Annotated in this window: 46 protein-coding genes (1 of these 46 only partly in view); 28 read left to right on the top strand and 18 right to left on the bottom strand. The window is 44.2% G+C overall.

Annotated features, from left to right (window positions below; translation table 11 throughout):
* Positions 1 to 85 precede the first annotated feature (85 nt).
* Together OC193_RS22640 and OC193_RS22645 are read right to left on the bottom strand one after the other, a co-directional pair.
* Complete coding sequence (locus OC193_RS22640; protein ID WP_017065166.1) at positions 86 to 478, bottom strand: RidA family protein; 393 nt, start codon at positions 476 to 478, stop codon at positions 86 to 88.
* A gap of 103 nt (positions 479 to 581) precedes the next feature.
* A complete protein-coding gene (locus OC193_RS22645; protein WP_048664450.1) occupies positions 582 to 2,015 on the bottom strand; it encodes an N-acyl-D-amino-acid deacylase family protein in 1,434 nt (477 codons plus the stop codon).
* A gap of 176 nt (positions 2,016 to 2,191) precedes the next feature.
* Here OC193_RS22645 and OC193_RS22650 point away from each other — a divergent pair, with 176 nt between their 5' ends.
* Both OC193_RS22650 and OC193_RS22655 read left to right on the top strand, forming a co-directional pair.
* Complete coding sequence (locus OC193_RS22650) at positions 2,192 to 3,466, top strand: amino acid deaminase (protein ID WP_048664449.1); 1,275 nt, start codon at positions 2,192 to 2,194, stop codon at positions 3,464 to 3,466.
* 89 nt (positions 3,467 to 3,555) lie between these two features.
* Complete coding sequence (locus OC193_RS22655; protein WP_048660500.1) at positions 3,556 to 4,419, top strand: MurR/RpiR family transcriptional regulator; 864 nt, start codon at positions 3,556 to 3,558, stop codon at positions 4,417 to 4,419.
* Here OC193_RS22655 and OC193_RS22660 read toward each other — a convergent pair.
* Complete coding sequence (locus tag OC193_RS22660; protein ID WP_048660501.1) at positions 4,416 to 4,955, bottom strand: hydrolase; 540 nt, start codon at positions 4,953 to 4,955, stop codon at positions 4,416 to 4,418. The two genes, OC193_RS22655 and OC193_RS22660, sit on opposite strands and share 4 nt — an antisense overlap.
* Positions 4,956 to 5,319: 364 nt before the next feature.
* Here OC193_RS22660 and OC193_RS22665 point away from each other — a divergent pair, with 364 nt between their 5' ends.
* The 8 genes from OC193_RS22665 (at position 5,320) to OC193_RS22700 (ending at position 13,174) form a co-directional block, all read left to right on the top strand.
* A complete protein-coding gene (locus tag OC193_RS22665) occupies positions 5,320 to 5,895 on the top strand; it encodes a porin family protein (RefSeq protein WP_132969701.1) in 576 nt (191 codons plus the stop codon).
* 251 nt (positions 5,896 to 6,146) lie between these two features.
* Positions 6,147 to 6,716 (top strand): porin family protein, encoded by a 570-nt coding sequence (locus tag OC193_RS22670; RefSeq protein WP_048664447.1) that lies wholly within the window; start codon positions 6,147 to 6,149, stop codon positions 6,714 to 6,716.
* Between the two features lie 234 nt (positions 6,717 to 6,950).
* Positions 6,951 to 8,573 carry a phosphoethanolamine transferase gene (locus OC193_RS22675; protein WP_048666371.1) on the top strand — a complete coding sequence of 541 codons (1,623 nt, stop codon included), beginning with the start codon at positions 6,951 to 6,953 and terminating at the stop codon, positions 8,571 to 8,573.
* A 317-nt stretch (positions 8,574 to 8,890) separates the two neighbouring features.
* Positions 8,891 to 9,826, top strand: a complete 936-nt coding sequence (locus tag OC193_RS22680; protein ID WP_048664445.1) for a CorA family divalent cation transporter — start codon at positions 8,891 to 8,893, stop codon at positions 9,824 to 9,826.
* Complete coding sequence (locus OC193_RS22685; protein ID WP_048664444.1) at positions 9,826 to 10,401, top strand: mechanosensitive ion channel family protein; 576 nt, start codon at positions 9,826 to 9,828, stop codon at positions 10,399 to 10,401. Before OC193_RS22680 ends, OC193_RS22685 begins: the two co-directional genes overlap by 1 nt.
* Positions 10,402 to 10,637: 236 nt before the next feature.
* A complete protein-coding gene (locus OC193_RS22690; protein ID WP_048664443.1) occupies positions 10,638 to 11,483 on the top strand; it encodes a GNAT family N-acetyltransferase in 846 nt (281 codons plus the stop codon).
* A 121-nt stretch (positions 11,484 to 11,604) separates the two neighbouring features.
* Complete coding sequence (locus tag OC193_RS22695; RefSeq protein ID WP_048664442.1) at positions 11,605 to 12,444, top strand: helix-turn-helix domain-containing protein; 840 nt, start codon at positions 11,605 to 11,607, stop codon at positions 12,442 to 12,444.
* Between the two features lie 97 nt (positions 12,445 to 12,541).
* Positions 12,542 to 13,174 (top strand): esterase/lipase family protein, encoded by a 633-nt coding sequence (locus OC193_RS22700; protein WP_048664441.1) that lies wholly within the window; start codon positions 12,542 to 12,544, stop codon positions 13,172 to 13,174.
* A gap of 199 nt (positions 13,175 to 13,373) precedes the next feature.
* Here OC193_RS22700 and OC193_RS22705 read toward each other — a convergent pair whose 3' ends face one another.
* Entirely contained in the window at positions 13,374 to 14,348 is a 975-nt protein-coding gene (locus tag OC193_RS22705) for an arginine deiminase-related protein (RefSeq protein ID WP_048664440.1), read from the bottom strand.
* Positions 14,349 to 14,947: 599 nt separating this feature from the next.
* On the opposite strand from OC193_RS22705, the gene OC193_RS22710 reads away from it, so the two are divergent.
* Both OC193_RS22710 and OC193_RS22715 read left to right on the top strand, forming a co-directional pair.
* Positions 14,948 to 16,798, top strand: coding sequence for an ABC transporter ATP-binding protein (locus OC193_RS22710; protein WP_048664439.1), 1,851 nt, complete (start codon positions 14,948 to 14,950; stop codon positions 16,796 to 16,798).
* 287 nt (positions 16,799 to 17,085) lie between these two features.
* Positions 17,086 to 17,790, top strand: coding sequence for a DUF445 domain-containing protein (locus tag OC193_RS22715; RefSeq protein ID WP_048660510.1), 705 nt, complete (start codon positions 17,086 to 17,088; stop codon positions 17,788 to 17,790).
* Between the two features lie 114 nt (positions 17,791 to 17,904).
* Here the strand turns inward: OC193_RS22715 and OC193_RS22720 are convergent, their stop codons facing one another.
* Positions 17,905 to 18,393, bottom strand: coding sequence for an Lrp/AsnC family transcriptional regulator (locus OC193_RS22720; protein WP_004732526.1), 489 nt, complete (start codon positions 18,391 to 18,393; stop codon positions 17,905 to 17,907).
* Between the two features lie 279 nt (positions 18,394 to 18,672).
* Here OC193_RS22720 and OC193_RS22725 point away from each other — a divergent pair, with 279 nt between their 5' ends.
* Positions 18,673 to 18,843 (top strand): hypothetical protein, encoded by a 171-nt coding sequence (locus OC193_RS22725; protein WP_165904225.1) that lies wholly within the window; start codon positions 18,673 to 18,675, stop codon positions 18,841 to 18,843.
* Between the two features lie 653 nt (positions 18,844 to 19,496).
* Here the strand turns inward: OC193_RS22725 and putP are convergent.
* The 4 genes from putP to OC193_RS22750 form a co-directional block, all read right to left on the bottom strand.
* Positions 19,497 to 21,023: a sodium/proline symporter PutP gene (putP, locus tag OC193_RS22735; protein WP_170960787.1), complete on the bottom strand. Its 1,527-nt coding sequence runs from the start codon at positions 21,021 to 21,023 to the stop codon at positions 19,497 to 19,499.
* Positions 21,024 to 21,169: 146 nt separating this feature from the next.
* Entirely contained in the window at positions 21,170 to 21,874 is a 705-nt protein-coding gene (locus OC193_RS22740; RefSeq protein ID WP_048664438.1) for a 1-pyrroline-5-carboxylate dehydrogenase, read from the bottom strand.
* Positions 21,875 to 21,885: 11 nt separating this feature from the next.
* Entirely contained in the window at positions 21,886 to 25,023 is a 3,138-nt protein-coding gene (gene putA, locus OC193_RS22745) for a bifunctional proline dehydrogenase/L-glutamate gamma-semialdehyde dehydrogenase PutA (RefSeq protein ID WP_048664437.1), read from the bottom strand.
* 182 nt (positions 25,024 to 25,205) lie between these two features.
* Positions 25,206 to 26,030: an AraC family transcriptional regulator gene (locus OC193_RS22750; protein WP_048660513.1), complete on the bottom strand. Its 825-nt coding sequence runs from the start codon at positions 26,028 to 26,030 to the stop codon at positions 25,206 to 25,208.
* A gap of 478 nt (positions 26,031 to 26,508) precedes the next feature.
* Here OC193_RS22750 and OC193_RS22755 point away from each other — a divergent pair, with 478 nt between their 5' ends.
* The 3 genes from OC193_RS22755 to OC193_RS22765 all read left to right on the top strand — a co-directional run bounded on the left by OC193_RS22755 (position 26,509) and on the right by OC193_RS22765 (position 30,823).
* Complete coding sequence (locus tag OC193_RS22755) at positions 26,509 to 27,612, top strand: PEGA domain-containing protein (protein ID WP_048660514.1); 1,104 nt, start codon at positions 26,509 to 26,511, stop codon at positions 27,610 to 27,612.
* Positions 27,613 to 27,835: 223 nt separating this feature from the next.
* Positions 27,836 to 29,665, top strand: coding sequence for a formylglycine-generating enzyme family protein (locus OC193_RS22760; protein WP_048660515.1), 1,830 nt, complete (start codon positions 27,836 to 27,838; stop codon positions 29,663 to 29,665).
* Between the two features lie 423 nt (positions 29,666 to 30,088).
* Positions 30,089 to 30,823: a helix-turn-helix transcriptional regulator gene (locus tag OC193_RS22765; protein WP_048664436.1), complete on the top strand. Its 735-nt coding sequence runs from the start codon at positions 30,089 to 30,091 to the stop codon at positions 30,821 to 30,823.
* 96 nt (positions 30,824 to 30,919) lie between these two features.
* On the opposite strand, the gene pdxH is transcribed toward OC193_RS22765, so the two are convergent.
* Positions 30,920 to 31,555 carry a pyridoxamine 5'-phosphate oxidase gene (pdxH, locus tag OC193_RS22770; RefSeq protein WP_017061203.1) on the bottom strand — a complete coding sequence of 212 codons (636 nt, stop codon included), beginning with the start codon at positions 31,553 to 31,555 and terminating at the stop codon, positions 30,920 to 30,922.
* A gap of 167 nt (positions 31,556 to 31,722) precedes the next feature.
* Between pdxH and OC193_RS22775 the strand changes: the two genes are divergently transcribed.
* The 6 genes from OC193_RS22775 (at position 31,723) to OC193_RS22800 (ending at position 41,306) form a co-directional block, all read left to right on the top strand.
* On the top strand, positions 31,723 to 33,645 hold the full coding sequence (locus OC193_RS22775) for a sensor histidine kinase (protein WP_048664435.1): 1,923 nt from the start codon (positions 31,723 to 31,725) through the stop codon (positions 33,643 to 33,645).
* Between the two features lie 84 nt (positions 33,646 to 33,729).
* Positions 33,730 to 35,025, top strand: coding sequence for a sigma-54-dependent transcriptional regulator (locus tag OC193_RS22780; RefSeq protein ID WP_048664434.1), 1,296 nt, complete (start codon positions 33,730 to 33,732; stop codon positions 35,023 to 35,025).
* Between the two features lie 112 nt (positions 35,026 to 35,137).
* Positions 35,138 to 36,529, top strand: a complete 1,392-nt coding sequence (locus OC193_RS22785; RefSeq protein WP_048660519.1) for an HlyD family type I secretion periplasmic adaptor subunit — start codon at positions 35,138 to 35,140, stop codon at positions 36,527 to 36,529.
* Between the two features lie 59 nt (positions 36,530 to 36,588).
* Positions 36,589 to 37,257, top strand: coding sequence for a transglutaminase-like cysteine peptidase (locus tag OC193_RS22790; RefSeq protein WP_048660521.1), 669 nt, complete (start codon positions 36,589 to 36,591; stop codon positions 37,255 to 37,257).
* Positions 37,258 to 37,262: 5 nt separating this feature from the next.
* Positions 37,263 to 39,173, top strand: coding sequence for a bifunctional diguanylate cyclase/phosphodiesterase (locus tag OC193_RS22795; RefSeq protein WP_048664433.1), 1,911 nt, complete (start codon positions 37,263 to 37,265; stop codon positions 39,171 to 39,173).
* Between the two features lie 18 nt (positions 39,174 to 39,191).
* Entirely contained in the window at positions 39,192 to 41,306 is a 2,115-nt protein-coding gene (locus OC193_RS22800; RefSeq protein WP_048660523.1) for a type I secretion system permease/ATPase, read from the top strand.
* Positions 41,307 to 41,455: 149 nt separating this feature from the next.
* On the opposite strand, the gene OC193_RS22805 is transcribed toward OC193_RS22800, so the two are convergent.
* Positions 41,456 to 43,126 (bottom strand): DUF342 domain-containing protein, encoded by a 1,671-nt coding sequence (locus OC193_RS22805; protein ID WP_048664432.1) that lies wholly within the window; start codon positions 43,124 to 43,126, stop codon positions 41,456 to 41,458.
* 418 nt (positions 43,127 to 43,544) lie between these two features.
* The gene (locus OC193_RS22810; RefSeq protein ID WP_048664431.1) at positions 43,545 to 45,638 is read right to left on the bottom strand and encodes a GNAT family N-acetyltransferase; all 2,094 of its coding nucleotides are present in this window, start codon (positions 45,636 to 45,638) and stop codon (positions 43,545 to 43,547) included.
* Between the two features lie 105 nt (positions 45,639 to 45,743).
* Here OC193_RS22810 and OC193_RS22815 point away from each other — a divergent pair, with 105 nt between their 5' ends.
* Both OC193_RS22815 and OC193_RS22820 read left to right on the top strand, forming a co-directional pair.
* A complete protein-coding gene (locus OC193_RS22815) occupies positions 45,744 to 46,253 on the top strand; it encodes a helix-turn-helix domain-containing protein (RefSeq protein WP_048661653.1) in 510 nt (169 codons plus the stop codon).
* The gene (locus OC193_RS22820; RefSeq protein ID WP_123961588.1) at positions 46,250 to 47,092 is read left to right on the top strand and encodes an IS3 family transposase; all 843 of its coding nucleotides are present in this window, start codon (positions 46,250 to 46,252) and stop codon (positions 47,090 to 47,092) included. The genes OC193_RS22815 and OC193_RS22820 overlap by 4 nt, the downstream gene beginning before the upstream one ends.
* A 68-nt stretch (positions 47,093 to 47,160) precedes the next feature.
* On the opposite strand, the gene OC193_RS22825 is transcribed toward OC193_RS22820, so the two are convergent.
* Together OC193_RS22825 and OC193_RS22830 are read right to left on the bottom strand one after the other, a co-directional pair.
* Positions 47,161 to 48,135: a ParB/RepB/Spo0J family partition protein gene (locus tag OC193_RS22825; RefSeq protein WP_048664001.1), complete on the bottom strand. Its 975-nt coding sequence runs from the start codon at positions 48,133 to 48,135 to the stop codon at positions 47,161 to 47,163.
* Between the two features lie 5 nt (positions 48,136 to 48,140).
* The gene (locus OC193_RS22830) at positions 48,141 to 49,358 is read right to left on the bottom strand and encodes a ParA family protein (protein ID WP_048660527.1); all 1,218 of its coding nucleotides are present in this window, start codon (positions 49,356 to 49,358) and stop codon (positions 48,141 to 48,143) included.
* A gap of 1,261 nt (positions 49,359 to 50,619) precedes the next feature.
* Here OC193_RS22830 and OC193_RS22835 point away from each other — a divergent pair.
* Positions 50,620 to 52,599: a replication initiator protein RctB domain-containing protein gene (locus OC193_RS22835; RefSeq protein WP_048663999.1), complete on the top strand. Its 1,980-nt coding sequence runs from the start codon at positions 50,620 to 50,622 to the stop codon at positions 52,597 to 52,599.
* A 381-nt stretch (positions 52,600 to 52,980) separates the two neighbouring features.
* On the opposite strand, the gene OC193_RS22840 is transcribed toward OC193_RS22835, so the two are convergent.
* From OC193_RS22840 to OC193_RS22850, 3 genes are read right to left on the bottom strand one after another with little or no spacing between them, the layout of a single operon-like run.
* Positions 52,981 to 53,499, bottom strand: a complete 519-nt coding sequence (locus OC193_RS22840) for a hypothetical protein (protein ID WP_048663998.1) — start codon at positions 53,497 to 53,499, stop codon at positions 52,981 to 52,983.
* Positions 53,496 to 54,428, bottom strand: a complete 933-nt coding sequence (locus OC193_RS22845; RefSeq protein WP_048663996.1) for an ATP-binding cassette domain-containing protein — start codon at positions 54,426 to 54,428, stop codon at positions 53,496 to 53,498. The genes OC193_RS22840 and OC193_RS22845 overlap by 4 nt, the downstream gene beginning before the upstream one ends.
* A 9-nt stretch (positions 54,429 to 54,437) precedes the next feature.
* Positions 54,438 to 55,262, bottom strand: a complete 825-nt coding sequence (locus tag OC193_RS22850) for an ABC transporter ATP-binding protein (protein WP_048663995.1) — start codon at positions 55,260 to 55,262, stop codon at positions 54,438 to 54,440.
* Positions 55,263 to 55,624: 362 nt separating this feature from the next.
* Here OC193_RS22850 and OC193_RS22855 point away from each other — a divergent pair, with 362 nt between their 5' ends.
* Together OC193_RS22855 and OC193_RS22860 are read left to right on the top strand one after the other, a co-directional pair.
* The gene (locus OC193_RS22855; protein WP_048660531.1) at positions 55,625 to 55,819 is read left to right on the top strand and encodes a PA3496 family putative envelope integrity protein; all 195 of its coding nucleotides are present in this window, start codon (positions 55,625 to 55,627) and stop codon (positions 55,817 to 55,819) included.
* 190 nt (positions 55,820 to 56,009) lie between these two features.
* Positions 56,010 to 56,570: an NADAR family protein gene (locus OC193_RS22860; RefSeq protein WP_048660532.1), complete on the top strand. Its 561-nt coding sequence runs from the start codon at positions 56,010 to 56,012 to the stop codon at positions 56,568 to 56,570.
* Between the two features lie 183 nt (positions 56,571 to 56,753).
* Here the strand turns inward: OC193_RS22860 and OC193_RS22865 are convergent, their stop codons facing one another.
* Positions 56,754 to 57,512, bottom strand: a complete 759-nt coding sequence (locus OC193_RS22865) for a substrate-binding periplasmic protein (protein WP_048663994.1) — start codon at positions 57,510 to 57,512, stop codon at positions 56,754 to 56,756.
* 88 nt (positions 57,513 to 57,600) lie between these two features.
* Here OC193_RS22865 and OC193_RS22870 point away from each other — a divergent pair, with 88 nt between their 5' ends.
* A protein-coding gene (locus OC193_RS22870) for a response regulator (RefSeq protein ID WP_048660534.1) crosses the window boundary here: on the top strand, positions 57,601 to 57,671 show its 5' end (the start). Its footprint extends 2,362 nt past the window's final position; the window shows 71 of its 2,433 coding nt (coding positions 1-71); it begins with the start codon at positions 57,601 to 57,603; its stop codon lies off the right edge, out of view.

Raw genomic sequence — 57,671 nt, forward strand, 5'->3', positions numbered from 1 at the left:
ATGTAGGGTGAGAGTATTAAAGGATAATAACAGGGATGACTAACCCCTAATACTCTCTAAGTAGGTAATTGTGATTAGGTTATTACTAAACGCGATCAGCGCGGTAGCAAGTCACATCTACTTCAACCTTCACGTCTACAACTAGGTCGCAAACCATGCAGATACGAGCCGGAGGGTTAGCACCGAAGAACTCTTTGAATACCTTATTAAAAGATTGGAAGTAACGAGAATCCGTTAGCACAACCTTTACGTGCATTACGTCTTCTAGGCCGTAGCCCGCTTCAGTCATGATATCGACACAGTTTTGGATCGCTAGACGAGACTGGTCAACAATTCCACCCTCTACCACTTCACCATCTGTCATCGGTGTCTGGCCAGAAACGTACAGGAAACCACCCGCTTCAGTTGCGCGTGCAAATGGTAAATGTTGTCCGCCTGTACCTGTACCGCCTTCAACACCGTAACGTTTAATAGTCATTTTTTAACTCCACTTCTTTATAGATAATATTGGTTCTATTCCAATATATTTAAATTAATTCGTCGTTTTCTTATTACAGTCTATTTAATAAAATAATTAAATTCTAATTACGGTAAATAAAAACGCCTGAACGATTATTTTTCACTTTTCCTTTTTGGTAAGTTAACTCACCATTTACAAATACACTTTCGATTCCCTCAGCAACTGAAATAGGGTTTTCAAATGTTGCTGTGTCTTTAATACTCTTTGGATCAAATAAAACTAAATCGGCAAATGCGTCTTGGCGAATCTCACCTCTTCCCGCGAGGTTATAGCGCTTCGCAGACATTCCGGTCATTTTGTGAATCGCTTCTGGTAGCGCGAACAGTTTTTCATCTCGGCAGTAATGACCTAAGACTTTCGGGAAGGTACCCCACAATCTTGGATGTGGATGCGGGTCATTAGGTAAACCATCAGAACCAACCATGGTCAGCTTGTATTTCAATACGCGCTTTACGTCGTTCTCATCCATACAGTGGTAAACCGCACCTGCTGGTTGAAGCGCTTTTGCTGCGTCCATCAACGGTAGGTTCATCTCATCAGCAATCTGCTTAAGCGTTTTGCCTGCATGTTCTGGCTTTGCTTTAGACCAAGTGATGAAGATATCGAAATCGTCTGTCACCTGTTTCAGATCTAATGTCGAAGAGCTCGCTGAGTATGGGTAGCAGTCACAAGACACATCTTGGTGCTCAGAAACCTTGTCCATCAAATCAAGAACTTCAACAGTTCTGCCCCAGTTGCCCGCACCTGCACATTTAAGGTGAGAGATAACAACCGGCACTTTCGCGTATTGTCCTGTCTCAAACGCCTCTTCCATCGCGCTTAAGATCTCTTCAAATTCGGTACGCATATGCGTGGTATAGATGCCGCCGTGACTAGAAAGCACTTTCGCTAACTGCATCACTTCGTTGGCATTCGCTTGTTTAGCGCTGGCGTAAGCCAAACCCGAGCTCAAACCTAATGCGCCTTGCGCCATCGCCAAATCAAGGTTGGTTTGCATCGCTGCGATTTCGTCTTCGCTTGCAGTGCGCTGCAGGTCGTCCATCACTTGGTTACGCAATGTCGTATGGCCAACTAACGCTGCAACGTTTACTGCGGGTTGAGCTTGCTCTACCGCTTGTGCATACGCGGCGAAAGTTGGGTATTTAAAGTCAGCTTGTGCGCCTAAAAGATTCATTGGGTCTGGTGGATCGCCAGCCAAAACGGTTGGTGATGCGCTGATACCACAGTTACCAACAATCACGGTTGTGACACCTTGGCTGATCTTAGGCAGGCAGTCTGGGTAACGAATTACATTGGTATCGTCATGTGTGTGTACATCGATAAAACCAGGAGCCAATGCTAAGCCTGCTCCCTCAACTAACTGGCTACAATCTTCATGATCGATTTTGCCAATTTCGGCGATTTTTCCATCTCGGATTGCTACATCTGCACAAAACGATTGTTCGCCGGTGCCATCAAACACCTCTACATTTTTAATTATCGTATCGAACAACATTTCTCACTCTCTCAATCCACTTTGTTGATGGAGCTATATTAGAAATCCAGCCGATTATTTTCAGTGACAAAACACACATAATATTTTAATTTGTGTGATAGTTTCTATCACAAAACACATTACAGATATATTTAAACATTAAATAACAACCACTTAAATCATGTTAGGAATCAGCAATGAAACATAACCCTGCACAAAAAGATGTTATAAAGTATCAAAAAGATAGTTTCATCTTGACTGAAAAAGGCCAAAAAGGGAGAGCAATATCACAATCTGAGAACGGTATTTATCGATTGGTTGATGAAGACATTTCGCTTCCGGTAGCAATTATCAAACAATCAGCGTTGACCAATAACCTGAATTGGATGCAATCATTCGCCGATCATCACCAGGTTAAATTGTCGCCACACGGCAAAACATCGATGACACCTGACTTCTTCCGTCAACAGCTAGAAAATGGCGCTTGGGGAATTACGGTTGCGACACCTGCACAAGCAGAAATTGCAGCAATGGCAGGCGCAAAAAGAATCATCATGGCTAACCAATTGGTAGGAAAAACCAATATGGCGATCATCGAACAGCTTATTAATAAGTTCGAGGTTGATTTCTATTGCTGTGTGGATTCGTCAGTCAACGTGCAGCAACTCAACCAATATTTCGCCAACAAAAAGCAGACGCTAAAAGTGCTAATCGAGTTTGGTGTTCCGGGTGGGCGTTGTGGTTGTCGTTCACCTCAAGAGGTTCTAGAGCTGGCGCAAACTATCCAAGATTCGCCTGCGCTTTCGCTAGCGGGTATTGAGGTATACGAGGGTGTGATTCATGGCGACAATGCCGAGCAAGACATTCGTACCTTCTTAAACCAAGCGCTCACTTCGGTCGAAAGCCTCGCATCAGACGGCTTAATTACCGGTCAACCTATCATCACTGGCGCTGGTTCAGCTTGGTATGACGTGGTGGCAGAATGTTTGGCGAACCTAACTGATTACTTAGCGATTATCCGCCCAGGTTGTTATGCCATTCACGATACTGGGATCTACCTCGATGCACAAAGCAAGGTGTTGCAACGTGCGCAAGTAAACCAAGGTTACGCGTGTGAATTGGGTGGTGATTTAGAGTCGGCACTTGAGGTGTGGGCGTATGTTATCTCTCGTCCCGAGCCAACCAAACTGGTGATCGGGCTAGGTAAGCGTGATGTGGCCTTCGATGCGGGTTTACCTATTGCCGAGCGCGGCTATCGCAATGGCGAAGCTATCTCAGTGAAAGGCTTAACTGCTACCGCGGTAATGGATCAGCACACCTTTGTGGAAACGGACGGTTCTGCTGAGATTGAAGTGGGCGACATGATTGCGTTTTCAACCTCACACCCATGTTTAACCTTCGACAAATGGCGCTACATTGCCATCAGCGATGACGATCATCAGGTCAGCCACTGGGTAGAAACCTGCTTCTAGTTCGATTTTTCAATAAGCTAGAATCAGCGAAGCAATAAGATATACTAACGGGGCTAAGGCTTAGCCCCATCAACAAAGGATCAGGATTCTTGAGTTTAGAAGTAGATATCATTTCACAGATAACCGAGCGTTTTCCCGCTCTTCGTGATGCAGAGAAAAAAGTCGCCAAGCTGATCATGGACGACATTGATTTTGCAGCCAATGCCAGTATCACAGAGCTTGCTGAAGGTGCTCAAGTCAGTGAAGCCACGATAACCCGTTTTGCTAAGGCGATCGGCTGTAACAACGTGCGTGATATGAAAATCAAGCTTGCTCAAACCCTAACCGTCGGCCAGCGCTTTATTCTTGAACCGGTAAACCAAACGGGCTATCAAGGTATCTACGAATCGATCAAGCAGAGCCTAGACATCAACCGCACTCTGTTCAAAGAGCAAGACGTTGAAACCGCAGTCAGCTGGCTGCATAACGCCAGACAGATCATTGCTATTGGTATGGGTGGTGGTTCAACCATAGCTTCTCAAGAGCTGCAACATCGACTGTTTCGTTTAGGCTACCCAGTGGTGTCGTACAACGATGGCTTAATGTCACGTATGGTTGCTGCCACGGCCGATGCCAATGACGTGATGGTGATGATTTCCGCGACTGGTTTTACACCAGTGATCACTGAAACGGCAGAGCTGGCCAAGCAGTATGGACTTAAGATCATCGCGATTACTCCACAAGACACACCGCTGGCAAAGATTGCGGATATCTTGTTGCCAATCAAGCATATGGAAACCGACTTCATCTACAAACCATCGGCTTCTCGCTACGCTATGTTGGCGTTAGTGGATGTGCTTTCTATGGGCATGGCAGTCAATCATAAAAACCGTTCGCGCGACAAACTGCGTCGCTTGAAGGTTGCGCTCGATTCCTACCGAGGCGGTGGCGACCGACAGCCTCTCGGTGATTAACGAATCAAGGATAGAATGGGCTTAAATTCTGGTGCGCGGCAATCTTTTACTAGCTCGTATAAGCTCATTTCCAATCCTGTGATTTGGACACCAGCATCCGTTAGTCGACGGATTGCCAGTTTCTTATTAAGTGCCGTTCGCGAGCTAATACAGTCACTAACCACCTGAACCTTGTACCCAAGGTCCAACAACCCCTTTGCGGTTTGATAGACACAAATATGAGCCTCAATGCCACACACCAACCACGTATCCACATCTTTGGCTTGCACTGCCTCAACAAACTTAGGCTCGTTACACGCATTGAAAGTAAATTTTGGTATCGGCTTAGCATCACTCAGCAGGTCATTCAGCTCGTCGACCGTAGCACCTAACTTCTCTGGATTCTGCTCCAAGCTAACAATAGGCAGCCCCAAAACCTGCGCACCCTTAATCAACTTTCCACAGTTAGAGATCAGCGTATCGCTGTCATCAACAAGGCGTGCTAGCTTGCCTTGTACGTCCACAACCACCAAACCTGTGTTTACTCTGTTTAACATCCAACTCCCCTTGTTATCACTAAAAACAGCGTACTGATCTGCTCTCAATAAACACCAAAATAAATACTACAATAAAACAAATGAGCAATTAGTTATGCACTATTTTTCAAACAGTTAGAAAAAATAGCCTTATCTACAAGTTTAAAAAACATCGTTTTATTTAGCAAATTTAACCATTTGTCAATATATGAATTTTATTTATAAACAATATAACCAACAAATATTTCGTTAGCTCTTGATAAATCAAGGGGCGCAGGTAATCACGTTATCAATGAAAAAATAGGTTTCATTTGTGAGGGTTTTATAAATCAATCATCAGCGATACCGTGACTTGCATCACAGGATGAGTAAACAAGGTATTATCATGAAAAAATCAGCATTAGCACTCGGCTTAATCGGTTTAGTTTCACTTCCAACTTTTGCAGCAGGTATCGATGGTGGCGCATACGTAGGTGGCGGACTTAGTGTCTATCAAGGTTCGGATACAGATGGCGCGCCAAGTCTGGATTCAGACGGCATGGGCTACAACCTATACGGCGGTTACCAATTCAACCGTATCGTTGGCGTAGAACTTGGCTACAACGACTATGCAGACTACAAGAACAGCACAGACAAACTTTCACCAACGTCTATCTCTGTATCAGCAAATGTCGGTTATACGTTCGACAACACCATTCGTCCATTTGTACTTGCTGGTTTGAGTTCCGTAGACCTCAATGCAAACAGCGGCGCTGGATACAATGATGATAGCGGCACCGGCTTCCACTTTGGTGTTGGTGTTGAATACACACCAGTTGAGCACTTAACACTTCGCCTAATTTCGCAAGCTGATGCGGTTAGTGTAGATGATTACTACATTGGAAATAATAGTTCATTCAAAACTGACGACCACACTCTAGCGTTCAACAGTGTGAGCTTCGGTGGTTCATACGACTTCTAATATTCACCCCAAACGACTACGTCGTAAGTAAGTAGCTCAAATTCACTTTGCTACTCTGCTCGTTGATAAGGCAGCACAGTAAAGTGAATTTTTGTATCTATGTAACGATTCAGCTTACAAAGCCATACAGTAATGAGCAAAAGACTCAGGGATAATTGTCACAACGGTCGAGAGGCGACGAGCCAACAACTAATAAAAATCGACAGTAACCGACAATCACATTTGAAGACATGACAGAGTGAGTAACAAAGATGAACAAGATAACAAAATCAGCATTAGCACTGGGTTTAATCAGCGCAGTTTCTCTTCCAGCTTTAGCAGCAGGTACTGACGGCGGTGCGTACATTGGTGGCGGACTTAGTGTCTACCAAGATTCTGATACAGATGGTCAAGGTAGCTTAGATTCAGATGGCATGGGCTACAACCTATACGGCGGCTACCAATTCAACCGCATCGTAGGTGTTGAACTTGGCTACAACGATTATGCAGACTACAAAAAGGGTGCTGCAAAACTGTCTCCGACGTCTGTTTCCTTGTCAGCAAATCTTGGTTACACATTCGACAACACAATCCGCCCATTCGTATTGGCTGGTTTAAGCTCTGTTGACCTGAACGCAAACAAGAGCGCTGGTTACGATGATGATAGCGGTACTGGTTTCCACTTTGGTGTTGGTGTCGAATACACGCCAATCGAGCATCTAACACTACGTCTAATTTCACAAGCAGACGCAGTAAGCGTGGAAAACGACTACGGTACGTACAAAGACGATAAGACACTAGCATTCAGCAGCATTAGCTTCGGTGGTTCATACAACTTCTAATGTGATTGAACCACATAGAATAAGCTGAACATACTAATTCACTTTGCTGTTCCACCTTGTCATGAAGGTCACTCAGTAAAGTGAATTTTTTGTTTCTACACGCCTTATCGCGTCATTTCACTTTAACCAGTTTATCGCTCATCACCGCCTAATTGAGATTTATGCATTGATATTAGAGCTTTCTTGGTAGCGAGACTAAAATAAAGGGATAAGTGACACAGGAAGACAATACCTATGAATCTACCACGCTTAAACATGTCGATAAACAAACTCCCTTTCGTTTTGGCAGTGTATTACCTGCTTGTCATTAACTTGCCTATCTCACGCGAACTGTTCAATATTCTTAGTGCCTCACAAGCCGAAAGCATTGGGTTTATCATCTCGATCCCATTTTTCTTTCTCGCTGCATTCAACTTTATCTTTCAAGTATTCAACTGGCCGATATTCGCCAAAGCTTTTTTTATCTTGTTACTACTTACTTCCTCTTTAGTCAGCTACAGCATGTTCAACTACGGCATTTTTGTAGACTATGGAATGATAGAAAACGTCTTCGAAACCAACAGCGGAGAAGCCGCTAGCTACCTAAGCAGCTATTCTATTTTATGGTTTGTTCTGATGGGAGGAGTCCCGTCACTGCTGCTTTTATTTACGGACCTTGAAAGAGAATCTTGGAAAGGTTTTGCTATTTGGAAAGCGATTGGATTGCTCTCTTCGTTGATTGTCATAGCGATTATTGCTGGACTTTTTTACAAAGATTACGCATCGATTGGTCGTAATAACTCTCATCTTAAAAAGATGATCATTCCGACCGAATACGTCGCTTCAACCGCAAAATACATCAACAATACTTACATCAAAGAAGCGATTCCTTACCAAGAAATCGGCTTAGATGCGCAGCTAAAACCAGAAGCTAAACAAGCTGAAAAACCAACCTTATTGGTGTTTGTTCTTGGTGAAACAGCACGTGTATATAACTACCAATATTATGGCTATGAGAAAGAAACCAATGCTCATACCAAACCCTATAATCCGATCTTTTTCTCTGATGTTCAGTCATGCGGAACAGCCACTGCGGTTTCTGTGCCGTGCATGTTTTCTAATATGAACCGTAGCAATTACGATCGCGATAAGGCCTACAACCAAGATAACGTGGTCGACATCATGAACCGCGCGGGCATTCACTCAATTTGGAGAGAGCACGATGGTGGAGACAAGGCGGTCGCACACCGAATCAAAGAGATGACTCTCGTCGCCAAAGACAGCGATCCGCTGTGTAATAAGGATGTGTGCTACGACACAGCCATGCTAGAGAATTTCGAACAAGATACTCAAGAACTTGAGCAAGATAGCATCATTTTCTATCATATCTCCGGATCTCACGGCCCAACTTACTTTGAGCGATACCCGGAAGATCATAAAAAGTTTGTTCCAGACTGCCCACGTTCTGATATCGAAAACTGTACCAAAGAGCAAGTGGTCAACACCTACGACAACACCATCTTGTACACAGATTTCTTTCTATCACAGGCTATTCAGAAGCTAGAGAAACTCACCGATAAGTACAATGTCGCGCTGATGTATATATCGGATCACGGAGAGTCTCTAGGCGAAAATGGTGTTTACCTTCATGGCATGCCTTATTCATTCGCGCCGAAAGAACAAACCCACGTTCCTATGATCATGTGGATGTCGGATGGCTTCGCGGCCGAGAAAGGGATCAGCGAAACGTGTTTGCGTAAAGCTGGAAAGGAGCAGAGCTTCTCTCACGATAACTTGTTCGACTCTTTACTCGGCCTGATGGATGTGCAAACCAAAGAATACCGAGAGAACCAAGATATCTTCGCTCCGTGTCGATAATGATCTTACTTAAGTGAGTAGTCGGAAAATACGACTTGCCTAAATATGCTCATCTCTATATCCCTCTAAAGAAGAAAAGGCCTCGGTCTTTTCTTTTTTTATCCATCGCTAACGTGACACCAGAGTGCTAATTTATAACCTCTAAACAATAAGCTACATTTATTAGAGAGCCCGAAGCACTCATTAGGATAACTTCTCTACCAAACGTTTTTCAGTACTCGTTATCTCGGCTCTCGCTCCCTAAAAAACAGGGCTCTACATAGCACCTTTATAGTGCTCTAATCTCGATGGTTACGTCATATCATTAAGGACAACGAATGGACGCTTTCATAATTTCAAGCTGGCAATTTTCTGAGGGTGTGGCACATGAACACACCACCAGCCCAGCGCCATTTGAACAATCGACATGGTATCACTGCCAAAGAGATGCAGAAGGGTTGAGAGAGTGGCTCCACAGTAATACGCTTCCAAATGCCATCATCGATTCATTACTCACCGACGACACCCGCCCTCGGTTCGAACAGTTTGGCCACGACTGTTTTTTGATGATTCTGCGAGGCATTAATCTAAACGAAGGTGCTAACCCTGACGACATGCTTAGCCTACGCATCTTATGGTACAAAGGCACTTTAATATCGACACGCAAAGTCCCTTCGAAAGCGGTCAGTAATCTGATATCCGATCTCAAACAGAACCAAGGTCCAACGTCATTAACAGATGTATTGCTAGGCATGATACGTGGAATCAACCACAGCATTTCAACCTTCCTAGCACCAGTTGAACTATTGATTGACGAGTTAGAATCTAAATCCAGCATCGATATAAGATCCATCAATGCTCTGCATTCAAGGCTGCTTAGACTAAGGCGCTATTTGAAGCCACAGAAATACGTTTTTGAGGATTTAATGAGTGACCTTCCTGCACCATTGAGTAAGCACAACAGTCATATAAAGAACAGCCTTGATACCATCCTGAGAATTAATGAGTCTGTTGAGTTTTACATCGAACAAATTAATGTATTTTTAGCGAGCCTAAGTCAGCAACAAGCTGAAAAAATGAATAGAAATACGTACCTATTTTCTATCATTGCGGGTATTTTCCTCCCTGCTGGGTTTTTCACTGGTTTACTGGGCGTCAATATTGCTGGGATACCCGGAACAGACAACCCGATAGCATTCCCACTATTTTGCGTTGGGCTACTCGTGGTCGTAGCGGCAGAGGTCATTATTTTGAAAAAATTGAGGTTTATTTAATGGTTGAGTTTTTACAATCAAATATGTGGCTTAAGCAAGTTAGTTTAGGTTTACTGCTTATCTTTGGGTATTGGGTAATCAAACGCTTAGGTAAGAACTGGATAGAAACATTAGCGGAAAATAAGCGCGTCGAATTAAAGCGAAAGCAGTTCGTGATTAAGTGTTTCAATATCAGTCTGTTTCTACTCTTCATCGCCGTTTTTACTATTGTGCTTAATTTAGGCTTTGGCGATATATCTCTGTTTTTATCATCTATATTTGCGGTTCTTGGCGTCGCTTTGTTTGCACAGTGGTCGATTCTAAGTAACCTCACAGCCAGCGTACTAATATTTTTCGTGTTCCCTTATCGTATAGGCGACAGAGTAAAAGTCGCGGAGAAAGACGAAGACATCAGTGGCGTGATCATCGATATCACCATGTTCCACGTTATTCTCCGACACAGTTCAGGCAACATCATCACCTACCCTAATAACCTGATCCTACAAAAAGGCGTGATAAAGATATTAGTTGAGCCTGAGTTAAAGAGTGAAGCTGTCGATACAAAACTCATCAAAGCTGAAAACTCAGAAAAGTAATGCGCTCTATTCAACTTCCCCATCAATAAGTTCAGCAGAGGGCAAAATATCTTGCCCTCTTTCAATTAACATCAGTTCTTCTGTTATTAACCACACACCTTTCAAAACTGTCGTTTTTGTTCAATACCTCTCTCAGCTACTCGCCTACACTTGCTGTCATTGAAACGTGGCACATCCAGTAAAAGTACGATGTCTACCACGCACTCTACCGAATCGAAACAACAGGAATTCAAGCGATGTTAGACATCAAAAAAATCACAACACTGAGCGATTTAAGCGAACTAAAAACGGCTTACTTTGCTGATTCAACAGCACCACTTGATGACATGTGGCACTTCGGTTTTGTGCCAATGTCTGACCATTACGGTTTCTACGAAAATGACAAGCTTGTGGGTTACTGCGTGTTGAATGGTGAAGGCTACTTACTTCAGTTCTTCCTAGCACCAACCGCAAGCGCGAACATTGCCGACTTGTTCATCTTAATCATCGAAAACAACAGCTCTGTGATTGGTGATGTTAAAGGCGCATTCGTGAGCACGGCAGAACCACAATACTTGTCATTATGCATGGATAACACCTGTTCATTTAAGGTGAACTCGTTGATGTATCGCCAAGACCAAGAAACAAACTCTAGTCGTAATTCGAATCGCATTGAAGACATCGAGATGACTCTCGCGACGGAAGAGCAGCTTGATAAGCTAGTGGAATTTGCTTCATCTGCGATTGGCGCGCCAAAAGAGTGGCTCACAGGTTACTACGGTAATTTGATTGCCCGCCAAGAGCTGTGGGGCTACTGGGAAAGTGAAAGCGTTCTTGCAACGGGAGAGTGCCGCAAGTTCGATGAGCACCAAACGCAGTTTGCAGACTTGGGGATGATTGTCGCGCAAGCAGAGCGTGGAAAAGGCTTAGCAACACGTGTGCTGAACTTTCTAACACAGCACGCCAACAGCCAAGGTTTAGAAGCGATGTGTTCTACAGAAAGCAGTAATATTGGCGCAAAAAAGGCCATCACACGCGCTGGGTTATCATCAAAGCATCGTATCTTGCAGTTTGATTTTAGCGAATTAAAGGAAACTGATTAGCCTTGATTCGGATTAACAAACATCAAGACTAAGTTCTAACAATTGATACTGATAAAAACTGTCACCTCCAACGATATCCACATATAGTTGGAGGTGACAATCATCTGAAATAGAAGGTCTAATGATCAATTGGTTACAGTCTCCAAAGTCCCCTGTAGTTGCTCAGTTCATTGATTGCTACTGGCTGATTGAAAAGACGCCCGACGCTCAAACTCATCAATTTCCGATACTCAATCCCGATCCATCGGCACACATGATCTTATCGCCAAGCGAGCAGACATATCACTACACGATTGAGCAACAAGTCGATCAAGGAATTGGCAGCCATTTGCTGCTGCCACACCATAAAGCGATTGAACTGGATCATTCAAAGCCGTTTATTCATTTGGGTATCAAGTTCCATGTCGGCGCCCTGTACTCGTTAAATATTCCAGACTGTCCGCACCCCAGCCTAGACAGTGTTAACCCTATCGATCTCGCGAATTTGTTAGGTAATCCTAATGCCGAAGCAATGTCGCTGATCAAGCTCGCTCAAACCGACTTTGAAGCTTGTTGTCAGCAGTTGGATAAATTGCTGCTGCCTTGGCTATCGACAGGTAAAACCGACAGACACAGCGAACTCACCCGCAAGGTGTTAGAAGTGCTTGGTACAACACCGATTGCAGAGCTCGGCGACAAACTGTTTTGCTCGCAACGCACCTTAGAAAGAAGCTTTAACAAGGTGACAGGACTGACATTGAAACAGTGCCAATCAATGAACAAACTCGAGGCGATGCTCGAATACTTATACAAACGAGATTTTAATGACATTGATTGGATAGACGTCGCCTACCAATTTGGATTTAGCGATCAGCCACACCTGATTCGCTACCTTAAGAAAACCATCGGATTAACACCGAATACCTACGCCAAAGAAGGTGGCTTAACCATTGATGTGTATGGTGGAGTGCGATCGGATTAACGAACGCTCTGTCTTTTGTGTCCCATTAGCAGCAAGTTTTATTGAGTTTAGATTTGCGACTAAATATACTGGATACACCATAAGACGGAGGACAAAAATGAATAATAAAAACAAACATATAGTTTTAATTCATGGTCTATATATGCCTGCGTTGATCATGCAGTATCTGGATAGAAATTTCAAAAAACGTGGCTTTACAACGCACAAATTTGCCTACAACTCGCTGCGTTTCCCTTCAGCTGCTAAGCGCCTCAATCGTTTTATTAATGCGCGTTTTAATGAATACGATGAAGTCTATTTCTTTGGTCACTCACTGGGTGGCTTGCTCATTCGTCACTACTTTAAGTTTTACCAACCCAACTTTGCAGACACCTGCATTATTACCGCTGGCACGCCACATAATGGCGCGACTATCGCTAAAACATTGTCTAACCACGGTCTTGGCTTTATATTTGGTTCGAGCAAAATGATCTTAAGTGATGGCTTAGGTGACTACGACATTGATGTCCCAATTGGCGTAATTACGGGCACCTACGACGCTGGTGTTGGACGTATTGTATTGGGAAGAAACCCAGGAGATGGCACGGTCACACTCGAAGACGCCAACCTAAGAGGCGCAACAGACACCTGCTCCCTCAAGCTCAATCACACCGCGCTTGTGTACTCTAAAGAAGTGGTTGCGCTATCTGCTCAATTTATCGAGCACAGAGCTTTCAAGAACGCTTCATAGCTTTTGCGTTAGCTGTTTTCCGCTAACTTTTGTGCGCGTTAGCTACTGTATCTAGATCTGGTTCTCTTATTACTGCTTTCTTACTTCTGGTAGACCGATACAAAGATAGACCAAAACAAAAATACCACTCTGCGATGAGAGTGGTATTCATAGATTCATGACTGAAGTCAGTCGCTTGCTTTACTTTCTATAATACTCGCTACAGGAGATTAACTCGCGTTGGCAAGAACACCTCACCCAACATGCATCGCACCGAACCACCGCCGATGTCTTCGATCGTTTTCACGTTAAACGGGAGTAACTTTCCATGTGTCGAAAGCTGAGCTAACTGAGCTGGAGAGAATGCATCGTAAGCCGATTGAGACATCGCGATCACCTTGTCGCCATTCACTGTTTCCAGTTGCAGAATGTTGCCACAGAATCGGTTCATCTGATCGATTGAGATAGAGATAACCTGCTTATCTTTAGCAAGCGACTTCACCACAAAACGGCGTTCAAATTCTGGGATCACTTCATCACAGATCACGCAGAAATTATCACCAATCGCCATCATCACATTGGTGTGGTAAATCGGCTGACCAGACGGCAATGCAGTTTGGAATGACACCACACGAGAATAGCCAATACGTTTTGCATAGTCTTCTAACACTTCACGGTCACAACGCTGAGAAAGCGCAGCATAGATAGTCTTATTGATATGATCGATTACCATCACCCCCGTGCTCTCTAGATAAGAACCTTGTGCAATGTAAGACTCTAGAGACTCACTGTGGTTAACAATGCGACCAGACGCTTCTAGTGCTTCAATAAGCGCATTTGGCTTCACTTCATTTTGACGGTTTTCACACGCCATAGGAAACGTAAATAAGCTTCCGTCACCACAGGTGCTAAACCAGTTATTAGGGAAGACCGCATCTGGAGTTTCCACACCAAGTTCTGGGTAATCAAACTCTACAACTTGCACACCTTCTTTACGCAACGAAGCGACCATCGCCTTAAATTCGGCCATGGTTTCTAATTTTACTTCAGCTTCGGTCAGATTAACTCTGTTCTGAAACTCATTATCTTGTGCCGTTTCTTCATTAAATTTAAATTCTTTTGGCGGCACCATAACAACGCAATTGGCGTTTTGAACATTCGTAATGTGAAGTGATTTTTTGTGTAGGTTTAACATCTCAACCGTCCCTATCTTTTATTTACCTCAGAATTGTAAACAACTTGTTACAACAAGATTCACTGAAAAGAATAATGATTTGAATATTTATCCCAAACAATTCCTGCAAAACTCAGTTTATTCGGTAATTTTTACTGCAAGATAACGACACATCAGAAAGAACCAACAGTTTGCATATGAGATACAGAATTTGCTGAATAAATATCCGAACTTCATTCTCTAGCTTGCTGCGGGTTTAGGTTACAATTTAATCCATTTAGCGTTAGGATTATCACCGTTGCATAACAATCAATTACGTTTGAAATAAGCTTAACTTTTCCTGTCCGATTCAATCTAAAATACGCGTCATGAAAGACACGCTTTGGACCTTTCCTGCGACATCGCTTAAACAACGTATTAGTGTTAAACGAACTCGTGAGCCAAGTTTTTCAACCAAACGCTTAAACTAAAATCCATCGAATGGCTTAATGCTTATAAGAACGAATTGGCGCTTATATAATTTCAAATCAAGACTGTTAAATTTCTAATCGAACCTATAAAAACAAAGCTACACAGACGATGCAGTTGCTAACAGATGCATTCGTTATAAAGGGAAATCTATGTACAAAAAATTTGAAGGCTTTACTGAAGCCTTTCCAAAGGGAGAGCCGATACAACCTCCTACTGGAATACTGGCATTTTGCCGCCATTACACTCGAGGTTTTGAAAAACCGTTAATCTTGCTCGGCCTAATGAGCATGACCATCGCGATCATCGAAGTCGCGTTGTTCGGTTACATGGGCCAACTGGTTGATTGGCTATCAACCAGCAACCCAGAAACCTTCTTAGCAGATAACCAATCCACACTAATGGGGCTTGGTGTTCTGTTATTGGTCGTGATGCCGATCTTGATCAGTGTTTACTCGCTCTTGCTTCACCAAACCTTGCTGGGCAACTACCCAATGTCGATTCGTTGGTTGGCGCACCGCTATCTTTTGAAGCAGAGCTTGTCGTTCTATCAAGATGATTTTGCCGGACGTGTTGCCACTAAAGTAATGCAAACATCGCTCGCAGTACGTGAAACCGTGACTAAAATGGTTGATGTGTTTGTTTACGTAACGGTTTACTTCACGGCAATGCTGTTCATGCTTGCAGAATCAGATTGGCGCTTAATGGCTCCAATGCTGATTTGGTTGTTCGTTTATATCGGTATCCAGCTGCACTTCGTGCCAAAACTAAAAGACGTATCATCAGAACAAGCCGATGCGCGTTCGTTAATGACAGGTCGTATTGTCGATAGCTACACCAACATCGCGACGGTGAAACTGTTCTCACACAGTAAAAGAGAAACCGAATACGCCGAAAAAGGCATGGAAGGCTTCCTTGACACTGTGCACCGCCAAATGCGCTTGGTAACCGGCTTCAACATCTGTGTTGAGTTCGCTAACTATCTATTGGTGTTCAGCATTGCTGGTATCTCTATCTACCTATGGCTAGATAGCGCAATCACCGTGGGTGCAATTGCGATTGCAGTGAGCTTGGCTCTGCGTATTAACGGCATGTCGAAATGGATCATGTGGGAAATCGGTGGTCTATTTGAAAACCTAGGTACTGTGATTGATGGCATTAAAACGCTATCTAAGCCAATCGCTATCGAAGACAAGAAAGACGCTGAGCCACTTAAAGTTCCACAAGGCGGCATCAACTTCGACAACGTAAGCTTTAACTACGGTGAGAACAAGGGCGTGATCAACAACCTTAATCTCAACATTAAGCCGGGTGAAAAAGTGGGCTTAGTGGGCCGCTCAGGTGCAGGTAAATCAACCTTGGTTAACTTGCTGCTGCGTTTCCATGATGTAGAAAGCGGTCGCATCCTGATTGACGATCAAGAGATCTCAACAGTCACGCAAGACTCGCTGCGCAGCAACATTGGTATGGTGACCCAAGATACTTCACTGTTGCACCGCTCGATCAAAGACAACATTCTTTACGGTCGACCTGAAGCATCAGATGAAGAAGTTTACGCAGCCACTAAACAGGCGCACGCACATGAGTTTATCGAAACCCTAACCGACCCATTTGGCAACATTGGATACGATGCTCAAGTAGGTGAAAGAGGCGTTAAGCTTTCTGGTGGTCAGCGTCAACGTGTGGCTATCTCACGTGTTCTTTTGAAAAATGCGCCACTATTAGTTCTGGATGAAGCGACGTCTGCACTCGATTCTGAGGTAGAAGCGGCAATCCAAGAGAGCTTGATTGAGTTGATGGAAGGTAAAACGGTTATCGCGATTGCACACCGACTATCGACCATTGCAGCAATGGACCGTTTGATCGTACTTGACCAAGGTAATATCGTTGAAGAAGGCACGCACCAAGAGCTGATTACACAAAATGGCATCTATGCTCAATTGTGGAATCACCAAACCGGTGGCTTCATTGCCGATGATATTGAACAGGCTACGAGCGCTTAATTTTTGTGCTATTTTAAAAGTGCGGCGTGATTCACAACAATTTGTTAATTAGTGGTAAATTACACGTGGCAGAATGTTATGTCGTAATTATATAATGACATTAACACCAAAGACGCCTCGCTTGCGCGTTCTGGAATAAGGCTAGACTTCGGGGGGAGGCTAGCCTTTCTTATGCCCCTAGATCAGCAACCTTTCCCCACCTGTTACGTAAACTTCATCGATCCTTTTGTTTTTTTCTTGGCGTTTTTTTCTTAAAATGCGCGCAGTATTATTTCTAGAGATCAACCATGAACAAAAGTGTCTTAACTAACGTTATCGCGTTAGCACTGCTTGCTGGCGGCTATGCGACAGCAAACCAATACTTGCTTTACGCAGGCCTATTCGCATTTTCAGGTGCCATAACCAACTGGCTTGCGATTCACATGTTGTTCGAGAAAGTACCCGGCCTATACGGTTCTGGCGTTATTCCGGCGCGCTTTGAAGAGTTCAAGGCAGCCATCAAACAACTGATGATGGAGCAGTTCTTTACTGAAAGTAATATCGACCGCTTCCTAAGCAGCGAGATGACAGGAAAATCGCTTAATCTAGAGCCTGTGATTCAGAAGATCGACTTTAATCCTGCATTCGACTCACTGGTGCATGTTATCGAGAACTCACAGTTTGGCGGTATGTTGGCAATGGTTGGTGGTACAGAGGCACTACAGCCGATGAAAGCGCCGTTTGTTGAGAAGATGCAAGAGTCAGTGATTGAAATCAGCAAGAGTGACTCTGTAAAAAATGCCATCAAAGACGAGTTAGAATCGCCTGCGATGATGGATGAAATCAAAGAGAACATTGAGGCGATCATTGATCAGCGCTTGAATGAACTGACACCGAAGCTTGTAAAAGAGATGGTTCAAACCATGATCAAAAAACACCTTGGCTGGCTAGTAGTATGGGGTGGTATATTCGGTGGTGTGATTGGCTTAATCTCTGCGGCAATTACGCTGTAAGTAAGCCGGACAAGTTTATCGGATTACTCTTGCTCTAACGTCCCACAAAAATGGAAGCTTATTGGCTTCCATTTTTTATATCTAAACAAACACGCTTGAAGTAAAACCGGTGCCCTACTTTAAGGTTGCCAACAATTCAGGGTTAACACCAAAGCCCTTTTTATGCTCTTCAATCACGACCTCACTGCGTGTCTGAATCACACCTGGCAAGGTACCTAACTTTGTTGCCATAAACGCTTGGTACGCCTTCATGTCTTTCACTCGAACCTTGATCATGGTATCGAAGTCTCCCGACAATGAATAACATTCTTCCACCTCGGGCATCATTTCAACCGCTTGGGCAAACTTATCAAAAATAGAAAAGCTAGTCTGGTCGAGACGAATATGGATAAAAACTTGGACATCGAGTCCCAACTTTTCTGAACAAAGCTCAGCATGATAGCCTGTGATATATCCCTCTTTCTCCAATCGCTTGAGCCTGTCAGAGCAAGGTGACGTCGTGAGGTTAACCTGCTTTGCAAGTTCAACAACAGGCAAACGCCCCTTCATATGCAGAATTCGTAGTATCTCTTTATCGATACGATCAAGTTGATGCTGAGACATAACATTCCTTAAACATTCTAAATTCCGCTCAGTATATTCCATACCTAGAGCAATCGAAGAAAACCTCGCTCACACATTTAAAAAACTAAATGCACGCATGGCATTCACGTCAAATATAAATAATTACAAATAGATAACGGAGCTTATAAATCAAACTCTGATTATTAACAAATTATTATAGAAATGACCCGATTAACAAATAAGTTGAGCCGGAAACGAAAGAAAGGATATAGGCCAGAGTGAATAATAGAATTATCAAAGAGAAAGGATGACTCTATTATGAAAACGCAAGAACTCGCATATAAACCTTACGGTATTGGTTCATGGACATACGTAACGGTATCAAAAGATGTTGCTCAAGCACTAGCAAATGAGTACTCAAACTATGGTTGGGATGTGAAGATTAATGGCAATGCCATTGAAACTGAACTTGCACTCAAAGCAGCCTAGAAACGCAAAAACCTCCTAACACGGAGGTTTTTTGAATCAAGTTAGTAAGCACTCACTATGGGTTAGGCTAAACCAACTTGGGGAACAGTACTTCCGGTTTCGCAGCGGCAATTGCACGTGCGGCAGAAGTGCTGAGTTTCCATATCGTAGTACAGATTTCCACTAAATAGCTTTGACGTCCATTGCATCATACGGCCAGAGGCTGTCTCGGGCTCTGTTTCACAACGTTTCATTATAGACTTATGTAGTGTTGTTTTTTTACATCCTTTGCAATAGAGATCAGGCATACCTTTGTCCTATAGGTCTTTAGTGGTTACTGACAATTGACACATCATGTCCAATTCGGTTCCACAATTCACCGAGCTAATGACAAAAGTGAGCGCTAAGTTCAAAAAACAGCCACTTTTCTATTTTGTTTTTTGACATCAAACGCGATCAACAAGATTGATCTTTCATTTCTCGCTCAAGATCCTACGCTTTCGATTTACATTGTAAACCCCAATTTCAACATCAGAAAACCTCGAATAGACTTAATTTGAAATAAGACAAAGGCCGTACTCACATAAAAAAATAGAGCCACCAAAGTGACCCTATTTATTACTCTAAGTTTTACAATGTAAATTCGGCTGTTTTTTAACCGATAGTCATTGGGATTAGTCTAGCTCAACGAGGTTCTTCTCGAACTCAGCGTGTTGCTTCTTAACTTCGTCTTCTGGCTCGCCAGTGATTAGGCTCACGATAACGATAGAGATAGTCGATAGGATGATTCCCGGTACGATTTCGTAAACATCGAACCAACCGCCCGTGAACTGTTTCCAAAGTACAATCGTAACACCACCAACCACGATACCCGCTAGAGCGCCGTTACGGTTCATACGAGACCAGTATAGGCTCAACACGATAGCTGGACCAAATGCAGCACCGAAACCAGCCCATGCATAAGATACAAGGCCAAGAACTGAACTGTCTGGCGTCATCGCTAGCACAAGTGCAATTAGAGAGATTAGGATTACCGCGAAGCGGCCTACACGAACGATCTCTTCAGACGTCGCATCTTTCTTAAGTACTTGCTTGTATAGATCTTCTGCCATCGCAGATGAAGAAACAAGAAGTTGTGAATCCGCAGTACTCATGATTGCCGCTAGGATTGCAGCCAGTAGGATACCTGCAATTACTGGGTGGAACATCGCGTTTACAAGAAGCATGAAGATCTTCTCGCCATCGTCTAGCTTAGGTGCACCAGAGTTCGTCACATAGATTAGACCAACAAGACCAACCAGCATTGCACCAACCATAGACAGTGCAGTCCATACCACCGCGATGCGACGCGCTGTTGTTAGGTCTTTATTAGTACGTGTTGCTTTAAAACGAGCAAGAATGTGTGGCTGACCGAAGTAACCTAGACCCCATGCCGCTAGCGAGATGATCGCGATAGCAGAAAGTGGCTCGCCTTTCGCATCATTCCATAGCGTTAGTAGCTCTGGGTTGATGTTGTGTAGGTCAGTAGACAGTTGGCCAAGGCCACCGTTCATTGCTGCGATTGGTACAATCAATAGCGCAGCAGACATCAATAGACCTTGAACCAAGTCAGTCCAAGATACCGCAAGGAAACCACCAAACAGGGTGTACGAAACCACACATACTGTGCCGATAATTACCGCTGTTGTGTAATCTAGGCCAAATACCGTTTCAAACAATTTACCACCCGCTACCAAGCCTGAACTTGTGTAGAAAAGGAAGAATAAAAGGATAAAGAAAGCAGAAATTGTTTGGATCAGCTTAGAGTTATCATTGAAGCGACGAGATAGGAACTCAGGCAACGTCAGTGATTCAGTTGTAATACTGTAAGTACGCAGACGCTTAGCACTGATTAACCAGTTAGCCCAAGTACCAACAAGCAGGCCACCAGCAAGCCAGAATGCTTCAAAGCCAGCAGCGTAAGCGTAACCTGGTAGGCCAAGTAGCAACCAACCACTCATGTCTGATGCACCAGCAGAAAGTGCAGCAGGCCATGGACCTAACGAACGACCACCTAGGAAGTAGTCAGTTGAGTTAGATGTACGTTTGTAAGCAATAACACCGATTGCCAGCATCATAATTAGATACGCAATGAACGTCGTCGTTATTGCAAAACTGTTTTCTATCATTTGATAGTCCTCATTTTGTAGAAAGCCTTCCATGCCTAATTCAATGCAAGACACTCACCGTAAAGGCAAGCGAGTGCATTGAGTTAGGTATTGAGGCTCCAAAGCACCGTGGTGAAACCAAAAATGGAATACCCAGAAATGGAAACACCAAAGGTCTATAGAGCCAATTTTACTGAAGGTTAGTGAGCTTCGCTTCCAAGTTCGAGCAAGGTCGCGTTACCGCCCACGGCTGTTATATTTATAGTTCGCGTACGCTCGGTAATGAAGCGCAGCGATAGGTGTGGATCATTGGCAACATTCATTGTCGCCAGATCCGTTTCAGCTACTAAACCGACGATTGCACCGTCACGCTTAGCAAGCTGTAAATTGATAGCTTGTGCCGTTTGCGAGTTACCTACGTAACCCACGCTACGTACATCGCAAGACAACAACTGTTGAGCAGCGTCATACGAGGCAACTTGCACCAAGTTAGTTGGCAAGTTAGCCGACTTAGCTGCGTCTACAATTAAGGTATTGAACTGCACATCATCACTGCACAATTGAACGCTGTTACCTGCCAATAGCGCAGCAGTAATCAAAGCCATTGCAGTTTGCAGCGCTGGCACTTTCTCTTCGCAATCATCAACAATAACCAAAGCCACACCGCGACCAGCGGCATACAACTCATTGGTTTCGCCCGTAGGACCTGCCATTAGGTGATGTTCAGAAAGCAGCGCAGACGCTTGCTCTAGATGATAAGTCGCCACCGTCGCCAAAGGCGCAGATTGACTTTCGATCTCTGATTTCAGCGCAAGTACCTGAGCACTCTTGTAATCAAAGTCGGTAAGGTTCCATTGTTCCCACGCTAGCAAAGCATCAGAAAAACCTGTCACTTGATGAACCATGATAATGCTCCTTATGCCTTGTCTTGTGATTGAGAGAAATGAACATCAGTAAAGCGGTATAGGTAGTGAGGACCACCCGCTTTAGGGCCAGTACCTGACAAGCCTTGACCACCAAATGGTTGAACACCAACAACGGCGCCCACTTGGTCACGGTTGATGTAGCAGTTACCCACACGAACGTGTTTTTCGATCCAACGGTAAGTTGTCTCGTTACGGCTGTGGATACCCATGGTTAAGCCAAAGCCCGTTTGGTTGATTTGGTCTACCACTTGCGCTAGCTCACTCGCTTTGAAGCGAACAATGTGTAGCACTGGGCCAAACTGTTCTTCTTTCAAGCAGCTGATGTCATCAATCTCAAAAGCACTCGGTGGAACAAAATCACCATGTTCACAATCCGTACCTAGAGAAAGCTGAGCTACCTTCTTCTGGGTATTGGTCATGTTTTCTAAGTGCGCCATTAGCTTCTGTTTCGCGTTTTGGTCGATAACAGGGCCAACATCGGTTTTATGAAGGTGTGGAATGCCAACACTCAGCTCGTCCATTGCACCGTGAATCAATCCAACCACGCGGTCTGCAATGTCTTCTTGGATGTAAAGCACACGTAGTGCAGAACAACGTTGACCTGCTGAAGCGAATGCTGAACGAATCACATCACGAACTACCTGTTCAGGCAGTGCAGTACTGTCGACGATCATTGCATTTTGGCCACCGGTTTCCGCGATAAACGGAACTGGCTTAGCGTTACGGCTTGCCAATGACACATTGATGCGTTGTGCTGTTGGGGTTGAACCCGTAAAGGCTACGCCCGCAATCGCATCATGGCTGGTTAGCGCACTGCCGATCTCAGCACCACGACCTGGAAGCAACTGAATGGTGCCAGCAGGGAAACCCGCTTCGTTCATCAGTTCAACGGCGCGAGCTGCAATCAAGCTTGTTTGTTCAGCAGGTTTCGCCACAACCGTGTTACCTGCGACTAGTGCCGCTGTAATTTGGCCAAGGAAGATAGCGAGAGGGAAGTTCCAAGGGCTGATACAGACGAACACACCACGACCTTGTCGAGAAGCGATTCGTGTTTGGCCATCAAAACCTTTTAGTTCGAAACCTTGTAGATTGTCAGCTTGTTTAGCGTAGTAACGACAGAAGTCGACGGCTTCACGTACTTCATCAACACTATCGTGAATTGTCTTACCCGCTTCTTGATGACAAATCGCCACCAATTCAGCGAGGTTGTCTTCCATCAAGTCAGCTAACTTATCAAGTGCCGCCGCTTTGGTTTCAACCGATGTTGCGTTCCAATCAGCGAATGCTGCGTCTGCGCCAGTGATCGCTGCGGAAACATGATCAAGGTTAGCGAAAGCCACCTGCCCCACATTAATACGACGATCATAAGGTGCAGTCACTTGCTCAACGTTCTGATCAGCCTTGATCATGCTTTCGGCAAGAGATTCACCGTTGATCACAGGGCCCGCAGTCCATTGGTTGTTTAAGAAGCCTTTTACTTGCTCTTCAAACTGATGCGCTTCACTTTCAATATCAATGTTCACACCGTAAGAGTTCTTACGCTCTGGGAATACCGCCGGTGGCAATGGAATCTTAGTGTTGTGCAGTGTATCGAATGCAAGAAGCATATCGACAGGATGTTGAGTCAGCTCTGCCACAGGGCAACGCGCATCAACTAGACGGTGGACAAACGAGCTGTTTGCGCCGTTTTCTAGCAAGCGACGTACTAGATATGGCAGTAGATCTTTATGGCTGCCAACCGGTGCATAGATACGTACCGACTGTTGGTAAGCTTCCATCGCATGGTTGTACAGAGAATCACCCATGCCGTGTAAGCGTTGGAATTCAAAGTCTTTATGGTCGGTCATTACGGCAATAGCAGAAACCGTATGAGCATTGTGGCTCGCAAACTGCGGGAAGATATTGCCACGAACGCTTGGGCTCAATAGGTAACGCGCACATGCAAGGTAAGCTACGTCTGTCGCTTCTTTACGTGTGTAAACTGGGTAATCAGTAAAGCCAGCTTGTTGCGACCATTTGATTTCGCTGTCCCAGTAAGCACCTTTAACTAAGCGAAGCGGGATCAAATCACCCTGCTCTTTCGCTAGGCGGTTTAGCCATACTAGAACCGGAAGTGCACGCTTTGAGTAAGCTTGAATAACCAGACCAAATTTACCCCAACCTTTTACAAGATCAGTGCGGTACAGTTTTTCGAATAATTTAAGAGATAGCTCTAGGCGATCCGCTTCTTCAGCATCAATCGTAATTGCAACATCAAGCTCGACAGCGCGGCGCAGTAGTTGCTCTAGTGTGTCGCACAGTTCATTTAGAACACGGTCTTCATTCGCCACTTCATAACGTGGGTGAAGTGCAGAAAGCTTGATAGAAACAGACGGTGCTGGGCTCGATTTTGAAGAGACATATGTGTCTCGACCTACGGCTTCGATCGCCATTAGGTAATCTTTGAAGTATTTGTTTGCGTCTGCAGTGGTCAGTGCTGCTTCACCTAGCATGTCGTATGAGTAGGTAAAACCTTTATCACGCATAGACTTACCGTTCTTTTGCGCTTCAGCAATGCTACGGCCAAGAACGAATTGGTGACCCATCACCTTCATTGCTTGGTGCATCGCTTTACGAATCACAGGCTCAGAAAGCTTGTTCACTAAACGGTTAACCGCTTGACCTGCACTCTGCTCTTTAGATGAAAGTCCAACCACCTTGCCCGTTAACATTAGGCCCCAAGTGGATGCGTTCACAAACACCGAATCAGAATTCTTAAGGTGAGACTTCCAGTCCGCAACGCTCAGTTTGTCGCGAATCAGTGCATCAGCTGTTGCTGAATCAGGAATACGCATCAAGGCTTCCGCCAGACACATCAGCAAGATGCCCTCTTGAGTATCTAAGCTGTATTCAAGCAGCAGTGCATCGATCATCTGGATAGAAGTCTTATCCGCACGGATAGCCTCGATCAATGATGTCGTTTTCTCTGTGATTTGCTGCTTTTCAGACTCAGAAGGGGTAGCTAGTGGCAGAAGTTGCTCTAGCCATTGGGTTTCATCCACCATATATAATGGTGAGATAAGCGACCATAGATCAGCAAGCGGCTGCTCGTTGAATTCTGGCTTTAACACATCAGTAGCTGTAAACATGCGTTTTCCTTAATCTCACACCCGGAATTAGCCCGGGGATCTCTACAATGGCTGCAGTGTATTTAGAGTATATAAGGATTACTTGTCAAAAACTCCGAGTTTTTTGCTAAAAACTCGCTTTATTAACAAAACAAACACAACGTCACATATGAAACTTTAAAATAATATGCCGTTTTGTTTCACTATTTAACAGAAATTTTCTTTTTGTATTGGGATGGTGACATGCCTTGAAGGCGTGAAAAGGTGTGAGTAAAGGAAGATTGACCGGAGAAACCAGCCAATTCTGCAACCTGACCAAGACTCAGATTACCTTGTTCGATCAAGCGGCGAGAGCGGTCGATACGCTTACCTAATACATACTGGTGAGGAGTAATGCCCATTTGCTCTTTGAATAGCATGTGGAATTGGCTTTCGCCCAAAAACACGCTGCCTGCAAGCTGCGCGACTGAGATCTTATTCGCGAGGTGTTGCTCGATGTAACGATCCAGAGCTTCAAGGTCGAAACGCGAATCTTTGATTGAGGTTTCAAACGCCGAGATGTGTCTTTGCATCAATGCGATCACCGTATCATTACAGGCACGGCTTAATAGCAGATCATCAGGGCTTGCCTGCATCTCTTGTACCAACATATGGATAAGTTTTTGAATTTGCGCGTCTAATTGGAAGTAGACATTTGATGACTCTAGCTGGTTAATCTTCTCTAGCATCAGAGGGTCGTCGTCACTCGGCACAGGCATGTTAAGTACCAGAATATCCGACTGACCGACCACACCACCGAAAGCATGATCAGAGCTTGCTGTCACCACACATCCTTGCCCTGGACCGACAAGATTACCCTTACCGCTGACTTCAAATTCCGCCTGACCTTTTAGACCAATCACCACCTGAGAATAATGGTGATCATGACAATCCATATGCGAAGGCAAGGTAATGATCTCTGCGGGACGAGGGCCAGTAAGGCCTAGCGGAGACAAATCTAGGTTTGGAAAGGGTAAAGGTTTTGGCATGACAGCAAAGTACTCAGGTCAACATAGTAAGAATAATACTCTGAAATCTGCACAAGATGAATTTGTAAATGATCATGAGAGTCATTTCCTGACCTCAAACAAAAGATCATCACCGCGATCGTCTTGATCATGCCTCCGGAAAGATGATCAAGAGTGTATAAACTACGGCCATTGTAAAACCAATCGTTCCGGCAAGTTTAGGGGCTTCACAAGCATGCAAGCACGAAAAACCATGTCATCAATAAATGCTTCACCGCTCTAACATAATGAATGAATTTTCTTATATAGCTCAAATAATTGGCTATAAACCTGTAAAAAGTGTATCCGAAGTACCGAAACTTGGCTTTTGAGTAGATTGGATAGCAATAAAACGGTATAAAGACGGGTACTGTGTTAATTGCTAATAACTAGTGACTCACAACTAGGAAGTAGACACTTTATTAACGAGCCAATTTCAATCTACAAGTTGCAGGGACCTATGACTAACTTTCGAATTTCAGCGCTTTTACTTGCGCTATCCCCTCTTTGGGTATCTGCATCGGTATCAGCTGAAGAACTGAATCAAGTCGATCCCGTTTCAGCTATCGATGCAAAGCTAACAGAGAAAAACTCAGATATTGAGCGTATTTCAGCAACCAAAGTATCGGCGACTGAAAACCTAAAACAACTTCAAAACAAGAACAGCAAGTTGTTACGCGAAGGTGAAGAACTTAAGGCAAAACGCAACAGAGCCAAGTCTGTACTCGACAAACAGTACAGTCGCTTGCTTGAAGATCCAGAAACGGATTTGGTCTCTTTCCAGAAAAGTTACCAAGACGCTTGGGCTGCGGTTAAAGAGAATCAATCGGCTCAGCTAGATAACGAACAAGCGATGAACGAGAGCGAAATTCACCTTTCTCAAATCAAGCAAAAGCAAGCTCGCCTGAATAATGAGCTAGCAAACTTGAGAGAGTCAAAAGTTGAAGCTCGTGTAAAACGTATCGCGACAGAATTGCGTGAAAGTGCGGTTCTTGAAACCAGTTACACCACCACATGTTCATCAACAATGACACTGGGTGAGTGTACTGCACAGGGTAAACACCTGACCAATCAGAAAGCCGTGCAAACGTTCAAGAGCCAATTACTTGAGCAGCTCACAGAAAGCACACTAGCGAAGCAAAACTTGCAAGGTGTTCAACTGAATATCCATGTTCAAGACAGCCAAGCAATCAAGAGTGGTTTCTCTGGTAACAACTCTTACTTCATGCAGATGCAAGCTCAGCTTCAAGCAAAACCTGAAGCAGTTGCAGCATGTAACCTATTGAATGTTTCGACTCGCTACTGCTTAACAGGCAGTGACGCTGCGGTCGTTAAGAAGAGTGACAAACAGTGGGCTAACGTGACGGTACGTTCTGATCAGTACAACGACTCAGTAACCATCAACGGCATTAAGTACGGCAGCACGCCTCTTGAGGTTGCGCTACCAAGCGGTCGTCACCAAGTAACCATTTCAAAACAAGGTTACGAGTCTTACAACCGTACAGTTACCGTCAACGGCAGCGACACTATTTGGGTTAAGCTTCTTCCTAGCAAAGAAAGCTAAACACCCTTTCTACATAGAGCTAAGCCGATATAAACGCTTAGCTCTATATCAGATAGCCGTGCCTATTTCACAAAGCTGAATGAACACTCGCCATTTTGTTGATAGTTATAAACTGTATGATCGTTATAACCTTGTATAGTCGTTATAAACAGTAGCTGCAGACGAAATGGCGTTCTCGTTTAGAATATTCGATTAACCTAAATTACGATTGAAGTAGCCCATCATGCGCCAAGGTCTTCCTACTCTACTATTTGCACTTGCTCCCTGCCTAATGACTCCTGCTGTTTTCGCAGAAGCAACACCACCAGCGATCGCGCCTTCTGTCACCGATATTGAAAGCTCACTATTCGAAAAGCATGCCGACTTAACGGCTGTTGAGAAGAAACTGGCTGACAAACAAAATGAAGTCGACAATCAAGCGCAACAAACGGCACGTCTAACCAAGTTATCAGCTCAAGCTGAGCAAACACTCGCAAAAGCGAAAGCCAGCCTAGAGCAAGATTATACGCGCATGATTGATGAGCCCGACTTCGACATCTCGCCAGCTCAAAGCCTATTCCAAGACGCGTGGAAAACAGTAAAAAAAGGCAAGCTTGCGATTTCAGACTCTGAGCAGAAGCAGCAAGGCTTGGTGATGGAACTTGAGGCTATTCAAGCCGAGAAAGCGACGGCAGAAGCTTCAATCGCAACCCTAAATCAAGACAAGCTAAGAGCAAGAGCAGAGCGACTAAGAAACGAGATCACTCAGACGGAAGAGCAAACAGTGAGCTTTACTAACCGTTGCAGCAGCGATATGACACTGGCGCAATGTTCAGACCAAACGGTGACCTTGGCACTTCAAAAAGCGGTAAAACAGTTCCAACATAGTCTGGTAGATAACGCGACTGAATCGAACACAGTGAAAGAACACCTTGCGTCTGCTTCGCTGAATATTCATGTTCTGCAACACAAAGTGAAATCCTCTGGCTTTTCTGAAGATAACCGTTACCGAGCGGTGATTGCGGCGAACCTAGAAACACGCCCAGATAAGAACACACCTTGTCGTCTGCTTGGTATTCAATCATCAAACTGTTTCACGCAAAGCGAGCAACAAGCCAACGACCAGCAAAAAGAAGTCGCTTGGGTTAACTTGGTGGTGCGTTCCAATCAATACAACGACAATGTTTCTATCAACGGCGTGAACTATGGCAGCACACCGGTTGAAGTAATGTTGCCAACGGGCCAGCACATGGTCACGATCGAAAAAGAAGGCTACCTTTCTTTCCATCAAGAGCTGAAAATAGCCCGCGATCACAACCTAAGAGCCGTACTACAAGCCAAACAGAATTCATTGAATGTCGGCACTAAGTTTGCCGACCCTATGGGTAACGACATTCAGAGCCCTGAAATGATTGTGGTTGGATCTGGTCGCTACCTGCTGGGTGAAAACAATGCCAAGCAAGTGACCATCAAACAGCCATTTGCATTAGCCGCAACTCCGACTCGTGTTCAAGATTTTAAAGCATTCGTTGAAAGCACAGGCTACCAGACAGACGCAGAACTGATGAACACCTGCGATACGTTCGTCAATGCAGAGATCACAACCGTTTCAGACAATGACTGGCAGAACCCAGGCTTTAAGCAAGCAGATAACTCGCCGGTCGTTTGTGTTAGCCAAAATGATGCCAAAGCTTATACTCGTTGGTTATCTAAAAACACAGGCTTCACTTACCGTTTGCCAACGCCACAAGAGTGGGAAGCTGCAGCAAGAGCAGGCCAAGACACCAACTTCTGGTGGGGCAACGAATTCCGCTCTGGCAAAGCCAATACAGGCTGGGCGGGTACACCTTGGTCAAACGTTAGCACATCTCCAGTTAAGTCATTCCTGCCAACGCCAACAGGCTTCTACGACATGGTGGGGAACGTATGGGAATGGACAACCGCTCAGAAAGGCTTAGCGAAAGGTGGCGCGTGGAGCTTCTCTCCGGAAGAAGCGAAAGTGTATAACGAACTGTACGTACCACCTTCAACCGCAGCTAACTATTTAGGATTCCGAGTAGTAAGAGATCTATAGGCTCCCAATCACAGGAGCAAAATCTTAAATATTTACTCTAGGTTCTCAATTATCACATTGAACAGCATTTATAGGGGAATTCCCCCCTTATGCATAAGCACTCCTAGGAGTAGATTCGTCGATAGAGTAGTAAGTCACTCTGGGTATCAAATTGATGCCTCAGTTTAATTTACCTGACCCTCGTAAATTAGACTGAAAATCTTCTACATGTCGACAAGGCATATCTTGTCTTTGGCCAGCCCCTCTTCAGGCTGGCTTTTTTTTGCCTGTTTATTACCCTTTATGCCCATCGATTCTCCGAGATTGACACAGTTAGTCAGCAGTCCGTTCAACTGATATTCACCCTTTATTTCTCGTGTAGATTTCAAACTCAAATGGCCATTGCAGCACTATAAGAAACTGATATCATTGTGATACCTCTGATTGCGAGATAAAACATTGCCAGATCCACTCAACTCCATACATCGTTCTTTATTCGAGCAACTTCCAGGCTGCTGGGGCTGCAAAGATACTGACTCGGTCTTCGTGTACGCCAACCTTGCTTACAACCAATTGATCGGCTTAAAACAGGGCGAGACTTGTACTGGCTTGACTGACTTCGACATGCCCAGTCAAACCACTGAGTGCGCACAAGATTTCAGAGCTCAAGACAAACATGTGATGGATACACGCAGTACCCTTAAGATCCTTGATATTCACCCTTATCCAGACGGACGCTGGCACGCCCATATCTTTACTAAAACCCCTTGGCTTGATGACGACGACAACGTCCAAGGCACCATCTTCTATGGCCAAGAGCTTACCGATACCGCGATCTTAGAGGTCGGTCATTGGGTTTGTCAGGCAACAGGAACAAAAGGCAACCAGGCATCGCTTGCGGGGTCAGAGCCGCGCGTGTCTAAACTGCAAAAGCGGCTGACTTCGAGAGAATCAGAAGTGCTGTTCTTACTGCTTTTCGGCAAGAAACCACAGTACATCGCGTCGACGTTAAACATTTCAATCAAAACGGTCGAAGGTCATGTCGCTAGATTGAAACAGAAGTTTGATGCACGTAGTAAAAGCCAGTTAATAGAGTATGCATTGGACTCAGGATTAGGCTCAGTGATCCCAGAAACTCTGCTCAAAAAACAGATCTCCGTTGTTCTGCACAGTGACTGATTTACTGTTCAACTGAAAATGCAGACAAAAAAATGCCGTTGATAAGTCTCATCAACGGCATTTTTGGATCGGTTAACAGCTAAGCGATCAAGCAGCCTAAGGCGCTAGGCGATCAATATCCCAGCTGTTGTCTTGGCGAGAGAACAAGAAACGGTCGTGCAAGCGGTGTTCACCACCTTGCCAGAACTCAATACTATCGACACGAACTCGGAAGCCCCCCCAGAAAGAAGGCACTGGGATCTCTCCTTTAGCAAACTTCTGTTTAAGCTCTAGATACTTACCTTCTAAAATCCCACGAGCTGAGATGCGGCTACTCTGCTTACTTGCAATCGCGGCCAATTGGCTCTCTTTTGGACGTGACGAGAAGTACTTCATATTTTCCATAGCCGTCAGCTTTTCAGCCGTGCCCGTAATATGAACCTGTCGCTCAAGTGGATGCCAAGGGAAGTGCAAACTGATTTTGCTGTTGTGCTCAAGCTGGTGCGCTTTACGGCTACCCAAGTTGGTGTAAAAAACGAACCCGTCTTTATCAACATTCTTCAGCAGAACAATTCGTTGGAATGGCTGACCATTTTCATCAACCGTAGCAACTGTCATGGCAGTAGGGTCCGTCAACTTCGCTTCAATGGCTTGCTCTAGCCATAGATTGAATTGCTCAATCGGGTCTGCGGCCAAGTCTTTACGTCTCAATCCACCCTTAGCGTATTCGCGACGAATATCTGTCAGTTCCATTTGGTTGCTCCTTTCAATTTTTTTGTGATTTTGCGCTGTAATCCTTTGAAACACAAGTCTCAGCCATGGTTTTGTCTCACAGAAGCTGTTCGGTGTTAACAAGATCTCGGTACTCTATCCATCATATTGATAATCTTTATGCAAACCGATGACAAGCAGAGATCCAAGTGACCAAAATACTGCCTAACCTAATGACTCCTTTTGTTTTATTCTCGTTGTTACTGGGAGCAGCAGGGCTGACCGCAACCCACTTTATGGCAGTACAGTTCCAAGAAAAAATCGTCACTCAGCAACTCAATGAAGCGGCCAATAAAGCCAACCTACAAATTGATTCTGAATTGGACAAATTCAAACAGATCCCGAACTTACTCAGTCATGACCCGCGCTTGCTTTCTTATTTTGACTCATCACCGCAAACAGACAAGATTTCCGCGGCTCAGCTCAATCAATTGCTGTTTGAATGGTCAAATCAAAGCCAGGCCGACACTATATATATCCATGACCCAAGTGGTACTGTGGTCGCTTCCAGTAATTATCAAAAGCCTCGCACCTTTGTGGGTGAGAACTTCTCGTTTCGCCCCTACTTTGCTTCTGCCATTCAAGGTAACAACACACACTACGTCGCACTGGGTGCCCGCTCGAATGTACGCGGTTACTTTCTATCTTCACCGCTGTATGTTGAGAATGACATTGTTGGTGTTATCACCGTAAAAGTGAGCTTAGAGAACCTCGAAAACATCCTAACCAGCGACGAATTTGAGATTGTGGTACTCGACTCTAACCAAGTGGTATTTCTATCAAGCCAAGCTCCGTGGCTTTACCATTCATTGTTGCCACTAACGCAGCAACAACAAACGGATATCGCAATTCAACGCCAATACGGTCAAAGCGAAATTTCGATCATCGAAGTCTTTCGCTCTTCAAGCTCTCAACCAGAAGCTAACGCTAATCGATCTAACAACCTTCAATCCAACCAAATCCAAAAAGAGCTCACGGCTAACCAGTTATTCAAGCTTGGTACTTTTAATCTTTACCCAGCTGCCGTCAGTAACAATCAGTACCAAGTGGTCGCACTAAAAGAGACTCGGGCTGAGCTTATAAAAGTACTGCAGATCGATGTCATCTTCGTCGTGATTTACAGCTTGGTGATGCTTATTGCTTGGTCATGGCGCCAAACCTACGTAGCGAAAGTGGCGTTGACCCGACTCAACCAAAACTTAGAGCAAACCGTTGATAAACGGACTCACTACTTGAAGCAATCCAATCAACAGCTGCAACAAACCATCTTTCAATACCAAGAGTCGCAGTTGAAGTTAAAGCAGACAGAACAAGAGCTAACACAAACTGCGAAATTAGCGGTACTTGGTGAGCTGTCAGCCAGCATTAATCATGAAATCAACCAACCACTTGCAGCACTGCGAACCTACAGCGAGAACAGCTTAAAACTGCTTGAAATGGAACGAACCGATTTGGTGAAAAGTAATCTTGAGAAAATGATTGGCCTAAACAACACCATTACCGACATCATCGCGCGACTCAAAGTCTTTACTCGCAAGGTCACCAAACAAGAGCATCATGTAGCCAACCTGCATCAAGCGGTCAACAATGCCACCAGTATTCTCAGCGCACTGATGATCAAGCAAGGCATCACGCTCAGGTTAAGCACGGTACCAGATGACATTAATATCGCGATTCATCCGACCGAGCTCGAACAAGTGCTGGTGAATCTGATTCACAACGCGACTCAAGCTCTTCAGCAGCAAGCCATAGATCAACAAACCTTGCTCCAACAAACAACAGTTCAACAAACAGCAGACCAACAGGCTATTCCGCAGATAGGCGTTGAATGGCAACTGCATGAAGACATGTGTCAGGTGATCATTTGGGATAACGGAATTGGTATGTCTGCCGACAAGCTTGAACAACTTTTTGACCCGTTTTTCACCACTAAGCCTGAAGGTTTAGGGCTTGGACTCTCTATATCTAAACGGATTATTGAAGCGTATCACGGCTCGATCAGTGCAGCCCAGTTGGAGCCGTCAGGCATGGTATTCTCGCTTAATATCCCGTTATACAAAGTTAACAACTGACGCAGAATTGGTATTGTTAACGAGAAAACGAATTTCACATTATTGCTAATCTCACATACAGCTAAGGACTCGGCTTTGCACTCTATGCCCAAACTCTATTTTGTCGACGATGAACCCGCTATCCGAGACTCCGTAGAACAAGCCATGCTGATTGAAGGCATCGATATCGTCTGCTTTCCTAATGCTATTGAGGCTCTAAAGAAGATAAATACCACGCAAGCCGGGATTGTCATTACCGATATTCACATGCCGGTGATGGATGGCATTCAATTAACGCAAAAATTACTGAGCCAAAATCCTCATTTTCAGGTCATTGTACTTACCGGGCATGGTGACGTGCAAACCGCGGTATCTGCGATGAAAGCCGGGGCTTATGATTTTCTGGAAAAGCCGTTTGTGGTCGATGCCCTCCTCACAGCAGTAAGAAAAGCCGCAGATAAGCTCGCACTGGTTGAAGAAAACAACCTATTGCGTAAAGAGTTGGCGATGCAAAATCAGGTGGGCCCAAAACTGATTGGTCAATCGCCATCAATGCAGGCATTACGCCGAGAACTGATCACCTTAGACACCAAAACCAACCCACTTCTATTGTTTGTTGGTGATTTAGGGACGGGGAAAAGGGTCACAGCACAATACACTCATGATTTACACAGTCATCAAACTGCGGAACTTTGCCCTGTTGCTGCGTTTAATTTGCCACGCAGTGACGAAGCGACATTTCATCAGTTTGTTTTGCAACTGTTCTTGAAGCATCAAGGTGGAACGATCTATATCCATGAGACAGAAGCATTAACTCAGGATCAATGGCTGTGGTTAGCGAATCTAAAACCCACTCTACTTCGTGAAAACTCATGCAAGACCAATGCAACTTGTATCATTATCGCAACCAAAATAGTTCCTACTACAATTACAGGTGAACTGCGCCAATTTAATTTACTACCCTTGGCGCAAAGAACGGAAGATATTGGGTCTTTGTTCAAACACTTTGCTCGCGGTGCAGCAAGTCGCTATCAGTTGCCGCCGCCCGTTATTACAGAAAAAGAGATTCAACGACTCATTGCAACGCATTGGGTAGAGAACATTCGCCAGCTTCGCCAGCATGCCGAACTCAGAGTCTTGACTCAAATTAAGCAGCCGTCGCTCGACAGCGATACTAATGAGCAAAATGACGATAACGAACTCGACGTCAGCATTGAAGAACAACAACAGTCGTTAAACCAACGTACCGATAGCTTTGAACAAATTATCTTGATTGAGGCACTACATCGCCATCAAGGTCGTTTAAAAGAAGTACAACAAGAGCTGCAGGTGTCGCGAAAAACGCTGTATGACAAACTAAGAAAGCATCAGCTCGATAAAACCGATTTCAAGAACCGATAAGTCTTAAAAAATATATAAATTCAAAGATTTAAAGGAACAAAATCTTAACATTTATAAGAAGTAAGAATACACTCAATAGGCTTGCACTTTTACTTAGCGAACAAGGACTGTTATGAGTCAGAAAAATTTCAGCAAATTGAACGAGACCGAGCTTGAGTATGTCGACGATAAAACAGCGGCACTACTCCTCAATACGCCCACCAGTGCGCGTATTATGTTGTGGGTGATCGTTCTGTTTTTTATTGCTGCTATTGGGTGGTCTGCTTGGGCAGAGATCGACAAAGTTACCGTTGGCCAAGGCAAAGTGATCCCTTCCTCTCAAATCCAAGTGGTGCAAAACCTTGAAGGTGGCTTAGTTAAAGAGATCTTAGTTAAAGAAGGTCAACGTGTTCAGAAAGGTCAGCAGCTACTGTTGATCGATGACACTCGATTCCGTTCGGACTTCCGCGAACGTGAACAACAAGTGGCGAACTTAACCGCCAACGTGTTGATGCTATCCGCTTCATTAACCAGTGTCGTCATTAACGAAGAGTTCTCTGTTGAAGAGTGGAAAAAAAGCGTGTTGCTTGATTACGGTAAACTCGCCTTTCCACCAAAATTCTACGAACTTCAGCCTAAACTGGTTAATCGCCAAAAAGCCGAATATCGTCAAGATCTGAATAACCTAAAAAACCAACTTTCTGTTTTTGATCAACAAGTTGAACAGAAACAGCAAGACCTAGTTGAGATTAAGGCGCGGGTTCGCAACCTAAAACAGAGTTACCAGTTTGCTCGCCAAGAACTGGATATCACCAAACCCCTCGCCGATGAAGGGGTGGTACCACGAATTGAATTACTTAAACTGCAAAGACAAGTGAACGACACTCGCCGAGAAATGACCTCAAGCGAGCTAAAAATCCCTCTGCTACGCTCAGCAATCAAAGAATCCATGCTCAGCCGTATTGATGCTGCCCTGAACTTCCGCTCCGAACAACAAGAAAAGCTCAATCAAGCGCAAGATAAGCTCTCTGCAATGACCGAATCGGCTGTTGGCCTTGAAGACCGAGTAAACCGTACTGTGGTGGTTTCTCCTGTAACTGGCACCGTTAAAACATTGGGCATTAATACTGTCGGTGGTGTTATCCAACCGGGTATGGACATCGTTGAGATTGTACCGACAGAAGACTCTCTCTTGGTTGAAGCGAAAATCGCCCCACAAGATATCGCTTTCCTACGCCCAGAATTGACTGCCATCGTTAAGTTCAGTGCCTATGACTTCACTAAATACGGCGGTCTAGAAGGCGTACTAGAGCACATCAGTGCCGATACCACTCAAGATGAAGAAGGCAACAGCTTCTACATCGTGCGTGTGCGCACCGAAAAACACAATTTTGGACAGAACGAAGAGTTGCCAATCATTCCGGGCATGACTGCCTCAGTCGATATCATCACAGGCAAAAGAACCGTGCTTGAGTACATGTTGAAGCCACTATTAAGTGCTCAAAACAATGCACTAAAAGAGTAAGGACGTTGGATGTTTGATAACGCCTTTCAGTACGCAGTAAATAGACAAGAGCAGAGGCTATGAAGTCTCGGATTTCGCTATTGCTGCTAGTTCTTACCTCTTTTACCTCTGTGGCGCTCAACAAGAGCGACCAAAGGTGGATAGATGCGGTGACCAAAACCTACGGCGATAGAGCCGGAAAGCGAGTAGCAACGTGGCGTTCAAACATGACGTCATACGACAGATTAAGTGAAAAAGAGAAGCTCAGGTCAGTGAACCAATTCTTCAACCAGATGTACTTTGTCGATGACAACTTACTGTGGGGAAAAAACGACTATTGGGCAACACCACTGGAGTTTTTAGGCAGCAATGCTGGTGACTGTGAAGATTTCACTATCGCAAAATACTTCTCTTTGCTTGAACTGGGCGTCCCAGATAAGAAATTGCGATTAGTGTACGTAAAAGCACTGGAGTTAAACCAATTCCATATGGTGTTGGCGTACTACTCAACACCGAGTGCAGAGCCACTAATTTTGGACAACTTAAACCCTGAAATTAAACGCGGTTCCAAACGCCCAGATCTACGACCGATTTACAGTTTCAACGGTAAAAATCTTTGGCTGATAAAATCGGCAGCGGGCAGCGGTAAATTAGCAGGGAAATCTTCAAGATTGAGCTTATGGAACGACTTACGTTCTCGTGAGCGCTCTCTAAAATTAAACAAACCCATTATCAATTACGATGAGTAGGTACAATGACTTTATATAAACAGCTTGTGGTCGGGATGGTTGCAGTGTTCATACTGCTGATGACGTCAGTTTTTATGATCGAATTCAATACCACCCGAGGATACTTAGAGGAGCAGCAACGCTCTGAGGTAAGTAATACCATTAATACTGTTGGACTGGCTCTCGCCCCTTACCTAGAAGAAAAAGACAAGGTGGCAGTGGAGTCTGTAATCAACGCCCTGTTTGATGGCAGTTCTTATTCCGTCGTTCGATTGATCTTTCTCGACAGCGGTGATGACATTCTCCGCTCATACCCTGTAAAGCCAACTGGCGTACCGGAGTGGTTTACCAACCTAAACCTGTTCGAGCCTGTTCATGACCGCCGCGTGATCACCAGTGGCTGGATGCAACTGGCAGAAGTAGAGATCGTAAGTCATCCAGGCCCTGCCTACGATCAACTTTGGCAAGCATTCATCCGCTTATTAAGCATCTTTGGCACGATCTTCTTGCTCGGTTTAGTGTCTATATCTTGGATCCTTAAACGCGCTTTACGCCCGCTCTCGTTGATCATTACTAAGATGGATCAGATCGCCAAGAACCAGTTTGGCGAACCTCTAGCTCGTCCAAAGACAAAAGATCTAACCTTGGTTGTCGACGGTATCAACCACATGTCGACTCAAGTTGAACTGGCATTTAAAAACCAAGCGAAAGAAGCTCAAAAGCTGCGTGAAAGAGCGTATATCGACCCTGTATCTCAGTTAGGTAACCGTGCTTACTACATGTCTCAGTTAACCCAGTGGTTAGAAGAGTCTAGCTTAGGTGGTTTAGCGGTACTAAAAGCCGAATTTATTAGTGAAGAGTACGACGAAAAAGGCTACCAAGAGGGTGATGCCTTGGTTCATCAACTGGCTGAACAGCTACAGGCTTCAATTTCATCACCAGATATCACCATCGCCCGTATTTCTAGTGACGAGTTTGGCTTCATTATGCCGAACATTGACGAAAGCGAACTTAAACTTGTCGCGGGCAGCATCGTAAATTGCATTCAAAACCTAGGTTCAGACCCTACAGGTACGGCGAATCCACACATCGCATTAGGTGTGACATACAGCAACACCCGAAAAAACAGTACCGAAATCATGTCGTTGGTTGATAACGCACTCTCAAGTGCCAAGGCGAACCGAGAGCTTGCTTACGGTTACGTAACCGCAGACGATCACGGCGCTGTGATGGGTAAACAACAATGGCGTATGTTGGTTGAAGAAGCGATCATCAACGACCTCATTACCTTCCGTCTTCAGGCTGCAAATAATGCCTTTGGTAAAACGTATCACCAAGAAGTATTCTCTGCGATTGAAAAAGATGGCGTGCGTTACGGTGCTAACCAGTACTTGTACGCACTAGAACAGCTTGAAATGAGCCACATTCTCGACCAATACGTTATCGAGAAGATGATTGAAAAACTGAATGCGAAAGAAGTAACAAGCCCTGTTGCTATCAATATTTCGCCAAGCAGTATTTCTCAACCAAGCTTCATCCGCTGGATCGGTAAGACGCTTGAACAAAATACTTCAATCGCTCACCTGTTGCACTTTGAGATTCCAGAAAACTGCTTCATCAACGTTCCGCACTACACGGCACTATTGTGTAACACCATTCGCAATGCTGAAGCGGTGTTTGGTGTCGATAACTACGGACGTAACTTCCAATCTCTGGATTACATCAACGAATACCGTCCAAGCTATGTGAAGCTAGATTACCTGTTCACACATAACCTGGATGACGAAAAACAAAAGTTCACCTTAACGTCGATCTCTAGAACCGCTCACAACCTAGGCGTCACCACCATCGCGTCTCGAATAGAAACTCAGACTCAGCTAGATATCTTGTCTGATAACTACGTAGAAGTGTTCCAAGGCTTCATTGTTGATAAATAGTTGTAAGGGTTATATCACATGCAAGATCCACTATTGAACTCACTGATCTACGTTAGCCGATATTACGGGTTAGCTAACTCGCCTGAAGCGTTGATCAATGGGCTACCATTATCAGACGGAAAGCTAACCCCTTTCCTATTCCCTCGTTCTGCAGAGCGAGCAGGATTGGTGGCGAAAGAAAACCGTTCCGACTTGGAAAAGATACCTCACCTGATTCTGCCTGCGGTTTTACTACTTAAACAAGGTGAGGCGTGCGTTCTCAACAGCATTGATTTAGAAAAGCAAGAAGCGGAAATCATTACAGCGGAAAGCGGAATGGTGCCAATCATCATTCCTGTCGAAGAACTGAAAGAACAATTCATCGGCCGCTACTTCTTGGTAAAGAAACAGTTTCGCTATGATGAACGTTCACCAGAGGTTCTAAAAACACGTAAAGGGCATTGGTTTTGGAGTACCATTTGGGAATCAAAAAACATCTACCGAGATGTGTTGATAGCCTCCATTCTGATCAATATCTTCGCGATAGCCGCGCCAATGTTCACACGCTTGGTGTATGACAAAGTCGTTCCCAACCTTGCCTTTGAAACTTTGTGGGTGCTAGCGAGTGGTATCTTTGTCGTGTTCCTATTCGATTTGCTGCTCAAATTGATGCGAAGCTACTTCATTGACGTTGCCGGTAAGAAATCCGACATCCTCATTTCTTCCAAGCTGTTTAGTAAGGTACTAGGGATTCGTATGGAAGCAAAGCCTGCTTCTGTCGGTGCTTTTGCCAAAAACTTGCAAGAGTTCGAATCAATCCGTGAGTTCTTTACCTCAGCAACCATCGGCTCGTTAATCGACTTACCATTCGCGCTGATGTTCTTGGCGTTGATTTGGTTAATGGCCGGAAACCTTGTATTTGTTCCTGTTGTCGGCGTGGTTATTCTGATCATCTATGCACTGTTAATCCAAGGTCCACTGCGTCGTACTATTGAAGAGGGCTCTCGTCTTGCTTCTCAGAAGTACGCGAACTTGATTGAAAGTTTGGCTGGGTTAGAGACGGTTAAGCTGTTCAGCGCGCAGAGTCAGTTCCAATTCCGTTGGGAAGAAGCGGTTGCGCACATGGCAAATTGGAATATCAAAAGCCGACGCATCACAGACAGCATCCAAAACACCGCCGGCTTTGTTCAGCAAAGTACTAACGTAGGTATGATCATTTTTGGTGTGTATCTCATTGCTGAAGGTGAACTGACTATGGGTGGCTTGATTGCTGCGACCATGCTGAGTGGCCGTGCGATTGGTCCTCTTGTTCAACTGTCTTTGCTTTCTACACGTTATAACCAAGCGAAGTCGTCGATGACTCTGATTGAGCAAGTCATGTCGATGCCTGATGAACAAGAAGAAGGCAAACGCTACATTCACCGCCCGATTATTCAAGGTCATATCGCGTTAGACAAAGTGACGTTCCACTACCCTGACTCGCCAGTCGCTTCTATCAGAGACTTAACACTGCATATTAAACCTGGTGAAAAGGTGGCGATCATTGGCCGAATTGGTTCAGGTAAAACGACTCTAGAGCGCCTGATTATGGGCCTGTATAAGCCCACAGAAGGCCATGTTCGCATTGATGACACCGACATGGAGCAACTGCATCATGTCGACGTACGACGCAATATAGGCTGTGTACCGCAAGACAGTAACCTATTCTATGGCTCAGTAAGAGACAACATTACCTTAGGTCGTCCATTGGTCGATGACCGTGATGTAATGGATGCTGCGAACCGTGCAGGTGTTACCGCTTTTACTCAGCAAGATCCAGCAGGCTTAGAACGCCAAGTGGGCGAAGGCGGTGGTTTGCTGTCTGGTGGTCAACGTCAGTCAATTGCCATTGCTAGAGCCTTCCTAGGCCGTCCTCCAGTGCTGTTGATGGACGAACCGACCAGTGCGATGGATAACCGTTCAGAAATGCACATCAAGCACCAGCTTAACCAATTGCAACCAAGCGAGACATTAATTCTGATTACGCACAAAACATCGATGTTGGACATTGTAGACAGAGTGATCGTAATGGAGAAGGGCTGCATTATTGCTGACGGGCCAAAAGCGCAAGTTCTGTCAGACTTGAAGCAAGGTAAGGTAAGAGCTGCAAGTTAAAGCGCTCATGTGACTTAAAGAATCTAGCTAAATCAATATCAGTGACAAGCAAAGGGGGGAGCATCAGCTCCCCCCTTTGGTTTATTCGAATATATAGAAAACGGTTCGAACCGATCTAGTCAGAATCGTTCAGATTGAGAGTCTTTCAATCACAATGAGATATCTTCTTGTTCCATCTTAAATGAACATTGAATCTCGTATTGATTGAACGAGAATACACTGCCACCATGCGTTCGCTTAGTAGTGACCGTCTCATCACCAAACTGGATCGTCACTCGGGTATACACTTTTTCATGAGCCTCTATGGTGCATTCGGCAAGGTTGGTTTCAAATTCCGCTTCGAGGGTATCCAACTGCGACTTAGTATTTTCAATGGCGAGGTTGTTCTTCTCACGTTGCTGCTCAATTTCTAGGGCTTGCTCTTCGCTTCTCTCAGCTTTCGGGCGCTTCTTAAATTCTAACTCTTGGCGGATCACACCCATGGTTTGCTCTTGAGTGTGTTTATAAGTTTCCTTCAGCTCGGCTATCTTTTGTCGGTAGCCATCGTAGCGTGCAAAACCATGTACCTTGGTTGCGGTGTCTCCCTCAACACCTAAGAACACACATTCTATCTTTCCACCGACTTTGGCTTCGCCACCACTGAGCGTGCCATGCTTTTTCAAACTGTCCATCACGATAAGATTGTTACCACAGCGAATGTCATTACTCATACTGTGCACACCAAGTCGAAGGTCACCGGCGGTTTGTAGCTCGGCATTCTGTGCGTAGCTTGCAGTAATGGAACCTTTACTGAATACCTTACAACTTTTTGGCTCACCCTCTTTGGTGGTGTGGCCGATAATACCTTTCGCGACTTTGATATCTCCCTGAGCTTGAACTTCGGCTGATTCAATAAAACCACCCACCGTGACACTTCCGGTCGCCTTGACGATCATCCCCGGCTCGATGTTGCCAGAGACAAAGACATTGCCTTTGAATTTAACGTGCCCAGTTGAGACATCGACGTTGCTGACACATAAGGCGTCATCCACTTCGATGGTTCGATCTTTAATGATGGGCAATCCAGGGTGTGAGGCGAGTAGTAGATTGGGATCTTCAGGGGAGATGTAGGTACCTTTTCCAGGCTTGATTAAACTGTCTTGTCCAGGAAGCGGTGGGATAACTCGACCTTGGACGGTAAAGCCTGCAATGCCTTTGGTTGCGGGGGTACGTTTCATTAAGTGATCATTTTGACCAACGGTAATGGTTTGTCCCAAATCTCGCATATCGATCTTGCCTTCGTCTTTACTGCGAGGCTTCAAGACTTGGCGAGTAATATCTTCAACCAAAGCGTCAAACTTAGCGTCTTTACCCTTTACGGGTTGTGTCCCCTTGGCGACTGGCTGAGTAAACTTTTCACCCGGCTTAAGCTTGCTACTCATCATCAATGCTTTTCTGAGTGCTAACTTATTAATTCCTTTTGTTATGTGGGCTTGAGCTAAACAATGAATAATGTCGCTACCACGCAGCGCATGCCCATTATATGGCCCCGTTACCACAAGACTTGCGAGCATCTCATCATCAGATAATTCGACCGTAACATTGGCATTTCGAACTTCTGCAATCAAGATTCCTTCATAAGCTTCCCCCTTACCTTCTTTAGCAAGAGTGACAAAACGCAAAACCTCTTCTTCGAAAATAAAATAGTTTGATGCGTTCAAAGCTTCCAAGGTTGCTGGCAGCGTCTTATTATCAAAGCTTGCGTCGACCACAAACCCAGTTGGCAGACACGCCATCACTTGTTGCTTATCTTCCGACAATGTAACGATGTTATCCCACATTCGAATTGAGTATCCCTAATGACTCAGTTGTTATTCAGTCTATATAATTCGTTCTGCGCTTAGAATCACATTATTAGAATAATCAGCGTCACATCACTTACTTTCGATTCTGCAAACATGACTCATAAATAAGACTGACACATTTTATGATCGGCTTCACCTTTACAAATACATTAGTGAATTTTCCAAGATATTTCGTGCGATTGAATGTTGATACGAGGTTGGGCCAAATAGTAAAGACCAGTAGGTATAAAAGATTAGAGGCTGTAATGGAGAGATAAAACAGAAAGGCTAAAACAGGAAATCCAGGTAAAACCAGATTTCGTTATTGTGTTCCAGTTTACAGTGTAAATCCAAGATTCTAATTTACACTGTAAATCTAATTCGTAGCGGTAAGTCTATTAAAATGATGACCTGTCTATTTACACTGTAAATTTGCTAGCAAAGCATCGACATCTTTACGAAACTGAATCTCTGCTTGTTTACGACCCACAAGATTAAACTGCTCGACACAAATCCCCCACTCTTTCTGTTGAACGACCTTTGCGATAAGTAAGTCAGAAACACTGGCTTCTCGATCGTTACTGAACAAAATCAAATTCAATACGCTGAAGCTAATCGCATCATAACTATTGCCACCGTTTACGTAATTTCTAACTAATTGAGTTTCAGACTCACTAACGGTTTGTACACTCTTTGGCAGCAGTGCGCGCACCATATTGGTTTCAAGTGAAACTAAAGAACCAGAAACAAGAAAACAGTAGCCACGCTCGAAGTGATTTTGAACTTGGTTAATCCAGCTTTGAGAGTTTGAATTAAGTGCCTTAACCATCAAAACCGAATGACAGCCACTTGCCTGATCTCGCTGGTGGCCGAAGTGCACAGCTTCGAACTCACTACCACGCCAAAAAGAAATCAATTCGCTGGTCGCACCAAAACTTGTCGCCAGATAATCTGCTTGGCTGATTTGCTGTGATAGCAGCTTCAGCATCCAACGCCCAATTCCCGAACCTTGATGGTGAGTTGAAACTGCGATGCGCATAACTCGAAGGCAACTACTAGTCGCAGCCTGAGTACAGCCAAGTTGGTTTGCGAGTAAAACAGGAGCCAGGTGACCTTGAGGCCTGCGCTTTCCAAGTTGAATCTGAGTGGTCAACTCTTTATCTAAACCGCCCTCCTCCGTCACCAACATACAACCAAGACATTCATCTTTCTGCCAAGCAGCATATAAATGGATAGCTGGATTATTTAAGAACTGCATTAAGTCGTTCGGCGATGTCTGATAATGCGCATCAACGAGAAGAGAAAAACATTGCTGTAGCTGCTCAGGGTTAGCCAAGCATTCTGCTTTTGACAACTCGACCAAGTTTAATTGGTTGCTTTCTTCAGCAGAAAAGCTATTTAACTCATGAACTGCGGAGTCACTTAGCGATACGTCGTTACCAAGCAGGAAGCAATCAAACAACCAAGCTTCTAGTGGATCGTTGTTATTCCAACGAATCGGTTGTTCGAGCTTAAAGCCTTTCCACCCCGGACGATGCTCAGAAAGCCAAGATTCGAACTTGATACCAAACCCTCGTCCACTGCCCTCGTAACCGTGTACCGTGGTTGAAAAAACCATACGGTGATAGATAACGACCATGGATTTAAGCATTGGGATTGGAATTGCAGCCGCTTCGTCAACCAATAACAGATCGCAATCAGGCTTAGATTTAAGTAATTCATCTGGTGCGACAAACCTTAAACTTCCACCTTGATAACCAATGTGAGTCGCGTTAATTACTTCACACGTATCGAGTCGCTGTAACGCATGAGAAAATACCGGCTCAATCGCTTTCACAGACGGAGCGGTAACAATAATATTTAAACCCTGTCGCTCTGCCAAAAGCCCGGCAGCAGCAATACCCAAAGTTGAGCTTTTACCTCGTCCTCGGTCTGCAGTTAAAATAAGTGGGCGTTTTCGATGCCCTGTGACGACTTTCTTAACTAACTCGACGGCCATTTTTTGCTGTTCGAATTTGTCCAAACCATTTTTAACGCTTTGCTTCTTAGGAAGAGCGCTAGTCGCTTGAGTAACCCCCTCTGCTTCATTCTGTTGTGAAACAGAGATCAGTTTGTCGAAATGGAGTTTTAACCAACGTTGACCAAAGCTCTCGCTATCTTCAGAGCCATCAATTTTTGGCGGCAACACCAACAACAGTCCACCACCGACTAACGAACCGAGCGCGGCACTAAAACCATTCGCATCAAACTGTTCTCTAAAATCACAAACAAGAACTTGGCACTCACGACCAAGCAGTTGTTGGCCTTTTTTTACTGGAACATGAATTACACCTTCAAATGGCGTACCGCCAATCTGGAAGATGCTCGGAGTGCATGAGTCTTGAAGGAAGGTAAAAACAGCAGAGTTTTGCCAATCAAAATCACCTTCAAAGACCACACCGTAACGGTGATCGTTATGTTGAGCAATATTAGAAAGTGTATGCAGAAAAGAGTTGGTTGGGTTTGTCATAGTTAGCGTCCAGATTCATCTAAACACAGTTTATCACAGCCAAATAAAAAGCCGCATAATGAACTGACCCCCAATAGTTGGACACCAATTATTGGGGGTCTTTTTATGTCCAAATATAGCCGAGAGCTAAAATGTATCATTGCTAAGCAATATTTAGATGGCACGTCATCTCTCTACTTAGCAAAACAATATTCAATCTCTTCAAGACAGATACGGTATTGGGCTCAAGTCTTTGCCATCCATGGTACTGATTCATTTTTACCAACTAAGCATGCTGCTTCTGCTCAGACAAAGCGAAAAGCATTGAATTTAATGTGGACGAATGAATGGTCTCTCACGCACACTAGCGCTGTATTAAACCTCTCATCCCCTGGGATACTCTCTGTCTGGCTCAAACGATTTAATGAGCTGGGTATCAAAGGGCTCAAAATGCGCCAGAAAGGAAGACCCTCAATGAAACAGCAACCTCAACGTACCACTAAGCCTGATAATGAAATGACGCTTGAGGAGCTAAAAGAGGAGTTGGTCTACTTACGAACCGAGAATGCCGTTCTAAAAAAGTTGGAAGAGTTGGAGCAGGAAAAAAACCGTCGAACAAAGAAAAAGCGGTCATAGCTCTAACTCTTAAAGGCAAGTACCCACTAAAGCACTTACTGCACACTCTACAGCTGGCAAAAAGTGTCTTTTATTATCAGGCTCAAACGAGCAAGCGCCCAAATAGCTACGAACGTGAGCTGCGGTTGATAAAGTCAATTTATCATGAACATAAGGGTCGATACGGCTACCGCCGTATTCACTTGGAACTAAAAAATCAGGGGGTCGTGCTTAATCACAAAACGGTTCAAAGACTTATGGCTCAGCTGAACCTTAAATCGACAGTCAGGATTAAAAAGTATCGTTCATACCGAGGAGAGTCTGGAACAGCAGCTCCCAACGTGCTTGAAAGAGATTTTAGTGCGACTCAACCCGACGAAAAGTGGGTAACTGATGTCACGGAGTTCAAAGTCAAAGAGCAGAAAGTATACTTGTCTCCCATTGTCGACTTGTTTACTCAGGAAGTGGTTGCTTATAGAGTGGCCCAAAATGCCTGCTTGCCGCTTGTCACGGATATGCTGACGGAGGCTATATCAAAGCTGAAACCCAACTCAAAGCCAATTATACACAGCGATCAAGGTTGGCAATATCGCCATCGACAGTATCAGAAAAAGGTAGCGGAGAGTGGGTTAACGCAAAGCATGTCGAGAAAAGGTAACTGCTTGGATAATGCGGTTGCTGAAAACTTTTTTGCTTTACTCAAAACAGAGATGTATCACAACCAAAGCTTTGAAGATGCAGATGCTCTGATAGAGCAAATTAAAGAATACATCGAGTACTACAATACCAAACGTATAAAAGTGAAACTAAAAGGCCTGACTCCGATAGAATATCGAACTCAGGCCTTGAAAGCCGCTTAACAGAAATGTCCAACTTTACGGGGTCACTTCATAAAGCGGCTTTAGAGTAGGAATGAAAAGTCGTCGACTTAGTCGAGCTTCGATTGTACGAAAGCAAGGATCTCTTCCATTGTCGTATCATCAACTTTCTTAAGGTTCAACGCTAAGTTTGAACCTTTGCGGCTGTATGAAGCACGGCCTTTAATGAGCTCAACTTTTGGAGAGGCTTTCTTTGCTGGCGCTGGTGCCAATTCAAGAATCCAACCTTCCAAAGTTTCTGTCACGTCTTTGGTTAGACGAGTTACGCCTTGAGCTTCACTACGCTGCCAAACAAAACCTTCAGAAGCATCACACTTAGTCAGCAATGTTTGCTGTTGTTCACTCGTCAATCCACCAAACTGCTTGTGCAGTTTAACAATAGTTGGACGACCAAGGTCGCTCACATTTGGGTAAGCTTGTAGCAATTCAAGTGGTAAAGCGGCCGCTTTTAATGCACCACTCACCAAAGCTTCACTGCACTGGAACATTTTCGCCAATGCTTTCTGGTCTTCAGCTTCGCCTTTATCCAGCTTCGCTTGCATCTCTTTACCCTTCTCGTAAAGAGAAAGCGGTTTATGAGCGTTAGCAACGTCTGATAGAAACTTAGCGTGTTCGCCGTTAATGTTTTCAGCAACATAGATTAAGAACTCTTTGTCGGCCAAAATACATGACATACGACGACGGCTACCATCAAGAACTTCAATCTTACCGTCTTTGTTTTTACGACCAACCGCTGGGTATTGCTGACCGCGTTCTTTTAACGTCGTCAGTACATCAGAAAGCGCGTGTTCATTTAGGAAAGACTGCTCACGCGCATTCTCTTCAAAAACAACCGTTCGAGTTGCGACATCGGCTGCCGGAATACGAACCAATTCAAATGAAACCAACTCTTCGCCCGCAACTGAAAGTTCAATCACTTGAGCCTGTTCTTTGGCAGCAGTTTGCGCTTCTTGAGGCGTTGCTACGCGACGTTTGTTTGCTTTACCAAATAGCTTGGCATTTAAGTCAGATGTTTTAATTGCCATTGTTGTTATCCCTGATTAAGTGAAGGCCAGTTGCTATGTAATACGCGCTCTAATTCTAGAGCACTTTTTTGTACTGCGTCTTGAGCAACAGCTAGAGTTTTCTTACCGCCCTCAAAGTCGCTCACCGTTAGATCGAAAACCGTGCTGTAAGTGTCAGCGCAGGTTTCAAAAGCACGGCTTCTTGGAATGGTTGCCATCATGACTTGGTCATTCAACAAGTAGTTCATTTCAGTCAGAACTGACACCTGTTTCTTGTTGTCGTCTTCAAACATGGTTGGCATTAGACGAACAAATTCTAGCCCTTTCCAATCATCCGGGAACATTTCGTAAACCGTTGGTAAGTGCTGGAAGAAGTTAACCGTTGAAGCCCAGTCCAAACGCTTCGCTGCACATGGAATCAGAAGTGCGTTCGACGCGTACATTGCGTTCCACACTAGAGGGTCAACGTGCGGGCCGGTATCAATCATAATCACATCAAAATCATCGGCAATTTTATCGATAAGCTTCTCTTTCAACAGACGAACAATATCAAGAGATTGATCTTGTGAAAGGCTTTGCCACGCTTCAGCGTTAAACATCGCATCTTCTGGGAATGCAGAAATTGTCTTCAGGTTTGGATACTGAGTTGGCAAGAGTACGTTCTTACGAAGAAATTCTAGGTCTACGTCTTGGCCTTCAGGCACGTTATCCAACATGATATCGACGGCAGAATAGATACTGTCGTGCTCTGCCCCACTAATTTGTGGATTTAGGAACAGACGCAAAGAGCCCTGCGGATCCAAGTCAATCAGACAGATACGGTAGCGCTTATCTAAATTCAGAGATAAACAAGCAGCTAAGTGAACCGCTGTCATTGATTTACCCGTACCACCCTTCTGGTTTTGTACGTTGATAATCCATGGCTTATTGTCAGCGTGCTGCTTACGTTGGTGGAACTTTGGCACTTCTGCCGCGTCCATCAACATGTGAGCTTCTGTCAATGAAATCGAGTAATGATTGGCGTTGTTCTTTGTAAACTGATGGCCATCAGCTTCAAGCTTAGTGATCGCTTCATCGAGTTTGCGACGCGTTAAACCAGAACGAGTCTCCATCATAGCTTTAGACATTGGAGGGAAATGTTCATCACTTCGCTCTTCCAGAATAATCTCAATTCGGTCAGCCTGAACTTGTTGAGTTTGTTCGGCTAGCTGATAGAGCTTATCAATCGTTTGTTCTCTTTTCATTGCCAGTTTCCGTAATGATTAACTAAGTACAAATTGTACAGCGATTAACAACAAACACAACAAAAACATGAACATACATTTATGAGTAAAATCACATAAAATAGACTGTATTTTTACAGTTTGATGAAACAGCGGCTAAGACAAACACAAAAAATGACCATTTTTATCATGTATAACCATGCTATTTCTGACATACATTTAAAGTGTTACAGCATCACTTATTTACAATGTAAATGGAACTTAAGCAAAAAATCTTCGGAACGATTGAAATACAACCATAGATTACGGTTGGTGTGATTTGCATTCTAATTTATAGATTTTCGAGCCAATAAAAATTTAAAAACGCAGAATGGACAAAAGATTCAAAATAGAAGAGAAGCTTGAGTGCCAGAAAACAAGATAACATTAGAGCGTAACCGGAAGAATGATCATAGAACACGTAACGCGTAAGATAATTAATAACGCCAAATTATGAAGCATGATCAAGGCACAAACTTAGCGATATTGATCCAAGTAACTGCACATTAGAAATGATCAACTTCCGGAAAAATGATCAAGTAAATATCGTTCCGGAAGCATATAATTTAGGAGCTAAGTTACGGACAAATGCTTTTGCAATGGGGATTCAACGCCTATAAGGGCTCAACCATTGAAAATTCAATCTACACAGACCGAGAATACACAAACATGACAATTTCATGATCATGCTTCCTAGTTAATACGCACCTGTGCTCAATCCATCAAAGCAATTCATTATCAGCGAATACAGACTAAATTTTGTGCTCAATAGGGTGGGAACGATAAAAAAGTACACTCTCTTGATCATTGTTCCGCTAGATTGGGCGTCAGAAGTGTCCACGCAGACAAGTTAAAAGCGAGTTAGAAACCTATGCTGAATTCCGATCTGTGGATAAGCTGTATAAGTATAATGATCATGCTTTCGAACCAATAATGATCATGCTTACAATGACTTAATGATCATCGTTCTGATGTTCTGTGATCATGCTTTCTTACGTATAATGATCATAGTTTCGAGTCCTTTATGATCATGCTTTCCAAGCTGATTTATTTTAATACTTTAAATTCAGAAACTTAAAAGCAAACTCACGTCCAGATCATTAGATCACTTAATCATTTAAGATCATATTAATCAAAAAGATCAGTTATTTAAAAGCTAATAAATTCTCTTTATTTATGATCATTCTTTCTTTATCATTCAGGAACTATAGTGAAATTACGGTTAGTGTGATACGGATCAAAAATGAAACCAGAAGAGAAATTGTTAATTAAGGCACGAAGCCACAAAGATGGTCATTTATTTGAGGTATCTGAAACAGCCGTTGAATGGATAGAACAATATCAACACTTCAAAGGTGTCACTAAAAGCATAGTTGAGCTTCTTAATCTAATTTCACTTCGTGGGTTTAGCAGCAAAGACGGGTACGTTTCCACCACTGAGATTATTGAATCAACCGATGGTCAAGTCACTCGCGCAGCCTTACAACAAAGGCTAAGAGCGGCAGTAAATATTGGGTTGTTCAAACAAATCCCCGTTCGCTTTGAAGAAGGCCTTGCTGGTAAAACTATGTTGCATCGCTTTGTGAACCCAAACCAATTGATATCGGTACTGGGTGCCACCAGTTTAGTGACAGAAAGCGTGAAGCAAAATGAAAAGCAAAAACGCTCTAAAGCTCTAGCTCAAACCAAAGTAAACAAGCGCTTACTGAACGAGCATGGACTGAATACCCCACCGACAATGAAAGATGAAGCGGATCAATTCATTGTTTCGCCAACCAATTGGGCGGGGATTATTGATCAAGCGTTAGCGCCTCCTAGAACTCGTAAGAGCTACCAGAAATCTATGGTTTCGATCTCCGGTACTCGAGCTGTGATCGAGACACGATCTTCTAAAAATATCATGACAGTTGATGATCTGATGACGCTGTTCGCGTTATTCACGCTTACCGTTCAATATCATGATCATCACCAAGATGATTACCATCTAGACGCTAAACACACGCCGAACAAAACACCACTCTACATCACTGACATTTTGTCTTTACGTGGTAAGAAAGATAGTGGCCCGGCACGTGATTCGATCCGCGACAGTATTGATCGTATCGAATTTACGGATTTCCAACTGCATGAGCTTACAGGCCGCTGGCTTAGTGAGAACATGCCAGAAGGCTTTAAGAGTGATCGTTTCCGATTCTTAGCGAGAACCATTACTGCATCAGAAGAAGCGCCTACAGAGGGCTCTGATGGCGAAATTCGCATTAAACCCAACCTATACATCCTAGTTTGGGAACCTTCGTTCTACGAAGAGCTGTTGACGCGTGACTATTTCTTCCTATTTCCGCCAGAAATCCTGAAGCAACATACCTTGGTTTTCCAAATGTATTCGTACTTCAGAAGCCGTATGGCACGTCGCCATTCTGATTGCATGTTGTTGAGCGAACTGAATCAGAAATTAGCCCGTAACATCGATTGGCGTCGGTTCTCGATGGATCTGATCCGTGAACTGAGAAAACTGGGCGAAGTCGGGGATCAAGAAGATACCTTCCTGGTTAATCTTTGGGGTTATCACTTGACGATCACGGCGTTGGTCGAAAAAGGCAAAACGACGGATTATCAAGTAGATATCAAATGCAATGTGGAAGAAGTATTACGATATTCAAGAGCGCGCACTACCAACGCCGGTAAGCGTAATATGGCGCCAACGCTTCCGAACCCACTTCGCAACGAGATGGTGTCTAAGCAGAAGCTGGAAGAGTTGTCTGAGATTATCGATGGTGAGTTTGAGCCAATTCAGCGTAAAGCACCGTCGCCAAGAGGCAAATTGGGACGTCGAGTTAAGCAACGTAAACACTCTGTTGAGATCAACGCTGACGAGATCATGATTACTCTCTCTAAATATACCTCTGCAGAGGCTCTAGAACGCAGTATAACGGCTTTATCCGCTATGACAGGGCACTCACATGCCTCAATCAAAGAAGAGTGCTCAGAGCTCATTGAGAAGCTTGATTGGTTGAGAGTAGGGGAAGAGGTTATTCCATACGAAACACTGAGTCGTTTGATTGAGCTGTACAACGATCGTGATAGCACCAGCAATCGACACTTGTCCATTGAACGTTTGATCTCTGGTTTAGCTGTGCGTCGTAAAGTGTGTAAACAGGTTCACGAAGGTCACCTTGACGAAAACGTGTTCCTTGCGCTCGATGAAATGGCGATTGGCCACTAGTCATTATCCTGTAGCGATAAGCCTGTATTTAGCGCTGATGAATGGATAGTTTTGAACACATTAGGTGCTGATTAAAATCGCACCTAACGCTGACAAAGTGATGACAAAGTAACGCATCCAGTTGATTAATATTTATCCCGAATAGACAACCTTTGTCCTTTCTTATGATTAATAGATTGGCTCATATTTTGTTACATCATACTGAATAGATTTTTGCGAGTTCCTAAGGGACTCGCTTTTTTTTGCCTGAAATTCAGCTAACTATTAAAATTCAATAGCTTACAGAATTAAACGCTGAAGCATGATCAAGGCTAGATCATGCTTTCTACGGATCTAACTTTGATGAGGTCCTGATTTGATGTTTGATCGAGAAGGGCTTGATCAGTGGAGGTGGCGTTGAAGACTACTTTGATCATCGTTTCGGGGATGGGCTGCCATAAAGCGTACATGCGATTCGATCAATCTCTCTGATTCTGCTTTCCAACGTGGTTCTTGCTGTTGGTTCGTAAATTCCAAAGCCAATACACACAAATGTTGTAACCGCTGTGTGCACCACTCTTGTAAGTCCGGTTCTGATTTTGAATCACAGGATACGGCTTGCAGCTTGCTATAGGCAAACATCAGGTATTGGTAGGCCTTTTCTTGATGAGTTGAGTTGCTGGCTTCCTGCGAAGCCAACTCCGGATTCAGTGAGTCCGTGTGGTGGCGATAGAAATTAAAGATTCTCAGGCATCCGTCTAGCCAACATGCGATGCCTTTGCTTTGCTCATCCGTGATCAAGGGCCCCCAGAGAGCATCTGGAGGCGTTGAGATCAAAGGTTCTAACCGGTCCACTTGATCATGCTTTCGGTCTTTGTACCAATCTCCGATCCGATCTAACCAAGTGTCTAGTTCATTCATGCAACGTTATCCCACTGTTTTACAAAGTGATTATCAGCAACTTGTTTGATTTTATGCTGTATTTCACTGCTCTGTTCTCGAATACGATCAGCGTCTATTGAATAGTTTGGCTCATTTTTGACGAGTTCGCCAAACGGCAGATCAGGATCAGGGACGGCAGAGATCAACAGTTTAGTGTATGGGTGTTGAGGATTAGTAAGGATCGACTGGGTTGAGCCCCATTCGACGATCTGCCCTTTGTACATCACCGCCGTCTCTTCTGCGATGTAATGTGCCGTGGCAAGATCGTGGGTTATGTACAAAAAACCTATCCCTAACTCTTTCTTCATTTTCTGCATTAGATTGAGCACGCCAAGTCGAATCGAAACATCCAGCATCGAGGTTGGTTCATCAGCAAGAATAACTTCAGCGCCAACCGCAAGCGCTCTAGCTAGGTTAACCCGCTGTCTTTGGCCGCCACTGAGCTCGTGAGGGTATTTGGCGAGAGTTTCTATGGGTAACTCCACCAGCGTTAATAACTCTTTGAGGCGCTCTGTGAGAGCTTGTTTAGTGGCTACCTGTTTATGGATCTTAAGTGGGCGCGTTAAATGGTGCTCAATGGTGTGAGTTGGATTGAGTGAACCAAAGGGGTCTTGAAAAACCATTTGTACACGGCTGCGATAATCTAAGATATCTTTGCGGCTTTTGAGCGTAGAGATGTCTCTGCCTTTGAACAGTATCTCTCCCTCGGTCGCAGGGTAAACCTTGGTCATCAATCGTGCACAGGTGCTTTTCCCGCAGCCAGATTCGCCAACCAGTGCCAGTGTTTTGCCTGCATGTAAGTCAAAACTCACACCATGCAATGCTCTAAAGATCTCTTCTTTGCCAAATCCCCCACCAACAGTGAATTCTTTGACGAGGTTTTTTACTTGAAAAATAGGTTGTGACATAGAGCTCTCCTAGCACGCCGTCGCGTGAGCATGTTCATGAATATTTGGGAAGGAACTCCATAGCTTTTGGGTGTAGGAGTGTTGTGGGTTATTGCGAATCTCATGGGATTTATTGACCTCAACTATCTTGCCGTGGCGCATGATGGCAATGCGATCACACAGTTGGCTCATTAATGCTAAGTCATGAGTGATAAAGAGGATTGAGAAACCAAACTCCTCTCTGAGTTGGTGTATCTGCTGCAGAATCTCACGCTGTACGACCACATCCAAAGCCGTGGTCGGCTCATCCATGATGATCAGCTTAGGGTTGAGAGCAAGGGCAATGGCAATCACCAAACGTTGACGCATGCCGCCACTGAATTGGTGAGGATACTCAGTGAGTCGGTTGCGCGGAATGTTGACTAGGTCGAGTAACTTCTCTGCGCGATCTTTGGCTTGTTCGTTGGTTATGCCTTTGTGGTGGCGTAGCACATCAGCAAATTGTTCTTCGATGGTTAATACAGGGTTGAGTGAATTCATCGCACTCTGGAACACCATAGCAATCTCGCTCCAGCGCAATGTATTCAAGTGGCTGTCTGATAAGCTCAGCAGATCTTGCCCACCAAACAATATCTGGCCTCCGGATATGAACGCTGGCGGCTTATGCAGACGGTTAATGGCAAACGCGATGGTACTTTTGCCACAACCGGATTCTCCGGCTAAGCCGAAAATCTCGCCTTGGCCTATGCTAAAGTTAACGGATTTAACTGCATTGAAATCACCGTCATCGGTGATGTAGTCGACACATAGATTCTTCACTTCGAGAAGTGGTTTATCTGAATTTCCCACAGACATGATAAATACTCAGTTATGATATTGATAACTATTATCATTAGCATGTGTTGGATTTAGTGGAAGCAACGAGCACGAAAAGGATGAAGTGCCTCGAAATTTATCTTGGGTTATTTCACGAATTTTCAGCAGAAAAGAAGTATTGAAAGAGGGGAAAATGAGAGTTGGATCAAACCACATTTCTTATGGGGAATCTTTTAAATGTAATTGCAGAAAATGCCTTTGGCAAAGTTTAAATGAGGCATTTATTAATTAGGTTTGTGAAGCGTCGGAATCATCACATTTCAGTACAGATTTTCTTAACAAGCCAAATAGCATTTGCTACAGATTACCTGTCCATTACATGGTGCTTTTCGGAGGAAAACATGTCCATTAATTCTATCAACCATGATGAAATGACAAATATTGCAAACAAATGGGATGCTGAAGAAGAAGTAGCTTTCAAACCAGAAAAGAAAATGAAGTCTGCTGAAGCTCGTCGTCGTATCGAGGCTCTAAGAGAAATTAGAGAAAGCGGTTTGAGTCTGGAAGAAGCGAGGGAGCTAGGTCTTATTCACTAATAATCCCCATTGCATTTAGAAGGGTGGCACCATGCCACCCTTTGATTTATAAGTATTTTTTTCATAAATCCCATCTAGATTAAATTAATATCTTAGTTATTGGCCTCACTGTTCCGCTAAGTTGCTCCCTTTTGACATTACGCTTTTTAGATGAAAAACACACACATGACATACTCTTGAACTAAGTTGTTTGACAGTAATATGCAACGCCACTAATTTTAAAGTTAAAGCAAAAACATGCGATGTCGTTGGTAAGGAGAAGGCTATGTCAAATTCTGTGGCTAAAGCCAAAGAAGTGCTGTTTTATGAACCTGAAGATCCAAACGGATACCTGTCAAATTTTGCAGCTTGCCCCATTAAGGTTGATGATCAAATTTGGGCAACTAGCGAACATTATTATCAAGCGATGAAGTTTGCCTCTGAAGCGTTACGAAATGCCATTTTTGAAGCCAGTACCCCTGCTGAAGCGTTCTCTTTAAGTCGTGACTATGAAGACCAAGTTCGAGAAGACTGGTATGACATTCGTGTTGACGTGATGCAGTTCATTGTGACTGAGAAGTTCAGACAGAATCCACAGTTTGCGCTGTTTCTTACCAATACCGGAGATTCGGTGATCAAAGAACATTCCCACAAAGACCACTTCTGGGGCGATGGTGGTGATGGGACCGGTGAGAACCATCTAGGTAAGATTCTGATGGCAGTGCGTCAACAACTTCGCACTCAACAACTGCATTTGATTGCTCCGCATTAAATGAATTGTCTCGATCTCTCGTGATACGTTTGTTAAGCCTTCACTAATAAATTAAAAGGCCGTCCTGTAAGCTTACAGAGCGGCCTTTGTAATTGTTGGTCTCTAGGGTTGACTAAAAATCCCAAAACTTTTCACGAAGTCATTCATGGCCTATTAGCTAATCAAGTGAGCGCTAGCCAAGTGTTATAGATAGCTTTGTACAATGTCGTCGAGCTGTCCATCATCTTTCATTTGATCTAGACGTTTGTTGATGAAGCTCTGCAGCTTAGGATCCATCTCAGGGTCAAATGCTAAGTGGATGGGGTAGTTATTGATTACTGAACCAAACTCTTGCATCTGGTAGTCGTCGATACTGAGCTTCTGCTCGTTTAAGTTGTATTTAATTCGAGATTCCATTTCAACAAAAACGGTATCACCCGGAGTTCGGTTTAATACACGAAAAGCCGCGCTGTAATCTTTAACTCGAATCTCGTTGAGCTTACCCTGTTTGATGTAAGGTTCAAGGTTTGGATATTCAAAACCCACCAGTAATACCACCGCTTTTCCGTCTAAATCATCGATTGTATTGAACTCAAACGGCTTTTTACCGCTGCTGAGTAATACGTGTTTTACATTGTAAATCGGGTCTTTAGACAGGTTAACTGATTGGATATTTCCCCAACTAGGGCTGCCATAGGTTACCCAGTTTGGATTCTCTCTAGCATTGAGCTTATCGATCATTCGATTAAATGGGTAGGTGTGGTAGTTGATCTCATACTGGCTGTCATCAAACACGGCTTCAACGATATCCGAAACCATTCCTCTGTGAGATGACCCGTCAGTTTCGATCTGAAAAGGTTGCGCTTGGCTCGCAATAATGTAGTAGTGAAGAGGTTCGCTTGCAAAAGTATAACTGCTTGAAAACAAACTGACTATGGATGCAACGATAAGATGTTTTTTCATAACCTTCCCTAGTTATTTGATGAATGACTACTATTATACTAGTTGAGTAATTGTAGTTTGCTAGGATAACAATAATGGTAATTTGTGTATGGTGAAAAAAGGAAAACGCTATATTGGACTCTCCCGACAGTTGATCGGGACTATAATAGCAATCAGTAC

The organism is Vibrio crassostreae (assembly GCF_024347415.1).
Taxonomy (GTDB): Bacteria; Pseudomonadota; Gammaproteobacteria; order Enterobacterales; family Vibrionaceae; genus Vibrio; species Vibrio crassostreae.

Coding starts and splice junctions, on each gene's coding strand:
- OC193_RS22640 (WP_017065166.1), bottom strand. CDS start 478: ATGACTATTAAACGTTACGGTGTTGAAGGCGGTACAGGTACAGGCGGA.
- OC193_RS22645 (WP_048664450.1), bottom strand. CDS start 2,015: ATGTTGTTCGATACGATAATTAAAAATGTAGAGGTGTTTGATGGCACC.
- OC193_RS22650 (WP_048664449.1), top strand. CDS start 2,192: ATGAAACATAACCCTGCACAAAAAGATGTTATAAAGTATCAAAAAGAT.
- OC193_RS22660 (WP_048660501.1), bottom strand. CDS start 4,955: ATGTTAAACAGAGTAAACACAGGTTTGGTGGTTGTGGACGTACAAGGC.
- OC193_RS22665 (WP_132969701.1), top strand. CDS start 5,320: ATGAAAAAATCAGCATTAGCACTCGGCTTAATCGGTTTAGTTTCACTT.
- OC193_RS22670 (WP_048664447.1), top strand. CDS start 6,147: ATGAACAAGATAACAAAATCAGCATTAGCACTGGGTTTAATCAGCGCA.
- OC193_RS22675 (WP_048666371.1), top strand. CDS start 6,951: ATGAATCTACCACGCTTAAACATGTCGATAAACAAACTCCCTTTCGTT.
- OC193_RS22680 (WP_048664445.1), top strand. CDS start 8,891: ATGGACGCTTTCATAATTTCAAGCTGGCAATTTTCTGAGGGTGTGGCA.
- OC193_RS22685 (WP_048664444.1), top strand. CDS start 9,826: ATGGTTGAGTTTTTACAATCAAATATGTGGCTTAAGCAAGTTAGTTTA.
- OC193_RS22690 (WP_048664443.1), top strand. CDS start 10,638: ATGTTAGACATCAAAAAAATCACAACACTGAGCGATTTAAGCGAACTA.
- OC193_RS22695 (WP_048664442.1), top strand. CDS start 11,605: ATGATCAATTGGTTACAGTCTCCAAAGTCCCCTGTAGTTGCTCAGTTC.
- OC193_RS22700 (WP_048664441.1), top strand. CDS start 12,542: ATGAATAATAAAAACAAACATATAGTTTTAATTCATGGTCTATATATG.
- OC193_RS22705 (WP_048664440.1), bottom strand. CDS start 14,348: ATGTTAAACCTACACAAAAAATCACTTCACATTACGAATGTTCAAAAC.
- OC193_RS22710 (WP_048664439.1), top strand. CDS start 14,948: ATGTACAAAAAATTTGAAGGCTTTACTGAAGCCTTTCCAAAGGGAGAG.
- OC193_RS22715 (WP_048660510.1), top strand. CDS start 17,086: ATGAACAAAAGTGTCTTAACTAACGTTATCGCGTTAGCACTGCTTGCT.
- OC193_RS22720 (WP_004732526.1), bottom strand. CDS start 18,393: ATGTCTCAGCATCAACTTGATCGTATCGATAAAGAGATACTACGAATT.
- OC193_RS22725 (WP_165904225.1), top strand. CDS start 18,673: ATGAAAACGCAAGAACTCGCATATAAACCTTACGGTATTGGTTCATGG.
- putP (WP_170960787.1), bottom strand. CDS start 21,023: ATGGAAGGCTTTCTACAAAATGAGGACTATCAAATGATAGAAAACAGT.
- OC193_RS22740 (WP_048664438.1), bottom strand. CDS start 21,874: ATGGTTCATCAAGTGACAGGTTTTTCTGATGCTTTGCTAGCGTGGGAA.
- putA (WP_048664437.1), bottom strand. CDS start 25,023: ATGTTTACAGCTACTGATGTGTTAAAGCCAGAATTCAACGAGCAGCCG.
- OC193_RS22750 (WP_048660513.1), bottom strand. CDS start 26,030: ATGCCAAAACCTTTACCCTTTCCAAACCTAGATTTGTCTCCGCTAGGC.
- OC193_RS22755 (WP_048660514.1), top strand. CDS start 26,509: ATGACTAACTTTCGAATTTCAGCGCTTTTACTTGCGCTATCCCCTCTT.
- OC193_RS22760 (WP_048660515.1), top strand. CDS start 27,836: ATGCGCCAAGGTCTTCCTACTCTACTATTTGCACTTGCTCCCTGCCTA.
- pdxH (WP_017061203.1), bottom strand. CDS start 31,555: ATGGAACTGACAGATATTCGTCGCGAATACGCTAAGGGTGGATTGAGA.
- OC193_RS22780 (WP_048664434.1), top strand. CDS start 33,730: ATGCCCAAACTCTATTTTGTCGACGATGAACCCGCTATCCGAGACTCC.
- OC193_RS22785 (WP_048660519.1), top strand. CDS start 35,138: ATGAGTCAGAAAAATTTCAGCAAATTGAACGAGACCGAGCTTGAGTAT.
- OC193_RS22790 (WP_048660521.1), top strand. CDS start 36,589: ATGAAGTCTCGGATTTCGCTATTGCTGCTAGTTCTTACCTCTTTTACC.
- OC193_RS22795 (WP_048664433.1), top strand. CDS start 37,263: ATGACTTTATATAAACAGCTTGTGGTCGGGATGGTTGCAGTGTTCATA.
- OC193_RS22800 (WP_048660523.1), top strand. CDS start 39,192: ATGCAAGATCCACTATTGAACTCACTGATCTACGTTAGCCGATATTAC.
- OC193_RS22805 (WP_048664432.1), bottom strand. CDS start 43,126: ATGTGGGATAACATCGTTACATTGTCGGAAGATAAGCAACAAGTGATG.
- OC193_RS22810 (WP_048664431.1), bottom strand. CDS start 45,638: ATGACAAACCCAACCAACTCTTTTCTGCATACACTTTCTAATATTGCT.
- OC193_RS22815 (WP_048661653.1), top strand. CDS start 45,744: ATGTCCAAATATAGCCGAGAGCTAAAATGTATCATTGCTAAGCAATAT.
- OC193_RS22825 (WP_048664001.1), bottom strand. CDS start 48,135: ATGGCAATTAAAACATCTGACTTAAATGCCAAGCTATTTGGTAAAGCA.
- OC193_RS22830 (WP_048660527.1), bottom strand. CDS start 49,358: ATGAAAAGAGAACAAACGATTGATAAGCTCTATCAGCTAGCCGAACAA.
- OC193_RS22835 (WP_048663999.1), top strand. CDS start 50,620: ATGAAACCAGAAGAGAAATTGTTAATTAAGGCACGAAGCCACAAAGAT.
- OC193_RS22840 (WP_048663998.1), bottom strand. CDS start 53,499: ATGAATGAACTAGACACTTGGTTAGATCGGATCGGAGATTGGTACAAA.
- OC193_RS22845 (WP_048663996.1), bottom strand. CDS start 54,428: ATGTCACAACCTATTTTTCAAGTAAAAAACCTCGTCAAAGAATTCACT.
- OC193_RS22850 (WP_048663995.1), bottom strand. CDS start 55,262: ATGTCTGTGGGAAATTCAGATAAACCACTTCTCGAAGTGAAGAATCTA.
- OC193_RS22855 (WP_048660531.1), top strand. CDS start 55,625: ATGTCCATTAATTCTATCAACCATGATGAAATGACAAATATTGCAAAC.
- OC193_RS22865 (WP_048663994.1), bottom strand. CDS start 57,512: ATGAAAAAACATCTTATCGTTGCATCCATAGTCAGTTTGTTTTCAAGC.